46 protein-coding genes (1 of these 46 running past the window's edge) are annotated in these 57671 nt (G+C 64.2%); 30 read left to right on the forward strand and 16 right to left on the reverse strand.

Annotated features, from left to right (window positions below; translation table 11 throughout):
* Positions 1-197: 197 nt before the first annotated feature.
* Both BRA1417_RS0117120 and BRA1417_RS0117125 read right to left on the reverse strand, forming a co-directional pair.
* On the reverse strand, positions 198-1115 hold the full coding sequence (locus BRA1417_RS0117120; RefSeq protein WP_027516812.1) for an NADP-dependent oxidoreductase: 918 nt from the start codon (positions 1113-1115) through the stop codon (positions 198-200).
* Positions 1116-1473: 358 nt separating this feature from the next.
* Positions 1474-2097, reverse strand: coding sequence for a TetR/AcrR family transcriptional regulator (locus BRA1417_RS0117125; protein WP_027516813.1), 624 nt, complete (start codon positions 2095-2097; stop codon positions 1474-1476).
* Positions 2098-2220: 123 nt separating this feature from the next.
* Here BRA1417_RS0117125 and BRA1417_RS0117130 point away from each other — a divergent pair, with 123 nt between their 5' ends.
* Positions 2221-3099 (forward strand): SDR family oxidoreductase, encoded by an 879-nt coding sequence (locus BRA1417_RS0117130; RefSeq protein ID WP_027516814.1) that lies wholly within the window; start codon positions 2221-2223, stop codon positions 3097-3099.
* A gap of 243 nt (positions 3100-3342) precedes the next feature.
* Here BRA1417_RS0117130 and BRA1417_RS0117135 read toward each other — a convergent pair whose 3' ends face one another.
* A complete protein-coding gene (locus tag BRA1417_RS0117135; protein ID WP_027516815.1) occupies positions 3343-3561 on the reverse strand; it encodes a hypothetical protein in 219 nt (72 codons plus the stop codon).
* Positions 3562-4537: 976 nt separating this feature from the next.
* Between BRA1417_RS0117135 and ppc the strand changes: the two genes are divergently transcribed.
* Positions 4538-7327 (forward strand): phosphoenolpyruvate carboxylase, encoded by a 2790-nt coding sequence (gene ppc / locus BRA1417_RS0117140; protein ID WP_027516816.1) that lies wholly within the window; start codon positions 4538-4540, stop codon positions 7325-7327.
* 50 nt (positions 7328-7377) lie between these two features.
* Here ppc and BRA1417_RS0117145 read toward each other — a convergent pair whose 3' ends face one another.
* The 4 genes from BRA1417_RS0117145 to BRA1417_RS0117160 form a co-directional block, all read right to left on the reverse strand.
* Positions 7378-8541, reverse strand: coding sequence for an SMP-30/gluconolactonase/LRE family protein (locus BRA1417_RS0117145; RefSeq protein WP_027516817.1), 1164 nt, complete (start codon positions 8539-8541; stop codon positions 7378-7380).
* 112 nt (positions 8542-8653) lie between these two features.
* Positions 8654-9568, reverse strand: coding sequence for an SDR family oxidoreductase (locus BRA1417_RS0117150; RefSeq protein ID WP_027516818.1), 915 nt, complete (start codon positions 9566-9568; stop codon positions 8654-8656).
* 6 nt (positions 9569-9574) lie between these two features.
* Positions 9575-10714 (reverse strand): thiolase, encoded by a 1140-nt coding sequence (locus BRA1417_RS0117155; protein WP_027516819.1) that lies wholly within the window; start codon positions 10712-10714, stop codon positions 9575-9577.
* A gap of 4 nt (positions 10715-10718) precedes the next feature.
* Entirely contained in the window at positions 10719-11132 is a 414-nt protein-coding gene (locus tag BRA1417_RS0117160; RefSeq protein ID WP_027516820.1) for a Zn-ribbon domain-containing OB-fold protein, read from the reverse strand.
* A gap of 173 nt (positions 11133-11305) precedes the next feature.
* On the opposite strand from BRA1417_RS0117160, the gene BRA1417_RS0117165 reads away from it, so the two are divergent.
* The 4 genes from BRA1417_RS0117165 to alkB all read left to right on the forward strand — a co-directional run bounded on the left by BRA1417_RS0117165 (position 11306) and on the right by alkB (position 14926).
* Entirely contained in the window at positions 11306-12655 is a 1350-nt protein-coding gene (locus tag BRA1417_RS0117165) for an amidase (RefSeq protein WP_027516821.1), read from the forward strand.
* A complete protein-coding gene (locus BRA1417_RS0117170; RefSeq protein ID WP_027516822.1) occupies positions 12648-13334 on the forward strand; it encodes a DUF2848 domain-containing protein in 687 nt (228 codons plus the stop codon). Before BRA1417_RS0117165 ends, BRA1417_RS0117170 begins: the two co-directional genes overlap by 8 nt.
* Positions 13335-13516: 182 nt before the next feature.
* Positions 13517-14263 (forward strand): 2OG-Fe(II) oxygenase, encoded by a 747-nt coding sequence (locus BRA1417_RS0117175; RefSeq protein ID WP_027516823.1) that lies wholly within the window; start codon positions 13517-13519, stop codon positions 14261-14263.
* A gap of 9 nt (positions 14264-14272) precedes the next feature.
* On the forward strand, positions 14273-14926 hold the full coding sequence (gene alkB, locus BRA1417_RS0117180; protein ID WP_027516824.1) for a DNA oxidative demethylase AlkB: 654 nt from the start codon (positions 14273-14275) through the stop codon (positions 14924-14926).
* 122 nt (positions 14927-15048) lie between these two features.
* Here alkB and BRA1417_RS0117185 read toward each other — a convergent pair whose 3' ends face one another.
* From BRA1417_RS0117185 to hpaH, 6 genes are all read right to left on the reverse strand, one after another.
* The gene (locus tag BRA1417_RS0117185; RefSeq protein WP_027516825.1) at positions 15049-16677 is read right to left on the reverse strand and encodes a thiamine pyrophosphate-dependent enzyme; all 1629 of its coding nucleotides are present in this window, start codon (positions 16675-16677) and stop codon (positions 15049-15051) included.
* Between the two features lie 25 nt (positions 16678-16702).
* Positions 16703-17572, reverse strand: a complete 870-nt coding sequence (locus BRA1417_RS0117190; RefSeq protein ID WP_027516826.1) for a fumarylacetoacetate hydrolase family protein — start codon at positions 17570-17572, stop codon at positions 16703-16705.
* A gap of 3 nt (positions 17573-17575) precedes the next feature.
* Positions 17576-18559 (reverse strand): 3,4-dihydroxyphenylacetate 2,3-dioxygenase, encoded by a 984-nt coding sequence (hpaD, locus tag BRA1417_RS0117195; protein WP_018456952.1) that lies wholly within the window; start codon positions 18557-18559, stop codon positions 17576-17578.
* 65 nt (positions 18560-18624) lie between these two features.
* Positions 18625-20163, reverse strand: coding sequence for a 5-carboxymethyl-2-hydroxymuconate semialdehyde dehydrogenase (gene hpaE / locus BRA1417_RS0117200; RefSeq protein ID WP_027516827.1), 1539 nt, complete (start codon positions 20161-20163; stop codon positions 18625-18627).
* Positions 20156-20554: a 5-carboxymethyl-2-hydroxymuconate Delta-isomerase gene (locus BRA1417_RS0117205; RefSeq protein WP_027516828.1), complete on the reverse strand. Its 399-nt coding sequence runs from the start codon at positions 20552-20554 to the stop codon at positions 20156-20158. Before BRA1417_RS0117205 ends, hpaE begins: the two co-directional genes overlap by 8 nt.
* A gap of 30 nt (positions 20555-20584) precedes the next feature.
* The gene (hpaH, locus tag BRA1417_RS0117210; protein ID WP_027516829.1) at positions 20585-21391 is read right to left on the reverse strand and encodes a 2-oxo-hept-4-ene-1,7-dioate hydratase; all 807 of its coding nucleotides are present in this window, start codon (positions 21389-21391) and stop codon (positions 20585-20587) included.
* A gap of 110 nt (positions 21392-21501) precedes the next feature.
* On the opposite strand from hpaH, the gene hpaR reads away from it, so the two are divergent.
* The 18 genes from hpaR to BRA1417_RS0117300 all read left to right on the forward strand — a co-directional run bounded on the left by hpaR (position 21502) and on the right by BRA1417_RS0117300 (position 44585).
* Complete coding sequence (hpaR, locus tag BRA1417_RS0117215; protein WP_027516830.1) at positions 21502-22020, forward strand: homoprotocatechuate degradation operon regulator HpaR; 519 nt, start codon at positions 21502-21504, stop codon at positions 22018-22020.
* Between the two features lie 118 nt (positions 22021-22138).
* On the forward strand, positions 22139-23224 hold the full coding sequence (locus tag BRA1417_RS0117220) for a malate/lactate/ureidoglycolate dehydrogenase (RefSeq protein WP_027516831.1): 1086 nt from the start codon (positions 22139-22141) through the stop codon (positions 23222-23224).
* Between the two features lie 141 nt (positions 23225-23365).
* Entirely contained in the window at positions 23366-24142 is a 777-nt protein-coding gene (locus BRA1417_RS0117225) for an HpcH/HpaI aldolase/citrate lyase family protein (RefSeq protein WP_018456947.1), read from the forward strand.
* Positions 24143-24343: 201 nt separating this feature from the next.
* Positions 24344-25867, forward strand: coding sequence for a UxaA family hydrolase (locus BRA1417_RS0117230; RefSeq protein WP_027516832.1), 1524 nt, complete (start codon positions 24344-24346; stop codon positions 25865-25867).
* Positions 25868-26052: 185 nt separating this feature from the next.
* A complete protein-coding gene (locus BRA1417_RS0117235) occupies positions 26053-26574 on the forward strand; it encodes a PAS domain-containing protein (protein WP_027516833.1) in 522 nt (173 codons plus the stop codon).
* Positions 26552-27856, forward strand: coding sequence for a methyl-accepting chemotaxis protein (locus tag BRA1417_RS0117240; protein ID WP_027516834.1), 1305 nt, complete (start codon positions 26552-26554; stop codon positions 27854-27856). Before BRA1417_RS0117235 ends, BRA1417_RS0117240 begins: the two co-directional genes overlap by 23 nt.
* A 286-nt stretch (positions 27857-28142) precedes the next feature.
* Complete coding sequence (locus tag BRA1417_RS0117245) at positions 28143-31412, forward strand: DUF2126 domain-containing protein (protein ID WP_027516835.1); 3270 nt, start codon at positions 28143-28145, stop codon at positions 31410-31412.
* 27 nt (positions 31413-31439) lie between these two features.
* On the forward strand, positions 31440-33989 hold the full coding sequence (locus tag BRA1417_RS0117250; RefSeq protein ID WP_027516836.1) for a circularly permuted type 2 ATP-grasp protein: 2550 nt from the start codon (positions 31440-31442) through the stop codon (positions 33987-33989).
* Positions 33986-34864: a transglutaminase family protein gene (locus tag BRA1417_RS0117255; RefSeq protein ID WP_027516837.1), complete on the forward strand. Its 879-nt coding sequence runs from the start codon at positions 33986-33988 to the stop codon at positions 34862-34864. The genes BRA1417_RS0117250 and BRA1417_RS0117255 overlap by 4 nt, the downstream gene beginning before the upstream one ends.
* A gap of 216 nt (positions 34865-35080) precedes the next feature.
* Positions 35081-35908 carry an HD domain-containing protein gene (locus BRA1417_RS0117260; RefSeq protein WP_027516838.1) on the forward strand — a complete coding sequence of 276 codons (828 nt, stop codon included), beginning with the start codon at positions 35081-35083 and terminating at the stop codon, positions 35906-35908.
* A gap of 12 nt (positions 35909-35920) precedes the next feature.
* The gene (locus BRA1417_RS0117265) at positions 35921-36811 is read left to right on the forward strand and encodes an alpha/beta fold hydrolase (protein ID WP_027516839.1); all 891 of its coding nucleotides are present in this window, start codon (positions 35921-35923) and stop codon (positions 36809-36811) included.
* Positions 36812-36948: 137 nt separating this feature from the next.
* On the forward strand, positions 36949-37575 hold the full coding sequence (gene folE / locus BRA1417_RS0117270; protein WP_027516840.1) for a GTP cyclohydrolase I FolE: 627 nt from the start codon (positions 36949-36951) through the stop codon (positions 37573-37575).
* A 27-nt stretch (positions 37576-37602) separates the two neighbouring features.
* Positions 37603-39126, forward strand: a complete 1524-nt coding sequence (locus tag BRA1417_RS0117275; protein WP_027516841.1) for an FAD-dependent oxidoreductase — start codon at positions 37603-37605, stop codon at positions 39124-39126.
* Between the two features lie 127 nt (positions 39127-39253).
* Positions 39254-39829 carry an HdeD family acid-resistance protein gene (locus tag BRA1417_RS0117280; protein WP_027516842.1) on the forward strand — a complete coding sequence of 192 codons (576 nt, stop codon included), beginning with the start codon at positions 39254-39256 and terminating at the stop codon, positions 39827-39829.
* 112 nt (positions 39830-39941) lie between these two features.
* Positions 39942-41150 carry an ABC transporter substrate-binding protein gene (locus tag BRA1417_RS0117285; protein WP_027516843.1) on the forward strand — a complete coding sequence of 403 codons (1209 nt, stop codon included), beginning with the start codon at positions 39942-39944 and terminating at the stop codon, positions 41148-41150.
* A 232-nt stretch (positions 41151-41382) separates the two neighbouring features.
* Complete coding sequence (locus tag BRA1417_RS0117290; RefSeq protein ID WP_027516844.1) at positions 41383-42612, forward strand: acyl-CoA dehydrogenase family protein; 1230 nt, start codon at positions 41383-41385, stop codon at positions 42610-42612.
* A 346-nt stretch (positions 42613-42958) separates the two neighbouring features.
* The gene (locus tag BRA1417_RS0117295; RefSeq protein WP_027516845.1) at positions 42959-43450 is read left to right on the forward strand and encodes a septal ring lytic transglycosylase RlpA family protein; all 492 of its coding nucleotides are present in this window, start codon (positions 42959-42961) and stop codon (positions 43448-43450) included.
* Positions 43451-43814: 364 nt separating this feature from the next.
* Positions 43815-44585 (forward strand): cupin domain-containing protein, encoded by a 771-nt coding sequence (locus BRA1417_RS0117300; protein ID WP_027516846.1) that lies wholly within the window; start codon positions 43815-43817, stop codon positions 44583-44585.
* A gap of 57 nt (positions 44586-44642) precedes the next feature.
* Here BRA1417_RS0117300 and BRA1417_RS0117305 read toward each other — a convergent pair whose 3' ends face one another.
* A complete protein-coding gene (locus BRA1417_RS0117305) occupies positions 44643-46613 on the reverse strand; it encodes an AI-2E family transporter (protein WP_027516847.1) in 1971 nt (656 codons plus the stop codon).
* Between the two features lie 750 nt (positions 46614-47363).
* The gene (locus BRA1417_RS0117310; RefSeq protein ID WP_027516848.1) at positions 47364-49103 is read right to left on the reverse strand and encodes a methyl-accepting chemotaxis protein; all 1740 of its coding nucleotides are present in this window, start codon (positions 49101-49103) and stop codon (positions 47364-47366) included.
* A gap of 220 nt (positions 49104-49323) precedes the next feature.
* On the opposite strand from BRA1417_RS0117310, the gene BRA1417_RS0117320 reads away from it, so the two are divergent.
* The 4 genes from BRA1417_RS0117320 (at position 49324) to BRA1417_RS0117335 (ending at position 55809) form a co-directional block, all read left to right on the forward strand.
* Entirely contained in the window at positions 49324-50706 is a 1383-nt protein-coding gene (locus BRA1417_RS0117320; protein WP_027516849.1) for an ethanolamine ammonia-lyase subunit EutB, read from the forward strand.
* Between the two features lie 151 nt (positions 50707-50857).
* Complete coding sequence (locus BRA1417_RS0117325) at positions 50858-52444, forward strand: B12-binding domain-containing radical SAM protein (RefSeq protein WP_027516850.1); 1587 nt, start codon at positions 50858-50860, stop codon at positions 52442-52444.
* 6 nt (positions 52445-52450) lie between these two features.
* Positions 52451-53236 carry an ethanolamine ammonia-lyase subunit EutC gene (eutC, locus tag BRA1417_RS0117330; RefSeq protein ID WP_027516851.1) on the forward strand — a complete coding sequence of 262 codons (786 nt, stop codon included), beginning with the start codon at positions 52451-52453 and terminating at the stop codon, positions 53234-53236.
* A 206-nt stretch (positions 53237-53442) separates the two neighbouring features.
* Positions 53443-55809: an RND family transporter gene (locus tag BRA1417_RS0117335; RefSeq protein WP_027516852.1), complete on the forward strand. Its 2367-nt coding sequence runs from the start codon at positions 53443-53445 to the stop codon at positions 55807-55809.
* A gap of 122 nt (positions 55810-55931) precedes the next feature.
* Here the strand turns inward: BRA1417_RS0117335 and BRA1417_RS0117340 are convergent, their stop codons facing one another.
* Complete coding sequence (locus BRA1417_RS0117340) at positions 55932-56429, reverse strand: hypothetical protein (protein ID WP_027516853.1); 498 nt, start codon at positions 56427-56429, stop codon at positions 55932-55934.
* Positions 56430-56891: 462 nt separating this feature from the next.
* Between BRA1417_RS0117340 and BRA1417_RS44810 the strand changes: the two genes are divergently transcribed.
* Positions 56892-57125 carry a hypothetical protein gene (locus tag BRA1417_RS44810; protein ID WP_007593627.1) on the forward strand — a complete coding sequence of 78 codons (234 nt, stop codon included), beginning with the start codon at positions 56892-56894 and terminating at the stop codon, positions 57123-57125.
* A 193-nt stretch (positions 57126-57318) separates the two neighbouring features.
* Positions 57319-57671, forward strand: the 5' end (the start) of a protein-coding gene (hpnC, locus tag BRA1417_RS0117350; protein WP_027516854.1) for a squalene synthase HpnC. Its footprint extends 532 nt past the window's final position; 353 of the gene's 885 nt are visible here — the first part of the coding sequence; it begins with the start codon at positions 57319-57321; its stop codon lies beyond the right edge, outside the window.

The raw sequence follows: 57671 nt of genomic DNA on the forward strand, positions 1-57671 counted from the left end.
GAGGCCGAGGCCATCATTATGGCTGGCGGCACCACCACCACTGGTAAGCGTCACCGGGAGCTTGAGAACCAACCAAGCTCGTAGGATGGGTAGAACGTCAGCGAAACTCATCAAACCTCCGTCGATGACGAAGCATGATGGGTTTCGCAAGGGCTCAGCCGATTCTGCACGTTGCGTACATCAATGGGCATGCTTCCTCAGGGACGAACGCGAATGATCGTATTCCCCTTGCGTCGCCTGGTCGGATTTAAGGCGGCGGCGGCATCGTCGAGGGTCGAGACGTTGCCGATGTTCGTCCGCAGTCGTCCGTCCCGCACCCGCAGGACGATCTCACTCAGTTGGGCACGATCGGCCTCGACGACAAAGTCGACCGCCAGGCCGTCGGAGGGTCGCGCCTCTGCGGGCCCGACGATGGTGACCAGTGTTCCTCCGGCTCGAATCAATGCTGCGGACCGCTTCTGGATATCACCGCCGATTACATCGAACACCAGATCGACTTTGCCGATGTCTTCCAGGGCATCGTTGTCGAGGTCGACGAACTCCTTCGCGCCGAAGTCGAGCACTGTCTGACGGTCGGCGGCGCGTCCGGTGCCGATGACGTAGGCGCCGGCCTCTCGTGCGAGTTGCGTCACCATCGACCCGACTGCGCCGGCCGCGCCGTGTGCGAGGACGCTTTGCCCCGCCTGAAGGCGGCCGTGCTGGAGCAGCCCTTGCCATGCCGTCAGGCCCGACACCGGCAGGCTTGCGCCCACCGTGAAGTCGACGTCGCCCGGGAGCGGCGCGAGATTGCGTGCCTCGATCGCCACATACTCGGCGAGCGTGCCGTCGCGATACCAGTCCGCGAGGCCAAACACCCGCTGTCCTACCGACAACCCGGTAGTGCCATATCCGAGAGCGGTGACCACTCCAGCCAACTCGTGCCCAGGGATCGAGGGCGTTCGGTCGCGCTCGAGGCGATCGGTCCAGGTCGAGGGCCACGTCAGCTCGGTCGGAACAAATCCCGACGCATGAACCCGAACAACGACGTCGTTTATCGATGCCTGCGGCTCGGGCCGCTCCACCAGCTTCATCCCGGCCGTTCCCGCGGCTCGTTCCGTTACAACGATCGCCTTCATGGGATTATCTCCTTGTCATTGTCTCTCGATGCAACTGTTGCAGGCGGCGTAAGCACAACGGCTATCCACAAACTGCTGGGCAGTCTGGAGGTGTCCGCGATCTGCGCTGTCTGCATTCACCGGCTCGTCCCGAGACTGCCGATCGGGTTCGCTTCGGTCGCGGTGCTAGCAGCTAGATGCGTCGCGCCTGGTCATGAAACCAGTACCAAGATTGCAAATTCTGGCTGTACCAAGCGCATTCAGACGGCGCTTAGCTTGAGCGCGTAGGATGAGCAGAGCGCCAGCGAAAACCATCAATCCGTCCGCCGATGACGAAGCATGATGGGTTTTGCCGGGGCTCCAGATCAAGGGCTCCAGATTAAGACGACGATGCGATTCCTTTTTCCAGCAACACTCTGGCTGCCTCGCGGTTAGCCTCGACGATGGCGGGATCACGCGTTGACTGTGCGATCACGAGCGAGCCTTCGAACAGCGACAGGATCTGGATCACGGCCCTTTCGGGTTTGCTCAATGACAACGGCTCAATGAGTGACGCAACGAAGTCGTGCAACTTTCTAAAATACGCCGCGATGGTCGCCTCTACGCCCGGCGAGTTTGCCTCCGGGCCGAATTCGGCCATGCCTTTCGCGAACGGACAGCCGCGGAACGAAGGCGCGAGGAGCGGTTGTTCGAGTGCGTCGAAAACAGCGAGAACGCGCTCCACTGGCGTGAGACCGGCTTGCTCAGTGGAGGTCGAAAGCATCTGAAACCAGACGGCGCTCTTGTAGCGCAGGTAGGTGGCGATGAGGTCGGCCTTCGAGGGAAAGTGCTTGTAGAACGTCATCTTGGCCACGCCGCTTTCGGCGATGATCCGATCGATCCCGACGGAGTTGATGCTGAACCGGTAAAACAGGTCTGACGCCGTCTTCAAAATGCGCTCGCGGGGGGCGAGCGCATCGAGCGGTTGAATATCCACGTCCACGAAATCAAGCAGCGTGCCCATCGATCGTCCTTAACCGAGCCGTTTGCGTCGCTGGACAGACTATTCTGTCAACTCAGGGATTGCAAAGACATACAGGTCTGTCTATAGCTCCGTCGTCCTTTGGATTGAGAGAAAGATCGTGAGATGAGCGGAAAAGTTGTGGTTGTGACGGGTGCAAGCAGTGGTTTTGGAAAGCTCACCGCCTTGGAACTCGCCAAGCGGGGTCACACGGTGGTTGCTACCATGCGCGATGTCGCAGGAAGAAATGGCCGTGTTCGCGACGAGCTTGTCGAAGCGGCAAAGGCCGAAGGGTGTGCGCTCCAGGTCCTCGAGATGGACGTTGCCGACGAACAATCCGTCAACGCCGCGATCGCGGATGTTATCCGGCAGCACGGCGGGGTCGATGCCCTGGTCAACAACGCGGGAATGATGCCCGTCGGCGTCACGGAAGCCTATACCGTCAAGGATATCGAAGCGCAGTTCGCCGTGAACTTCTTCGGCGCCGTTCGCACCGATCGTGCCGTTCTGCCGCACATGCGGGCTGCCGGCAGCGGCGTCCTCATCCATGTCACGTCGCTCATGGGTCGGGTGGTCTTCCCGTTCTTCGGTGTCTATTCCGCCAGCAAGTTCGCGCTCGAAGCCCTCGCGGAAGCCTACCGCTACGAGCTTTCGAGCTTCGGCGTGGATTCGGTCATCGTCGAGCCAGGCCCGTTCCCGAGCAACCTTCTTCCATCCAGCCCCGAACCATCCGACCAGGCCGTGCTGAAAACCTATGGCGGTGTTGCGGCGATCCCGGGTCAGATCAAGCAGCACTCCAACGATGGAAACGATCCGCAAAATCCGCCGCAGCCCCAGCGCGTCGCGAATGCAATCGCGCAGCTGGTCGAGGCCACGGAACGGCGGCCTCTGCGGACGGTCGTGATGCCCGAAGGCATGGATTTCGGCGTCGAGCGCCTGAACGAGGCCGTCGCCCCGATCCAGAACGATCTCCTTCGCGCGCTCGGCATGGCGAGCATCATTTGACGGGAAGGCGATAAGCACACTGTCAGTTCGTAGGAAGGATAGAGCGTGAGCGAAACTCATCAATCCGTCCGCCGATGACGGGGCATGATGGGTTTCGCAACGGCTCAACCCACCCTACGCGCTGCAATTTCAACGAAACCCGACGTGGCTCAGCCTCATCCTGAGGAGACCGCGAGGCGGTCGTCTCGAAGGACGAGGCGCTTGCTCAGCTCGTAGGACGGGTAGAGCGCATGCGAGAACGTTCTACCTTGAACGACGCGCGACTTGGATTGCTGTATCGATCAGAGATGCTGCAACTTCCTTGCCGAACGTGTTGATGGTGATTGGACCGTCATCGGGCACGCTAACATCAAAGAGCACACCCCCGTCGTCCGAAAGGATTTCCATCCGAATGCCGTCAAAGTCGACATCGCTCGCCCATCGATATTTCACAGTTCGGTTCTCGACTGTCAGCGTTCCCATGCTGAGTGCTTATCAAAATGCGCGATTCAAGCAAATCCGTGGGGGACGGGCCGCTTGGAAATGGCAGAGTGGGAGATTGCAGCTTCACAGTACCAGAGCCGACACACGCTCAGGCACCGCGTCCACCATCCCTCGCGTTGCCTGACGGGCAAAACACGCCACATGCAGGTCAAGCACAAGACCGTCTAATATTCTGATTGACCGAATTCATCTCTTCGGGTAAACCGCAAAGCATCCCGGCCCGCTAAAAAGGGCGTTTCGCGATCGTCACGATACGTGAGCCGGGATGCGATGGACGCGGCAGCGCCGGCGCGTGACGAGGTGGCAGGGCGGGCTATGCCTGTGAGCCATCGCGATCCGCGCGAACGACCCGGCGCGGTCACAGCGGTTTTTTTCGGCTTCGGTGGCGAGCACGCGCAAGCTTCCGGAGCTCCGGGGAGGGACGTCCGCGGACGGCAAAAGCGTGTGGTCCTGACGCCCGGGGTCTGTGCGTCAAGGCTTGCGGTGATGTGCGGCCCGACCGGGTGCGCACATCGATCATCCGCAAGGCGACGGGGGCAATAGTGCATCGCTCCCCGGGGAGAGCGCGCCATAAGCCGTAAAACCATTGCGCAGGGAAGGCCGGATGTTCCGGCATCACCTGTGGTCACCCCCGCGTGCGTTTTTCGCGTGAGGACCCTGGGTGCCAGCCGGCGCCCGGCCTTCCCTGCGCCCTTTCTTTGCGATGAGGGCGAAACGGACAGCAAAACTCGGGCGCCCCACGCCGCGAGGCCGCGGAGGTGTGCAGTGATGGCTTGCCGGCAAATCTCTCGTGCCCCGGCTCTGCGCACCAACGCTTGAGGGGGTTGCAGTGCGTCCGGGACACGAATGGCCGGCGGTGTGCGCCGCCACCAAGTTCATCTTGCACTGCGGCAGAAAAATATCGCACACTCGACCGGGCCGGGGAGCCATAGGGAGCTCTACAAGGGAGCGAGCCATGTCCCTCCAGACCATATCATCCGACACCGCCGACCAACGCCCCAACCGCCCCGAGGACATCCAGGCGCTGGAAGCGGACGTGCGGCTGCGTGACGATATCCGCCTGCTCGGGCGCATCCTCGGCGACACGGTGCGCGACCAGGAGGGGCCGGAATTGTTCGACCTGGTCGAGCGCATCAGGCAGACCTCGATCCGATTCCACCGCGACGAGGACCGGCTCGCCCGCCGCGAGCTCGAGCAGATCCTCGACAGCATGTCGACCTCGGAGACAGTGCGGATCGTCCGCGCCTTCAGCTATTTCTCCCACCTCGCCAACATCGCCGAGGACCAGAACAACATCCGGCAGATGCGCGCCAACAAGGGCGGCGGCTCCGGCATGCTGGCCGAGACGCTCGCCCATGCGAGGGCTGCGGGTATCGGTGCCGATGCCCTGCGCAACTTCTTCAAGAGCGCGCTGGTCAGCCCGGTGCTGACCGCGCATCCGACGGAGGTGCGCCGCAAGAGCACCATGGACCGCGAGATGGAGGTCGCTAGCCTGCTCGATCGTCGCGAGCGCGTCGCGCTGACGGCGGAGGAGGCTGCCGCCAGCGACGAGCAGCTCCGCCGCGAGGTGCTGACGCTGTGGCAGACCAATCTGCTGCGCCGGACCAAGCTCACCGTGCTCGACGAGGTCGCCAACGGCCTGTCGTTCTACGATTACACGTTTCTCCGCGAGGTGCCGCGGCTGGTCAACGCGCTGGAGGACCGGCTGGAGGAGGGCGGCGAGCAAGCGGCTGGCGAGCTCGCCTCGTTCCTGCGCATGGGCAGCTGGATCGGCGGCGACCGCGACGGCAATCCCTTCGTCACCGCCGACGTGATGCGCGGCACGCTGCGGCTGCAGTCGAGCCGGGTGATGCAGTTCTATCTCAACGAGCTGCACGTGCTCGGCTCTGAGCTCTCGATCGCGGCGCATCTCGCCGACGTGTCCGAGGAGCTGCGCACGCTCGCGGAGCGCTCGCCCGATACCTCGCCGCACCGGAGCGGCGAGCCCTATCGCCTCGCGGTCTCCGGCATCTATGCGCGTCTCACCGCCACGGCCGAAATGCTCCAGGTCGAGATCACGCGCCGGCCCGTCGGCAAGGGCAAGCCTTACGAGAGCGTCAGGGAGCTGCAGGCCGATCTCGACGTGCTGCACCGCTCGCTGATCTCCAACAACGCCGGCGTCATCGCCCGCGGCCGGCTGCGGCTGCTGCGGCGTGCGGTGGACTGCTTTGGATTCCATCTGGCCCGGCTCGACATCCGGCAGAACTCGGCGGTGCACGAGCGCACCATTGCCGAGCTGATGGATGCCGCCAACCCCGGCATGTCCTATCTCGCGCTCGGCGAGGACGCCCGCATCTCCCTGCTCACCAACGAATTGCGCTCGACGCGTTCGCTGGTGTCGCCGTTCGTCAAGTACAGCGACGAGACCATGGGCGAGCTCAACGTCTTCCATGCGGCCGCCGAGGCGCATGCGAAGTTCGGCTCGGACGCCATTCCCCAATGCATCATCTCGATGTGCAAGAGCATGTCCGACATGCTCGAGGTCGCGGTGCTCTTGAAAGAGGTCGGCCTCGTCCATCCCTCCGGGCGCAGCGCCATCAACATCGTGCCGCTGTTCGAGACCATCGAGGATTTGCAGGCGTCCTCCACCATCATGGACCGCATGCTGTCGCTGCACGACTACCGCCGCCTGGTCGACAGCCGCGGCAGCGTGCAGGAGGTCATGCTGGGCTATTCCGACTCGAACAAGGATGGCGGCTTCGTCACCTCGGGCTGGGAGCTCTACAAGGCCGAGATCGGCCTCGTCGACGTGTTCGAGCGCCACGGCGTGCGCCTGCGTCTGTTCCATGGCCGCGGCGGTTCGGTCGGCCGCGGCGGCGGACCGAGCTATGACGCCATCATCGCCCAGCCCGGCGGCGCGGTGAACGGCCAGATCCGCATTACCGAGCAGGGCGAGATCATCTCGTCGAAATACTCCAACGCCGAAGTTGGCCGCAACAATCTGGAGATCCTGGCCGCCGCGACGCTGGAGGCGAGCCTGTTGCATCCGCGCCAGAGCGCGCCGCGCCGCGAATATCTGACCGCGATGGACGAGCTTTCAAGTCTCGCCTTCAAGGCCTACCGCGGCCTCGTCTACGAGACCGACGGCTTCGTCGATTATTTCTGGGCGTCCACCGTCATCAACGAGATCGCGACGCTGAATATCGGCAGCCGTCCGGCCTCGCGCAAGAAGACCCGCGCGATCGAGGACCTTCGCGCGATCCCCTGGGTGTTCTCCTGGGCGCAATGCCGCCTGATGTTGCCCGGTTGGTACGGCTTTGGCAGCGCCGTCGAGCAATGGATCGCGGAGCATCCCGACAAGGGCATGCCGTTCCTCAAGGAGCTCTACAAGGAATGGCCGTTCTTCCGCATGCTGCTGTCGAACATGGACATGGTGCTGGCGAAAAGCTCGATCGCGATCGCCTCGCGCTATGCCGAACTCGTGCCCGACGAAGCTCTGCGTGAAAAAATCTTCGGCCGCATCCGCCGCGAATGGCACTCCTGCATCGAGACGCTCTTGGACATCATGGCCCAGGACCGCCTGCTGCAGGGCAATCCGCTGCTGGAACGCTCGGTGCGCCACCGCTTCCCCTATCTCGACCCGCTCAACCATGTGCAGGTCGAGCTGCTGAAAGAGCATCGCGCGCAGAACCCGGATGAGCAGGTGCTGCGCGGGATTCAGCTCACGATCAACGGGATCTCGGCGGGGCTGAGGAATACGGGTTGAGAAGCGAATAGCGAACCGTACGGTTCGCTACTCGCCACTCTATTAATCGCTCACGGCTTCATCGCGCCCTGTACGCTGGTGTAGACGGCATAGAGCGATGTCGAGCCACAAATATAGAGCCTATTTCGCTGCTGACCGCCGAAGCACAAATTAGCGACGGTTTCCGGAATATGAATCTTGCCCAGCAACTCGCCGGAGGGCGTGTAGCAGCGTACGCCGTCTTCGTTTGCGTCCCCCCAGCCCACCGAGCACCAGACGCGTCCTTCGGTGTCGCAGCGGACGCCATCGGTGATGCTCGGTTTTGGCATCTCTGCGAACACCTTGCTGTTCGAGACCTTGCCCCCGGCGACGTCGAGATCGAACACGCGGATATGGGATGGATTGTCCGGCCCGTCGGTGAAACCGGTGTCGCAGATGTAGAGCTTCTTCTCGTCCGGCGAAATAGCGAGTCCGTTCGGCTCGACAAAGTCGTCGACAACGACCTTGACCTCTCCGGACTTCGGATCGACCCGGTAGACGTTCTTCTTCTCCTGCTCGGGCTCGGCCTTGATTCCTTCGTAGAAACCGCCGATGCCGTAGGCGGGATCGGTGAACCAGATTGCGCCATCGGCCGTCACGACCGCATCGTTGGGCGAGTTCAGTCGCTTGCCATTGAACTTGTCGGCGATGATGGTGATCGAGCCGTCGAGTTCGGTGCGCGTCACGCGCCGACCGCTGTGCTCGCACGTGATCAGGCGTCCTTCGCGATCAATCGTGTTGCCGTTCGAGTTCATCGAGGGCTGGCGATAGACACTGACGTGGCCGTCGTCCTCCGAGAAGCGCATGATGCGATTGTTCGGAATGTCGCTGAACAGCAGGTATCGCCCGGCCGCGAAATATACTGGCCCCTCGGCCCAGCGGAAGCCCGTTGCGACGCGCTCGACGGCCATGGTGCCGGCAAAGGCGGGAAAGCCGGGGGGCCCAAACGATGGCGGCCCCTTCTTGGCCGATTCCAAATGGGCGTCTGGGTAGCGGCTGCCTGGCAGCGGTCCCAACGGCAGCGGCGCGGTCGATCTTGTCGGTGCACCCGTCTGGCCCAAGGGCGTCACGGACGCCCCCAGGGCTGCAGTCATGGTGACGCCCGTCGCCGCGACTGCTGCCGCGCCCTTCAGCAGGGTGCGGCGCGCGAGAACAGGCTCATTGACGTCGGTAGAGATGGTCAGTGGGTTTGTCATAGTCGCCTCCCATTTTGTTGTTTGGGAGAAAACTGTCCGCCTGCAATCGGGCGTAAAGCGGGCGATCCCCGGCTGGACAACCGGAGATCGCAATGCAGCAAAGTGGAATCGTTTACACGGGATCCCAGGGGAAGATGTCGGCGGAACGGTCGAGCTTGTAGAACGAGCCCTTCAGCGCCGGCATGCCGTGTTCCGCGATCGATTGCGGCGTCCAGCCTTCGCTGCGATGTACCGAGCGCAGCGGACGGTTCTGGCTGAACAGGAACAGCTCGTTCATGCGTGCGCCAAAGATCTGCCCGGACACGTCCTTGGCGGCATCGGAGAGCAGATAGGCGCAGACCGGCGCGATCTTCTCCGGGCCCATCTGCTTGATCTTCTCGACCCGTGCCTTCTCGGCTTCGGTCTCGGTCGGGATAGTGCCGATCATGCGGGTCCAGGCGAACGGCGAGACGCAGTTGGAGCGAACGTTGAAGCGGCCCATGTCGAGCGCAATCGACTTCGACAGGCCGACGATGCCGAGCTTGGCGGCGGCGTAGTTGGCTTGCCCGAAATTGCCGATCAGGCCGGAGGTCGAGGTGAAGTGCACGAACGAGCCGCTCTCCTGCTCGCGGAAGATTCGCGCTGCGGCGTGGCTGACGTAGAACGAGCCCATCAAATGCACCTTGATGACGGCCTCGAACGCTTCCACGCTCATCTTGTGGAAGATCATGTCGCGCAAAATGCCGGCATTGTTGACCACGCCGTCGAGCCGGCCGAAATGATCGGTCGCGGTCTTCACGATCTTGCTGGCCGGGATCGCTTCGGCCACCGACTCGAAATTGGCGACGGCGGTGCCGCCGCGCTTCTTGATCTCCTCGACCACTTCCTCGGCGGGTGTGGCGCTGGTGCCGGCGCCGTCAGCGGCGACGCCGGGATCGTTGACGACGACCTTGGCGCCTTCGCCGGCGCAAAGCAGCGCGATCTCCCGCCCGATGCCGCGGCCTGCGCCGGTGACGATGATGACCTTGTCTTGCAGTGATTTCGTCATGTGGGATTACCTCTCGTTCGTAAACACGATCGTGCCCGACGCGGCGAACATGCCGCCGACGCCGTGGCACACCGAAATCTTCGCGTTGGCGACCTGTGCCGGCGCGATGCCGCGCATCTGCCGCACGCTCTCCTGGAGCGCGTACATGCCGTACATGCCCGAATGCATGTAGCTCAATCCGCCGCCATTGGTGTTGAGCGGAAGCTTGCCGCCCGGGCGCGTGTTGCCGTCGGCGATGAACTTGCCGGTCTCCTCATACGGCATGAAGCCGAGATCGCCGAGGCCGAACAGCGGCAGATGCGCAAAGGCGTCGTAGATCATGAGATGGTCGACATCCTTGTGGGCGATGCCGGCCTCCCTGAACGCCAGCGGTCCCGCGGTCTTGAACGCGCGCGAGGAGTTGAACGTCTCCATTTGGCTGACCATCGGCGTCTCCACGCTCTCGCCGGTGCCCATGATGTAGACGGGCTTGCGCGGAAAATCCTTGGCACGGTCCGCCGAGGTCAGGATCAGCGCGCCGCCGCCGTCGGTGACGAGACAGCATTGCAGCAGGCGGAACGGATAGGCGATCATGCGCGAGTTGAGGACGTCTGCGACCGTGATCGGGTCCTTCATCATCGCGCGCGGATTCTTCGCCGCCCATTCCCGCTGCACCACCGCGACCGAGGCGAGTTGCTCGTGCGTGATGCCATAGGTCTTCATGAAGCGCAGCACGGGGATCGGGAACATGCTGGGCGGGCCGTAGACGCCGAACGGCGCCTCGAACTGGCCTTGCAGGCTGTCGGCGGGAATCGAGCGCGGCGCCTTGCCGATCATCGACTTGCCGCTCTCGGCATGGGTGATCAGCACGGTCTTGCACAGGCCGGCCTCGATCGCCGCGGCGGCATGGCGGACGTGCAGCATGAAGGAGCAGCCGCCGACCGAGGTGCCGTCCACCCAGGTCGGTTTGATGCCGAGATAGTGGCAGACCTGCTGCGGTGTCTCGACCGCGGTGGCGAAACCGTCGATGTCGGACAGCTTCAGCCCGGCATCGGCAATGGCATTGAGCGCCGCATCCGCATGAAGCTGGAGCTGCGAGACGTTGGGGATGACACCGAGCTCGGTGGTCTCGGCCGCGCCGACGACGGCAACCTGATTTCTGCGCATGGGCTTACCCCTTCGCCGGACGGAATACGGGGAGGGTGATCTTGTCGTCGAGCGCCTCGAAGGCGACCTCGAGCTTCATGTCGAGCTCGAGCGCCTCCGGCGTCTGCGGGCAGTCGATGATGTTGCTCATCAGTCGCGGCCCCTCGTCGAGCTCGACTACCGCAATCGCGTAGGGCGGCGTGAAGCCGGGCGCGGCGGGACGGTGGTTGATCACGTAGCTGTAGAGAAAGCCCTTGCCGCTCGCCTTGAAGATGCTGACGTCGCGCGAGGCGCAGGACGGGCAGAACGGGCGCGGCGGGAAATAGACATGCGCGCAGGCGTCGCAGCGCTGCAGGCGCAACTCGCCCGCCTTGGTGCCGTCCCAGAAATGCTGGGTCTCCGGCGTCGGTTTCGGTCGCGCGCGCTGCGGTTCGGCCATCTCGGCAGGTCCTCCCAAGGCCAAGCTGAGCTCGGCTGTTGCGATCTTGATGCGACAATCGACCATGGCGCGTCAACGGTCCAGCAATGCGCATGCATGCCATCATGCGCACAATGCTTGTGTCGAAGTGAGGCAGCGCTATACATTGCGCGCAAATATTCCGTGAGACAGACATGCCTGATTTTTCGACACTGACAAAGCTCGCCGAAGACCTCGAAAGCGGCCGCACCAGCTCCCGCAAGCTGGTCGAGACTTGCCTCGCCAAAATCGCCGATCCGGCCGGCGAGGGGCAGCGTGCCTTCATCCATGTCGACAAGGACGCCGCGCTCGCGGCGGCGGATGCGATGGACGGTTTGCGCAAGGTGAGGGCAGCGCCGTCGCGCTATGCCGGTATCCCGGTCTCGATCAAGGATCTCTTCGACATCAAGGGCCAGGTGACGCGCGCCGGCTCCCGCGCGCTCGACGATTCCTCGCCGGCCGAACAGGATGCCCCCACGGTGGCGCGGTTGCGCAAGGCCGGCTTCGTCGTGATCGGGCGCACCAACATGACCGAGTTCGCCTATTCCGGCATCGGCATCAATCCGCATTACGGCACGCCAAAGGGCGCCTGGAACCGGGCCGCGGGCCACGTGCCCGGCGGCTCGTCCTCGGGCGCCGCGGTCTCCGTGCTCGACGGCATGGCGCATGGCGCGCTCGGTACCGACACTGGCGGCTCCTGCCGGATTCCGGCGGCCTATAACGGCATCGTCGGCTACAAGCCGACGCAGCGGCGCGTGCCGCTCGAGGGGGCCGTGCCGCTGTCGTTCTCGCTCGACAGCATCGGGCCGCTGGCACGATCGGTCAGTTGCTGTGCCATTCTCGATGCCGCGCTCGCCAACGAGACGATCGCCCCGCTGAAGCCGCGGCCTGTCAAGGGCATGCGGTTGGCGGTACCGACCACGATCGCGCTCGATGACCTCGACGCGGCTGTGGCCGGGACATTCGAGCGTGCGCTCAAGAGCCTTGCCGATCACGGTGCGATCATCGAGCGCATCGAGATGGCCGAATTCCACGACATCGGGCCAATGAACGCCAAGGGCGGCTTTGCGGCGTCCGAAAGCTATGCCTGGCATCGCTATCTTCTCACGTCCAAGGGCGACGTCTATGATCCCAGAGTCTCCGTCCGCATCATGCGTGGCGAGGCGCAGAGCGCGGCGGACTACATCGATCTTCTCCACGAGCGCCGCTCGCTGATCGCCCGCGTCAATGCGCGCATCGCGCCCTATGACGCGCTGGTGCTGCCGACCACCGCCAACACGCCGCCGAAAATTTCGGACCTTGCCGACGACAAGGCATTCACCAAGGAAAACCTGCGGGCGCTCCGTAACTGCACCCTGATCAACATGATCGACGGCTGCGCCATCTCGCTGCCTGCGCATCGCGAGGGCGAGATTCCGGTCGGCCTGATGCTGGCGGGCGCGGGCGGATCGGACCGCCGTATCTTCGAGCTTGCTGCCGGCATGGAGGCCGTACTTCGTGTTTGACCTGACTTTCACCGTTGACGCCCAGGACACCACCACGCCGCTGACGCTGGCGATCGACCAGATGGTTATCGCGGGCTGGACCGGCCGCGATCCGGTCGCGCGCGACAAGCACATTGCCGAGTTGCAGGAGATGGGTATCGCCCCGCCGGCCTCGACGCCGATCTACTATCGCGCCTCGGCACGACGGCTGACGATGGAAGACAGCATCGAATGCACTGGCGGCGATTCCAGCGGCGAGGTCGAGTTCGTGCTGATCGGCTGGCAGGGTCGCATTTTCGTCGGCTGCGGTTCCGACCACACCGACCGCAAGGTCGAGGCCTACAACGTCACGGTATCCAAGCAGATGTGCGACAAGCCGATCGCATCCACGCTGTGGGAGCTCGAGGACGTCATCGGCCACTGGGACCGGATGGTCCTGCGCTCCTGGGCCACGATCAAGGGCGAGCGCGTGCTCTATCAGGAGGGCACGCTCGATGCGATGCTGCCGGTCGCTGACTTGATCGCGCGTGGCTTCGAGGGAGGGAAATTCCCCGACGGCTGCGCCATGTTCGGCGGTACGTTTGCGGCGAAGGGCGGTATCCGCCCCGCCGACCGTTTCGATTTCGAGCTGGAAGACCCGGTGCTGAAGCGCACGATCAAGCACGGCTATGACGTGCTGACGCTGCCCGTGAGGGGCTAAGGTCTCTCCGCTGTCATTGCGAGCGGAACTCTCTCCGCCGTCATTGCGAGGAGCCCTTGCGACGAAGCAATCCAGACTGGTTCCGCGGAGGCCCCTGGATTGCTTCGCTCCGCTCGCAATGACGGGGAGAGAGACGGAAATCGGGTGGTAGAGGACGGGGCGGTCTTGCGAAGGTCAGAGCCATGACAGCAACAGCACGCAAATCGCCTCATAAGTCAGCCACGGACCCCGCCGCCCGCGTCGATGCCCTCGACTGGCTCCAGATCACCGGCGAACTCGACACCCAGGGCTGCGCGCTCCTGAAGAGCCTGCTCACGCCGGATCAGTGCCGCGCCGTCGCCGCGCTCTATCCCGACGACGCCAACTTCCGCAGCCGCATCGTCATGGGCCGCCACGGCTTTGGCCGCGGCGAGTACAAATATTTTTCCTATCCGCTGCCCGATGTGATCGCACAGCTGCGCCCGGCGCTCTACGCGCACCTCCAGGGCATCGCCAATCGCTGGAACGAGGCGATGGGGATCGACATCCGCTATCCCGCCGAACACGCGGCGTTCCTGAAGCGGTGCCACGAGGCAGGCCAAGCGCGACCGACGCCGCTGCTGCTGCAATACGAGGCCGGCGATTTCAACTGCTTGCATCAGGATCTCTATGGCGAGCACGTGTTCCCGCTCCAGGTTGCGATCCTCTTGTCCGAGCCCGGTCGCGATTTCACCGGCGGCGAATTCGTGCTGACCGAGCAGCGCCCGCGCATGCAGTCCCGCGCCGAAGTGGTTCCGCTCGCGCAGGGCGACGCGGTTGCTTTTGCCGTGCATCACCGCCCGGTGCAGGGGACACGCGGCACCTACCGCGTTAATCTGCGCCATGGCGTCAGCCGGATTCGCTCTGGCCAGCGCCACACGCTGGGTGTGATCTTTCACGATGCGAAATAGACGCTGCCGCTGATGGCGGATTTGTTCGATCATGTCGCCGAAGCCCAGCCATCGCGCGAGCAGATCGCCGATGGCGCCGTGCTGCTGCGCGGTTTCGTCAAGCCGATCGAGAGCGATCTGATCGAAGCCGTCCGCGCCATCGTGGCGCAGTCGCCGTTCCGCCGCATGACTACGCCCGGCGGCCATTTGATGTCGGTCGCTATGACCAATTGCGGCGAGCGCGGCTGGATCACCGACCACACCGGCTATCGCTATGATCCCATTGACCCGCGAACGAGCGCGCCATGGCCGGCGATGCCGCCCGTGCTCCGCGATCTGGCTTTGCGCGCCGCGGAGCAGGGCGACTTTACCGGCTTCGCGCCCGATGCCTGCCTCGTCAACCGCTACGAGCCCGGCACGCGGCTGTCATTGCATCAGGACAAGGACGAGCTGGATTATTCAGCGCCGATCGTCTCGGTCTCACTTGGGCTGCCTGCGACCTTCCTGTTCGGCGGCATGGCACGCAGCGACAAGCCGCGCCGCTTCCGCTTGGTCCATGGCGATGTCGTGGTCTGGGGCGGGCCGTCACGGCTCGCCTATCACGGCGTCGCGCCGCTGGCCGACGGTAAACATGCGTTGCTCGGGCCTAAGCGGATCAATCTGACGTTTCGCAGGACGCGCTGACCCATCCCCTCATCCTGAGGAGCTTGCGAAGCAAGCGTCTCGAAGGAGGAAGGCCGAGCTGCAGCAGCGGGAGGCCTTCATGGTTCGAGACGGCGCTTCGCGCCTCCTCACCATGAGGATGACTAGGGCTTCGGCGGGTGAATGAACGCCCACGGGCTGACTTCCGAATCCCGCATCACTTCCACCGAGATCAGATAGGGCCCGCCATGGGCCAGCGCCTTCTCCATCGCCGCCTTGAACTGGTCCGGCGCAGTGACGCGGGCGGATGCGACGCCGAAGGACTCCGCGAGCTTGACGAAATCCGGGTTGACCAGATCGGACGCCACCACGCGGCCGTCGAAGCGCTCGCGCTGGTCGCGGCGGACATTGCCGTAGGCGTTGTTGTTGAACACCAGCGTCACCACGCCGATGTTGAACTGCACGGCGGTGGCAAGCTCCTGCACGCCGAACATGAAGCCGCCGTCGCCGGTGATCGCCACCACCGGCTTGTCGGGATTGGCGACCTTGGCCCCGAGCGCGGTCGGGAAGCCCGAGCCGAGCGTGCCCTGATAGCCTGATGTGATGAAGGTGCGCGGCTCGTAGATCGGAAAGCCGTACCAGGAGGCGAAGCCGAACTGGGACAATTCATCGGTCACGATCGCGTTCGCCGGCAGCACCTCGCGCAGGATGTTGAGATACGCCATCTGCGGCTGGATGCGCTGGATCTCGGCTTGCGCCGTCGCAGTCGCCTCGCGGATCTCTCCCCGCCGGCCGCTGGTCCTGGCATAGCCGGCCTTCGTCACGGCTGTGACGAGATCGGCCGTGCCGGCCTTGGCGTCGGCGACGATAGCGACATCGGAGGCGAGCCGGCGCATCTCGGCCGGATCGATGTCGACACGAATGGATTTCAGCCCCTTCGGCTGATACGGCCAGCGGAAGCCCGACGCCGGCAGCTCGGCGCGCGTGCCGATTGCGATCATCAAATCGGTTGTCGGCCACAGCCTGTAGGCCGCCGCCATGGTGAGCCCAAGCTCATGCGCATTGGAGACGATGCCGCGACCGCTGCGGAAGGCGACGACAGGGGCGTCGATCATCTCGGCGAGTTCGAGAATCTCCTCGCGCGCTTCGATCGCGCCGCTGCCGACAAAGATCATCGGCGCCTTGCTGTTCCTGATCAGCGCGGCCGCCTGCTTGATCATATCAGGGTCGGGCTGCGGCGCGGGCAAGGGCTCCAGCACCTGTGCTGCAGCCGTGTCCGCGCGTTGGGTGAAGACGTCCCAAGGCATCTCGACCGAGGCGGGGCCACGCCGTCCGGACGTCATCTCCTGGAAGGCGCGCGCGACCGTGGTCGGCGCGTTGCCGGGATATTCGATGCGGTCCGCCCATTTCACATAGGTGCGCAAGGTCGCGAGCTGATCCGGCATCTCGTGCAGATGGCCGCGGCCCTTGCCCAGAAACTGCGTCGGCACCTGGCCGGTGACGCATAGCACCGGCTCGTTGCAGCCGAACGCGGTGAGCAGCGCGGCGCTGGCGTTGAGCACGCCGGGGCCGGGTACCACGCTGAACACGCCGGGCCTGCCACTGGAACGCGCATAGCCGAACGCCATGTAGCCGCAGGCCTGCTCGTGCCGCGCGCCGATCACCTTGAGCTGCGCCTGGTGGAAGGCGTCGAACAGGCCGTAGACCTGCGCGCCGGGCAGGCCGAATACAGTATCGACGCCGTGGGCGACAAGGCCGCTTACGATTGCTTCGCCGCCGGTGAGGGTGGTCATGGCACTATTCCATTTCAATCGGTGTTCAGGCTTCGTCGACGACGCCGTTGCGCAGAGATCCGATGCCCTCGGCCGCGACTTCGATAACATCGCCGGGTTTCAGGTAACGCGGCGGGTCGAACCGCGCACCGGCGCCGGTCGGCGTGCCCGTGACGATGACGTCGCCGGGAACGAGCGTTGCGAAGGTCGAGATATAGCTGATGAGATAGCGGAACGGAAACATCAGCCGGCTGGTGCGGTCGTCCTGCCGCAGCTCGCCGTTGACATGCGTGGTGAGGCGGATGTCGGCGACCTGCCATTCCTGCGTGTAGGGCACAAGCCATGGGCCGAGGCTGCCGCTGGAATCGAAGTTCTTGCCCTGCGTGACGTTGAACTTGGCATGTCGCAGCCAGTCGCGTACCGAGCCTTCATTGCAGAGCGTCAGCGCGGCGATGTGACCGAGCGCCGAACTTTCCGCAATGTGCCGGCCAGCCTTGCCGACCACCAGCACGATCTCGCCCTCGTAGTCAAGCTGCGCGGAGGCGCGCGGGCGCACCAGCGGCGTGTCGTGGCCGACGAAGGAGCGCGGCGAGCGCATAAACATGCTCGGATATTTCGGCGCGTCCTGGCCGTCCTTGTACTCGGCATTGCGGTCGGGATAGTTGACGCCGATGCAGATGATCTTTTCCGGCGCGGGCACCGGCGGCAGCCAGATGACGTCACCGAGCGCGTGATCGGGCGTGCGGCCGGCGGCCTCCTCGGCGAGGCTCGCGAGCTTTCCTGCGGCGATCACCTCGCGCAGCGTCGGATAGTCTTTTGCGTGGCGCGCGGAGAGATCGACAATGCCGCCGTCCACGACGGCGCCGTAGCGGATGGCACCCTTGACGGAATAGGTGGCGAGGCGAGGAAGGTTCATTGCTTAATCCGCCACCAGCACGTCGGCCACGAACTTCGGCTCACGAACGGCTTGGCCAGCGAACGGCGAGCCCTGCTCGAACCAGGAGCGCGGGGCAGGCGCGCCCCACAATGTCTGGCGGCGCGGATCGCGCAGCGACCAGCGCAGCGGCTCGTGGTCGTGGTCGCCGGTGAAATAGTCGCTGGTGTAGAGCTCGAGCCGGTGTCCATCGGGGTCGCGGACGTAGAGGAAGAACGCATTCGAGATGCCGTGGCGGCCGGGACCGCGCTCGATGTTCTTCACGAAACCCTGCGAGGCCATGACGTCGCAGAGATGGATGATGTTCATCGCCGTCGGCGTCCAGTAGGCAAAGTGGTGCAGCCGCGGGCCCTTGCCGTTGGTGATGGCAAAGTCGTGGACATTGCCCTTGCGATGCATCCAGGCCGCGGCGATGCGCCCGTTCGGTCCGTCCTCCTCGGCGTATTCCGTGAGGCGAAAGCCGAGCCGGGCATAGAATTCGACGGTGTCCTGCACTTCGGCGGCGAACACGTTGAAATGGTCGAGCCGCTGCGGATGGCAGCCCCTGTAGAGATCGTAGCGGCGCAGCAGGTGCGGCCGCCGGTCCATCGACGCATATAGCTCGATCTGGAAGCCGAAGGGGTCGGTGAACTGCAGCGTGCGGCCCTGGAACGGCTGATCGACGAAGGCGTAGCCAAGGCCGTTCTCGGACAGGAACTTCGCAGCCTTGTCCAGATCCCCGTCGTTGCCGACCTTGAAGCCGAGGCGGTTGCAGGCGGGCGCCGCCGCCTTGCGCAACACCAGGGAGTGATGCTGGTGCTCCTCGGCGGCGCGCAAATAGACGACCTTGTCGTCGGCGTCCTCGACATGCAGGCCGACAACGCTTTCATAGAACTCGCGGCTGAGCTTCAGATCGGTCACGTCCAGCACGGCGTGGCTGGAGCGGATGATGTTGAACGGCGGCTCGAAGATATGTTGCGGTACGGGCATTGCGTTTCCCCTCTCTAGACCCCGCCATTCCCCGTCCACGCTCCGCGCGTCGAGGGACGCGAGCGTTAGATTCCCAGCTTCTGAATCTTGTGCGTGCCCCGCGCCAGCGAGACGTGCTTGGTTTCCATGTAGAAATCGAACGAGTAATCGCCGCCATCGCGGCCGATGCCTGATGCCTTCATGCCGCCGAACGGCGTCGGCAGATGGCGGACGTTTTCCGAGTTCAGCCAGATCATGCCGGCTTCCAGCGCATCTGCGACACGCAGCGCGCGGCCGACATCGTTGGTCCAGACATAGCCGGTCAGGCCATAGCGGATGTCATTGGCGATCTCGATCGCGTCTGCTTCGTCCTTGAAGGGGAGCACGGTGAGGAAGGGGCCGAACACCTCTTCCTGCGCCACGCGCATCTTGCCATGCGCGCCGGTCACCAGCGTCGGCTCGACATAATGTCCGCCGCCCGGCCCGTCATAAGCCTTGCCGCCGACCGCAATCGTCGCGCCGTCCTGGCGTGCGACGTCGAAATACGAGCACACCTTTGCCAGATGCCGCTCGTGGATCAGCGGCCCGATTTCGGTGGCGGGATCGAGGGGATGGCCGACCTTCAGCGCCTTCACGCGCGCCGTGAGTTTCTCGGTGAACTTTTCGGCGATGCCGGCCTGGATCAGCAGGCGGCTCGACGACGTGCAGCGCTCGCCGTTGAGCGAGTAGATCATGAACACGACCGCATCGAGCGCGCGCTCGAGATCGGCGTCGTCGAACACGATCACGGGGTTCTTGCCGCCGAGCTCGAAATGCACGCGCTTCAAGGTCGGCGCGCCCTGAACCATGATCGCGGATCCCGTCGAGCTTTCGCCGACGAAGCCGATGGCCTTGATGGCGGGATGCTCGGTCAGCGCCTTGCCGGCCTCTTCGCCAAAGCCGTGCACGGTGTTGAGCACGCCGTCGGGCACGCCGGCTTCCTTGACGAGCTTCGCAAGAATAGCCGCCGTGATCGGCGACCACTCGGCCGGCTTGTGCACGACGGTGCAGCCGGCGGCGAGGGCAGGGGCGATCTTCCAGGTCGAAAGCATGAACGGTGTATTCCACGGCGTGATCACGCCGACCGGGCCGATCGGCACGCGCGTCGAGACGTTCCAATGCTCGTCGCTCGGCGTGTTCTGGCCGTCGCGCGCCTCGCCGCATCGATCGGCAAAGAAGCGGAAATTCTCGGCGGCGCGGATCGCGGCCTTGGCCATGAAGCGATAGGCCTGGCCGGTGTCGATGCATTCGAGCACCGCGATGTCTTCGGCATTGTCCTCGATGGCGTCGGCGACGCGATGCAGCAGCTTCTTCCGCATCGCCGGCGCCATGTCGCGCCAGGACTTGAAGGCCAGCGCAGCAGCGGTGGCGGCGCGATCGACGTCTTCGGCATTGCCACGCGCGACGCTGGCCAGCGTCGCGCCGTCGACCGGCGATTTCGTCTCGAACGTCTCGCCTGAGATCGACGGCACGATCTTGCCGTCGATCATGTGGCCGATGCCGTCGGCGCGCAGCGTCTTCAGCAGCGGTGCGATGCGGTCGCGATTGGCCTGGAACACATCGGTTTTCGGCGTGGGCTTATCCATGGGCGGCCTCCGCTTTCAGGGCGTGGTGGATGTTGTTGCGCTTCCAGCTCGTGTCCTTGTCGTTGATCTGCATGTCGAACGAGAGGGCGAATTTGCAGCTTGCAAACACAGGATCGAGATGCCGGGAGAGCGCCTGGAAGATTTGCTCGCCGGCCTTCTTGCGTGTTGGCAGATCGCGGCCTTCGCCGATGCGCAGCACCATGTCGAGAAAGCCGTAATCTTGCCGCGCGTCCGCGATCGCATAATGCTCGCATCTGACGGCGCGGACGCGGATGCCGCCAAGCGGGAAGATGCCGGTCTCGACCGCGGCCTTGCGCACCACCTCGCACGCCGCGCCGATGTCGAGGCGGTCGTCGAGATTGGCCGAATATTCGATCGTGAAATGCGGCATCGCGGTTTCACTCCCTGTCTTTTTGTTCGTCTAGGCGAAGTAGCAGCTGACCGAGCCGTAGGCGCCATAATCGGCTTGAATTGTGTCGCCCTTGCGGGTCTCGATCGGGCGGATGAAGGAGCCGGCGAGCACGATCTGTCCGGGCTCGAGCGCAAGGCCGAGCGGTGCGATCTTGTTGGCGAGCCAGGCAACGGCCGTTGCGGGATGATTGAGCACGCCGGCGGCAAGGCCGGTCTCTTCGAGCTGGCCGTTCTTGAAACACAACGCACCGATCCAGCGCAGATCGGCATCCAGCGGGCGGATCGGCCGTCCGCCGAGCACGATGCCGGCGTTGGCCGCGTTATCGGCGATGGTGTCGAAGATCTTTCGCGTCGCTTTGGTCTGGGGATCGACGCGCTCGATGCGCGTGTCCAGAATCTCCAGCGCCGGCACCACGAAGTCGGTGGCGTTGAGCACGTCGAACAGCGTGCAGCCGGGGCCCGCGAGGCGCTTGCTCATGACGAAGGCGAGCTCGGCTTCCACGCGTGTCGCGATGAAGCGCTCGGTCGGGACGAGGCCACCATCCGCGAAGAACATGTCGTCGATCAACACGCCGGAATCCGGCTCGTTGATGCCGAGCGCGCTCTGCATCGCCTTCGAGGTCAGGCCGATCTTGTGGCCCCTGACGATGCGCCCCTCGGCAATCTTGACGTCGACCCAGGCCTTCTGAATCGCGTAGGCGTCAGCGATGCTGATGGCGGGGAAGTCCTGCGAGAGCTGCCGGATCTGCGTGCGGGTCTTCTCCGCCTGATGCAGACGGCTCGCGCAAGCTCGGATATCGTCGTTGGAAAGCGCCATTTGTGATCTTACAAATCGTGGTGCGGGAGGATACTTAACATGTTAAGTGAATGCGTCAATCGCAAATTGGCTTGCTGCACTGCAAACATTTCGCGGCTTGAAGGGGCGTCATGGTGAAGAGACCGGCTGATCCTGCGAACGGAAGCGAGCCCGCCGTGCGGCAGGTGCCGATGCGTGACTTCTCGCGTTCGCTGCCAATGTCGTTGCTGCGGGCACGCGAAGCCGTGATGCGGCAATTCCGTCCCTCGCTGCGCGAGCATGGCCTGACCGAGCAGCAATGGCGCATTCTGCGCGCGCTCGCGGCGATCGACACGGTCGAGGTCACGGAACTGGCGCGCACCGCGTTCCTGCTCGGACCGAGCCTGTCGCGGATCTTGCGCGATCTGGAGGCGCGCAATTTGATCGAGCGCAAGACCGCGAAGGCGGACCAGCGCCGCAGCATGGTCTCGATCTCGGAAAAGGGCGTGAAGCTGATGGCCTCCGTCGCGCCGTCCTCCGAAGCGATCTATGCGGAGATCACGCGCCGCTTCGGCGCGCGCAAGCTCGTCGAGTTGCAGGAGATGCTCGGCGAACTCGAACAGAGTCTTGCAGGGCTCGGCGCGAGCGAGGAGGCAAGTGCCGAGGAGTGAAAGCAGATATGCGCAAGCGCGCGGCAACAATCATGGACATCGCCGCTTTTTTTCGCTCAAGTGCCGCTCAAGCCGATGACTGCAAAATCGGCGGCGAGGTAGAGGCAAACAGACCCTCATGGTCACCATCCAGGTTCAGAAGCTGATCGACTTCGTCACCGAGGTCTTCGCGCATGCGCAGTCGTCGCCCGACGAAGCCCGGCGCATCGCCACTTATCTAACCGCGGCGAATCTGACCGGCCATGACAGCCACGGCGTGATCCGCGTCCCCGTCTATATTCGCTGGCAGAAGTCCGGCGCGGTCGTGCCCAACCAGAACGCCGAATTGGTGCTCGACACGCCTTCGCTCGCGGTGATCGACGGCAAGTTCGGCTACGGCCAGACCGTGACGCCGCAAGCGGTCCGGATCGGCATCGAGAAGTGCAGGAAGGCGGGACTTGCCGCAGTCGCGCTGCGCAATGCCGGCCATATCGGCCGGGTCGGCGATTGGGCCGAGATGGCCGCCGCCGAAGGACTGATCTCGGTTCATTTCGTCAATGCCGCAGGCTCGTTGCTGGTGGCGCCGTTCGGCGGCGTGGAGAAACGGCTCTCCACCGCACCCTATTGCGTCGGCATTCCGCGCGAGGGCCAGGATCCGATCGTGCTGGACTTTGCAACCTCGGTCGTGGCTGAGGGCAAGGTGCTGGTCGCAAGCCGCGGCGGCAAGAAGTTGCCGAAGGACGCGCTGGTCGATGCCGACGGCAGCCTGAGCGAGGAGCCGGCCGTGCTCTACGGCCCCTACACGCCGGATGGGCCGCGCGATCACACGAAGGGAACGGGCGCGATCCGTGCGTTCGGCGAGCACAAGGGTTCGGGCCTTGCCTTCATTTGCGAGCTGCTCGGCGGCGCATTGACTGGAACCGGGGCCACGTCCGGCGGTCGGCGCTTCGCCAACGGCATGCTGGCCTTCTACGTCGACCCGAAAGTGGTCGATACCTCCCATGTCTTCGACGCAGAGGTGTCGCGCTATGCCGACTTCATCCGTACCACCAAGCCGGTGGCCGGGGTCGATCAGGTGCTGATTCCCGGCGATCCCGAGCGGAAAACCCGGGCTGAGCGCACCCGAAACGGCATCCCCTTGCCGGATGACACCTGGGCCGCAATAGTGAATACCGCCCGCGAGGTCGGCGTCAGCGAAGTCAGCATCCAGAGGGCGACCGCATAGGTCTTGCGTCATTGCGAGCGTAGCGCGACGCGCCAGTTCGCGGTAACAGCGGTTGTGCTGTCGCGACGCTCGTCATGGTGACGATAGTCCAAATCACACGGTCCAAATAACACGGTCCGAACAACAAAGAAGGAAGGCAACGTGGCGAACAAGGTCAAGGAAATCTGGAAGTCGGGCAAGGCCGTGGTCAACGCGTGGCTCGCGATTCCCTCGGGCTTCTCGGCCGAGATGATCGCGCAATGCGGCTTCGACAGCGTCACCGTCGACATGCAGCACGGCGTGCAGGATTATCTGTCGATGGTGCAGTGCTTCCAGGCGATGGACAAGCATCCGATCACGCCGATGGTCCGCGTGCCCTGGAACGAGCCCGGCATCATCGGCAAGGTGCTCGATGGCGGCGCCTATGGCGTGATCTGCCCGATGGTCAACACGCCGCAGGAAGCCAGGAATCTCGTTTCCTATGCCAAATATCCGCCAAAGGGCGTGCGCTCCAACGGCCCGATCCGCGCCGGCATGTACGGCACCGCGGGCTCCTACCAGAAGACGGCTAACGACGACATCGTGCTGCTGCCGATGATGGAGACCAAAACCGCGGTCGAGAACATGGAAGCGATCTTCGACGTCGAAGGCATCGACGGCGTCTATATCGGCCCGTCCGACCTCGGCTTCTCCTATGGCCTCGAACCGAAGCTCGATCGCACCGAGCCCGAAATCCTGGCGATCTACGAGAAGATCATCAAGGAGTGCGGCAAGCGCGGCCTCAACCCGGGCATCCATTGCAGCGGCGCCGAAGGTGCCGCGCGCGCCATCAACATGGGCTTCAAGCTGGTGACGCTCTCGAACGAGGTCGGCCTGATGACGACCTACGCCAAGATGCAGGTCAACGCCACCCGGAAGGATTCCGGCGGCAAGGCCTGAGCTCTTTCACTTTTCCCTCTCCCCGTTCTTACGGGGAGAGGGTCAGGGTGAGGGGCTCTCTCAACACGATCTAATCTAACGATCGAGCGCGCCGCTTGCCCCTCACCCGGATCGCCCCGGACGATGCATCGCCGGGCGCGATCCGACCTCTCCCCGTAAGAACGGGGAGAGGTGAAGAAAAGAAGACCAAGGAGACCTCCCATGACTATCAGCCCCGTCATTCGCCTCCATCCCGATGATGGCGTGCTGATCGCGCGCGCGAGCTTGCCTCCGGGAACGGTAGTCGCCGACGGCGTGACCACGGTCGAGCGCATTCCCTCCGGCCACAAGGTCGCGATCAAGCCGATCGCATTGGGCGAGCCGGTGATCCGCTACGGCCAGATCATCGGCTTCGCGACCACGCCGATCGCGCCGGGCCAGCACGTGCACGTGCAGAACTGCGGCATGGGCGATTTCGCCAAGGACTATGCCTATTGCGCCGACGTCAAGCCGACGCCGAATTTCGATCTGCCGGCAAGCTTCGAAGGCATCCGCCGCCCGGACGGCCGCGTCGCCACGCGCAACTACATCGGCATCCTGACTTCGGTGAATTGCAGCGCGCATGTCGCGAGCCTCGTCGCCGACGTGTTCAAGAAAAATCCCTTCACCGGCGACAATCCGCTGGCCGATTTCCCCAATGTCGACGGCGTGGTCGCGCTGACCCACAAGACCGGTTGCGGCATGACGCAGAACGAGCCCCTGGCGCTGCTCCGCCGCACGCTCGGTGGCTATGCGCGCCACGTGAACTTCTCCCACGTCATTGTGCTCGGCCTCGGCTGCGAGGTGAACCAGATCGGCGGCTTGATGGAAGAGCAGAAGCTCGCCGGACGTCTGCGCGCGATGGACATCCAGGAGGTCGGCGGCACCCGCAAGACGGTGGAAGCCGGCATTGCCTTCGTGCGCGAGGCACTCGCGGATTCCAACAAGGTCAAGCGCGAGGCCGTGCCGGTGAGCGAACTGACCGTAGCGCTGCAATGCGGCGGCTCGGATGGCTATTCCGGCGTTTCCGCCAATCCGGCGCTGGGTGCGGCCAGCGATCTCATCGTGCGTCACGGCGGCACTGTGATCCTGTCGGAGACGCCGGAGACCTATGGCGCCGAGCATCTGCTCACGCGCCGCGCCGTCAGCCGCGAGGTCGGCGAGAAGCTGGTCGATCTCATGCGCTGGTGGGACGAATACACGACGCGCGAAGGCGCCGAGATGAACGCCAATCCGAGCCCGGGCAACAAGGCCGGCGGTCTCACCACCATTTTGGAGAAGTCGCTCGGCGCGATGGCCAAGGCCGGCACCACCAATCTCGTCGAGGTGCTGCGTTACGCCGAACCCATCACCAAGAAGGGTTTCGTGTTCATGGACACGCCTGGCTACGATCCCGTTGCCGCGACCGGGCAGGTCGCCGGCGGCGCCAATCTGGTCTGCTTCACCACGGGCCGCGGCAGCGTGTTCGGCTGCAAGCCGGCGCCCTCGATCAAGCTCGCGACCAACACGCCCATGTACAAGCGCATGGAAGAGGACATGGACGTCAATTGCGGCACCATCCTCGAAGGCGAGGAGAGCGTCCAGCAGTGCGGCCAGCGCATTTTCGATCTCATCCTCAAGACCGCGTCCGGACAGCCGACCAAGAGCGAGAGTTTTGATTTCGGCGGCGCCGAGTTCGCGCCCTGGGTGCTGGGCGCGACGATGTAATCCCTCGTTGCGCGTCGGCGGTAGCTGAACACTACAAGCGATGCTCCTAAGTAATGATACGGAGCCGGCAAGTGATCACGGCGGTTCCCGCGGTCACACCTGATTAACATCTTCTGCCGTAATCCCTGAACGGATGCGAGCTCCACTCATGTGGGGCGTTCGCCCTTCGTGAGGATTCGTCAACGATGACGCGTGCGATACGGCCGACCGGCGTGGAAAATCTCCTCGGAGAGGAGGAGCTGATCGTGTCGAAGACCGATCTCAAGGGCCGCATCACCTACGCCAACGATGTCTTCATCCGCATGGCGAAGTACTCCTGGCAGGAGCTGATGGGCGCCCCCCACAGCCTGATCCGCCACCCCGAGATGCCACGCTCCGTCTTCAAGCTGTTGTGGGACACGCTTCAGTCCAGGCAGGAGATCTTCGCCTACGTCGTCAATCTCGCAAAGGACGGCAGCCATTACTGGGTGTTCGCCCACGTCACGCCGACATTCGACGAGCGTGGCAATATCGTCGGCTATCACTCCAACCGTCGCAAACCCGATCCCGCGCAGATCGAGCGTATCAAGCCGATCTACAAGGCGCTGTGTGCGGAAGAGGCGCGGCATGCCAATGCCAAGGCCGGCATGCATGCGAGCTTCGAGGCGATGGTTGGGCTGCTCAAGCAACAGGGTGTCGGTTACGATGAATTTGTGCTCTCTCTCTAAAGCGCAGGGAGCGACCGCGCTCGCATCCGTTCTTGCCGTCGTCGCGTTCGTGCTCTCGCTGACCGGTGCGGCCGGAATTTCCGGCGCGGCGTTGCTTGGCGTCACGGTCGTGCTGCTCGGTTATGCCGTCTGGTGCCAGCACCGCACGGCGGCGGCCGTCGACGAGGTGGCAGACGTGTGCCGCAAGGCCGCAGGTGGCGACCTCGAGGCGCGCATCCTCAGCAACCGCCAGGCCGGACGGATCGGCGCCATTCAGAAGTCGGTCAACGACATGCTCGACATCACCGATGCCTATTTGCGGGAAGCTTCGGCGTCGATGGACTATGCGAGCCGCGGCAAATATTTCCGCAAGATCCTCGCGCGCGGATTACCCGGCTCGTTCCGCCGTTCAGCCACCGTCATCAATTCCGGCACCGACAGCCTCGGCCGTCGCGTGGTCGAGATCGCGGACCTCGCAAAGCAGTTCGGCACGCATCTCGACCAGGTCGCCGGCACTCTGATGGGCGCGGCGACCGATCTCGAATCCGACGCCGGCCAGATGGCGGCGGCGGCCGAGAAGACCAGCCGGCAGACCTCCGGCGTGCTCAGCGCGTCCGACCAGGCATCGCGCAACGTCGCCACCGTCGCGAGCGCCGCGGAGCAGCTCGCATCGTCGATCGCCGAGATCACCCGCCAGGTGGCCGGCTCGACCACGAGCACGGGGCGGGCGGTGAACGAAGCCAATCGTGCCGGCAGCGAGATCCGCACGCTCGCGGATGCGGCGATGCGGATCGGCGACGTGGTCAAGCTGATCAGCGAAATCGCCGAGCAGACTAATCTCTTGGCGCTCAACGCCACCATCGAGGCCGCGCGGGCAGGCGAGGCCGGCCGTGGCTTCGCCGTGGTCGCATCCGAGGTCAAGAGCCTCGCCAACCAGACCGCGAAGGCGACCGAGGAGATCAGCGCCAAGGTCGGCGAGATGCAGCAATCGACCACCAATTCGGTCGCCGCCGTCGAGGCGATCGCGCAGACCATCACCGAGATCAACGCCATCACCGCCTCGATCGCGACCTCGATCGAGCAGCAGGGTCTCGCCACCCGCGAGATCGCCCGCAACGTCCAGGAAGCTTCGACCGGCACCTCGCAAATGTCCTCCAACGTCACGGGCATCAGCGAAGCCGCCGCCGACACCGGCCGTGTGGCGAGCCGCGTCAACAGCGCCTCCGAACGCGTCCATGGCGAGGTCGAGACGCTCCGGCGCGAGGTGACGCAGTTCCTACAACGGCTGACGTCAGCGGCGTAAGCCTTCGATGCAGGAGCACTCTGCTAACCCTCTCCCGTTGTGGGAGAGGGTGGCTCGCCGCTCAGCGGCGAGACGGGTGAGGGGTCTCTCTCCGCGCGCACCTCTCACGCCGGAATTCGCGGAGACGTACCCCTCATCCGGCGCTTCGCGCTACCTTCTCCCGCAAGGGGAGAAGGAAGAAAGCGACCGCCCGCACCTTGCGTAGGCACCCTTTGCCCGTTGTTAGTGCTTGATCGAGGTCACCAGCGGTGTTCTGCTCAAAAAAGCTGCTGGAGTACCGCACCCCGTGTCGATCTACGTCGCATTACACCACGTCACGCACTACAAATACGACCGCCCGATCGATCTTGGCCCGCAGACCATTCGTCTGCGGCCGGCGCCGCATACCCGCACGCCGATCCTGAGCTATTCGCTCAAGGTCACTCCGGCCAATCATTTCGTGAACTGGCAGCAGGATCCGCTAGGCAATTGGATCGCGCGTTACGTCTTCCCGGAGAAGACGACCGAGCTCAAGATCGAGGTCGATTTCACGGCCCAGATGACCACGGTCAATCCGTTCGACTTCTTCGTCGAACCCTATGCCGACAGCTTTCCGTTCGAATATCCGCAAGATCTCAAGACGGAACTCGCGCCGTATCTCGAGACCGTCAAGCCCGATCGGCTGTTCGCGAAATATCTCGACACGATCCCGCACGAAGCCCCGAACACCGTCAACTTCCTGGTCGATCTCAACAGGGAGCTGCAGAAAAGGATCGGCTACGTCATCCGCATGGAGGCGGGCGTGCAGACGCCCGAGGAGACGCTCTCCTCCGCGGCCGGCTCGTGCCGCGACTCCGCCTGGCTTCTGATCCAGACCTTCCGTCATCTCGGTCTCGCCGCCCGTTTTGTCTCCGGCTACCTGATCCAGGTCCGTCCCGACATCGATCCGATCGAGGGGCCGCCGGAGGTCGAGAATGATTTCACCGATTTGCACGCCTGGGCCGAGGTCTACCTGCCGGGCGCAGGCTGGATCGGCTTCGACGCGACCTCGGGCATGCTTGCGGGCGAGGGCCACATCCCAGTCGCCGCGACACCGCACTACCGCTCGGCCGCGCCGATCTCCGGCGGCGCGGGCTTTGCCGAGGTCGAATTCGCCTTCGACATGAGCGTCAAGCGCATTCGCGAGGCGCCGCGCATCACAAAACCATTCTCCGACGAATCCTGGATACGGCTCAACGATCTCGGCGAGCAGGTCGACGGCGATCTTGCGGCGCAGGACGTGCGTCTGACCATGGGCGGCGAGCCGACCTTCGTCTCCGTCGATGATCTCGAAGGCGCCGAGTGGAACACGGACGCGGTCGGTCCGACCAAGCGCGGGCTCGCCGACGATCTGATCCGCCGCCTGCGCGCGCGTTTCGGACCCGGGGGCCTGCTGCACTTCGGTCAGGGCAAATGGTATCCCGGCGAAAGCCTGCCGCGCTGGGCGTTTGGTCTGTACTGGCGCAAGGACGGCGTGCCGATCTGGAAGAATGCCGACCTCATCGCCAGCATCGAAAATCCGCGGCCGGCGCAGGCCAAGGACGTCAAGGCGTTCGTGGAGGGCACGGCGCTGCGGCTTGGCCTCGATCCCGGCTACATCATGCCGGCCTATGAGGACACCGCGTACTGGCTGCAGAAGGAATCCGAGCTTCCCGTCAACGTCGATCCCTCCGATTCCAAATTATCCGATCCGGAGGCCCGCGCGCGGATGGCGCGGGTGTTCGAGCAGGGGCTCAACAATCCTCGCGGCTTCGTGCTGCCGGTGCAGCGCTGGAATGCGGCACCACGCTGGCGCAGCGAGCGCTGGCAGCTCCGGCGCAGTCATCTGTTCCTGATGCCGGGGGATTCGCCGCTCGGCTTGCGCCTGCCGCTGGACTCGCTCGGCTATGTCCCGCCTGATCAATATCCCTACATCGTCGAGCGAGACCCGATGGAGGACCGCGGCAAGCTGCCGGTGTTCAGCCTTCCGGCGCGTCCGGACTCGCCGGAGCGGCTCGAGCCCGAAGAGCTCAACACCACCGTCCCGGTTCGCACCGCGATGTCGGTCGAGGTCCGCGACGGCGTGCTCTGTGCCTTCATGCCGCCGGTCGAGCAGATCGAGGATTATCTCGAGATGATCGCGGCGCTCGAAGCGACGGCCGAGGAGATGCAGCTTCAGGTCCACGTCGAGGGTTATCCGCCGCCGTTCGATCCGCGTGTCGACGTCATCAAGGTCACGCCCGATCCCGGCGTGATCGAGGTCAACGTGCAGCCGGCAAAGAACTGGCGCGAGGCGGTCGACATCACCGTCGGGCTCTATGAGGATGCCGGCAAGACACGCCTCGGCGCCAATCGCTTCCTGGTCGACGGCCGCCACACCGGCACCGGCGGCGGCAATCACGTCGTGGTCGGCGGCTCGAGCCCGCAGGACTCGCCGTTCCTGCGCCGGCCTGATCTGTTGAAGAGCCTGGTGCTGCACTGGCAGCGCCATCCGGCGCTGTCCTATTTCTTCTCCGGCCTGTTCATTGGCCCGACCAGCCAGGCGCCGCGGATCGACGAAGCCCGCCACGACAGCATTTACGAGCTCGAGGTCGCGCTCACGCACGTGCCGCCGCCGGGCGTTCAGGCGCCGCTGTGGCTGGTGGATCGCTTGTTCCGGCATCTCCTCGTCGACATCACCGGCAACACCCATCGCGCCGAGATCTGCATCGACAAGCTCTATTCACCTGATGGCACGACCGGCCGCCTCGGCCTGGTCGAATTCCGCGCGCTCGAAATGCCGCCGGATCCGCGCATGTCGCTGGCGCAGCAGCTGCTGATCCGCGCGCTGATCGCAAAATTCTGGCGCGAGCCGCAACAAGGCAAGTTCGTGCGTTGGGGCACCGCGCTGCACGACCGCTTCATGCTGCCGCACTTCATCTGGGAAGATTTCCTCGAAGTGCTGACCGAGTTGAAGCAGTCCGGCTATCCGTTCGAGCCTGAATGGTATCTGGCCCAGCTCGAATTCCGCTTCCCCGCTTTCGGCCGCATCCATCATGGCGGCGTGACGCTGGAGCTGCGGCAGGCGCTGGAGCCCTGGCACGTGCTCGGCGAGGAGGGCTCGGCCGGCGGTACCGTGCGTTATGTCGACTCGTCGGTCGAGCGGCTCCAGGTCAAGGCGGAAGGCTTCGTCGAGGGCCGCCACATCGTCACCTGCAACGGCCGCCGCCTGCCGATGACCGCGACCGGCCGCTCCGGCGAGGCCGTGGCCGGCGTCCGCTTCAAGGCCTGGCAGCCGGCCTCCGGCCTGCATCCGACCATTCCCGTTCACGCGCCCCTGACATTCGACCTCATCGACACCTGGAACGGCCGCTCGCTCGGCGGCTGCGTCTATCACGTCGCCCATCCCGGCGGTCGCAGCTACGACACCAAGCCCGTCAACACCTACGAGGCCGAGGCGCGGCGGCTGGCGCGCTTCCAGGACCACGGCCATACGCCGGGCCCGATGCAGCCGCCGCCCGAGGAACGCACAAATGAGTTTCCGCTGACCCTCGACTTGCGGTCCCCGCTCCTGCAATGAGTATGATGCGGGGGCAGGGAGAGGCGCATGGCCGAGGGCGCAGCCGAAGAGGACGACAAGGCGGGCAAGGCGCAAGGTCAACGTGATGGCCAGCGCCAAGGCCTGCGCGAAGGCCAGCGCCGCTTCGCGCAATGGGTCCGCGACTATAAGCGCCTGCCCGGCATCCCCGACGAGTTTCTCGGCCCGGACGGCAAGCCCCGCGCGGTCTGGAGCCGCTTCTTCGACGCCTTCGGCGCGCTCGCGCCCGACGAGGTCGAGCGGCGGTTCGGCATGGCCGACCGTCATCTCCGCGAGGCCGGCGTCACCTATCGCGCGCCCGGCGAGAGCGCCGACCGGCCCTGGTCGATCAGCCATCTGCCGCTGCTGATCGACGAGGCCGACTGGAAGCAGCTGTCCGATGGCATCACCCAGCGCGCCGAGCTGCTCGAGCTCGTGCTGCGCGACATCTATGGCGAGGGCCGCCTCGTCGCCGAAGGCGCGCTGCCGGCGGCCGCGATCGCGGGCAGCCCCGAATATCTCCGTCCGGTCTGCGGCGTGCCGCCGCCGGGCGGGCGCTATCTCTCGCTCTATGCCGCCGATGTCGGCCGCGGGCCCGACGGCCGCTGGTGGGTGCTCGGCGACCGCACGCAGGCGCCGTCGGGTGCGGGCTATGCGCTGGAGAACCGCCTGGTGCTCTCGCGCGCCTTCTCCGATCTCTACAAGTCGATGAACGTGCCGCGCGTCGCACCGTTCTTCGAGGCGTTTCGCGACAGTCTGCGCGCGCGCGCCGATCGCGACGAGCCGCGGATCGGCGTGCTCACGCCGGGCAGCTTCAGCGAGACCTATTTCGAGCACGCGACGCTGGCGCGCTATCTCGGCTTCCTGCTGGTCGAGGGCGACGATCTCGCCGTCAGCGACAACCATATCCACATCCGCACGGTTGCGGGCCTCAAGCGCCTCGACGTGCTGCTGCGCCGTGTCGATTCCAATTCGCTCGACCCGCTCGAGCTCGAAGCCTCCTCGCGGCTCGGGGTCCCCGGCCTGATCGACGTGCTGCGCAAGGACGGCGTCGTCGTCGCCAACATGCCGGGCTCGGGCGTCCTGGAGGCGCGCGCGATGCTCGGCTTCCTGCCGGCACTCAGCCGTCGCCTGCTCGGTGAAGAGCTGAAGATGCCGCACATCGCGACCTGGTGGTGCGGCCAGCGTTCGGCGCGCGACGAGGTGCTGTCGCGGCTCGACGAGGTCGCGATCGAAGGCGCCTATCGCCGCGGCGTTCCCGGTTTCGACAGCAACGGTCCGGTGCTCGCGAGCGAGCTCGATGCCGCCGGGCGCCGGCGCCTGAGCGACGCCATCGCTGCGCGCGGCATGGACTATGTCGGCCAGGAGGTGGTGCGGCTCTCGACCATGCCGGTATGGGAGCAGGGGCAGATCACGCCGCGTCCCTTCGTGCTGCGCGTGTTCGCAGCCGCGACGCCCGACGGCTGGGCCATCATGCCCGGCGGCTTCTGCCGGATCGCCGAGCAGCCGGATGCGCGCGCGGTGTCGATGGGCGACGGCGCGCGCTCCGCCGATGTCTGGGTGGTCTCGGACAAGCAGGTCTCGACCGCGACGCTGCTGCCTGCGGTCGACAAGGTGCGCATCCGCCGTATCGCCGGCGTGCTGCCGAGTCGCGCCGCCGACAATCTGTTCTGGCTCGGTCGCTATCTCGAACGCGCCGAGGCGACGCTGCGGCTGGTGCGGGCGCTGGGCTCGCCGAGCGGGCCCAACAAGGGCACGGCGGCCTCGCTCCAATCGGCCGAGCGTATCCAGCGCCTGCTGGTGACCTGGGGTGCGATCTCGCAGACCTCGCGGGCGGCGCCCGGCCGCATCGTCGCCGAGGCGCTGCAGGGCCCGGAGCGTTTCGGCTCGGCACTGTCGCTGGTCCGTGCGGCCCAGCGCACGGCGACCTCCTTGCGCGAGCGGCTGTCGCCCGATGCCTGGCAAGTCATCACCGAGATGGTCGAGCGGCTGGCCGTCGAGGTCGAGGACGACGACAGCGTGCTGAGCGCGGCCGAGCTGACCTTGCAGGAGCTCGCAAGCTTTGCCGGCCTTGCGCATGAGAACATGAACCGCGCCGCCGGCTGGCGCTTCCTCGATATCGGCCGGCGCACCGAGCGCGCCATCAACACCACGCGTTTTGCCCGGCAGTTTGCCTATGACGAAGCCGGCGACGAGGATCTCGATATCCTGCTGACGCTGGTGGATTGCCAGATCACCTACCGCTCGCGTTATCTGTTGGCGCCGATCCTGGCGCCGGTGCGCGATCTCGCCGTGCTCGACAGCTACAATCCGCGTTCGGTGGCGTTCCAGGTGACGGCGCTGAACGAGCATATCGCCGCGCTGCCGAGCCTGAAGGAGCACGGCCTGATCGAGAAGCCGCAGCGGCTTGCGGTCGCGCTGCAGGCGATGCTCGCGACCGCGGAGGCCGAGAGGATCGAGGTCAAGACGCTGTTCGCACTGGAGCAGGATCTGCTCAGCCTCGCCGAGGCAGTCGGGCAGCACTACTTCCCGCACGGCCCCAATGCCAGCCGGCCGGAAAAGCTGACGGGGCTGGCGTGATCTACGACATCCGTCACGTCACCACCTACGAGTACGAGAGCCCGGTCAGCTTCGCCCGCTGCACGCTGCGGCTGGAGCCGAGGAGCGGCCATGGCCAGGAGCTGATCTCGCACAAGGTCGAGATTCGTCCGCGCCCCGCGGAGCGTAGCGTCCGGCGCGATTTCTTCGGCACCCTGACCGAGAGTGTGGTGATCGAGGCCGCGCATCGCACTCTGCGCATCGATTCCCGCTCTCGCGTGAAGGTGTCGCGCCAGTCGCCGGCTCGTGACGCTGAAAGCCCGGGCTGGGAGAGCATTCGCGACATCGCCTTCGAGGCGACGAGCCTCGGGCCGTCCTCGCCGGTCGGCTATGTCTTTGCGAGCCCGCTGGTGCCGGTGCTGGGACCCGTCAGCGCCTATGCCGCGGAAAGCTTCGCGGCCGGCGCGGGGATCCTTGCCGGGGCGGTCGATCTGATGCATCGCATCCGCACCGAATTTCGCTACGATCCCAAGGCGACGGTAATCTCGACGCCGCTCAACGAGGTCTTCGTCAAGCGCCATGGCGTCTGTCAGGATTTTGCCCATGTGATGATCGCGGGCTTGCGCGGGCTGGGTCTGCCCGCGGCCTATGTCAGCGGATACCTCCGCACCATTCCGCCGGCGGGCCAGCCGCGCCTGCAGGGCGCCGACGCGACCCATGCCTGGGTGTCGCTGTGGTGCGGGGAGGAGCTTGGCTGGGTCGATTTCGATCCGACCAACGATCTTATGGTCGCCGGCGACCATATCGTGCTCGCGGTCGGCCGCGACTTTTCCGACGTTTCGCCGGTCGACGGCATCATTGTCGGCTCGCCGAAGCAGAAGCTCGACGTCGCCGTCGACGTGCTGCTGGTGGAATGATTGCCGTTTTTGCCGTCCCGGCGACGCCCAGCCCGGGTGTGTCAGGCCGGCACCGCAACCGCGATATCGCGGGGCACAACCGCAACATATTTCCGTATTTTCGTTCCCGGATTTGGCCAGTCGGCCCAAGTTGGGCTAAGCTGGCCTTTGCGTCGAGGACATGAATGAGACGTCGGGAGTTGGCGTGGAACACCACCGACAAGCGGGGCTGCATCCATGATCACGTTACCGAAACTGGCGGCGGAGACCCTGGAGAAGTTACTGGGATCGTTCATGCGTCGTCGGTACGACGAGTCCTACGCCAGAGTGCTGGAAGGCTCGACTCGTACGGCGATGGAATGCATCGGCAACAGCGACGCACTCTATCACAACATCGAGCATACGATGTTGGTGACGCTGGCCGCTCAGGCGATCCTGATGGGACGTAATCTCCACACGCATCTTGCGGCTGAGGACTACATCAACGTCCTGATCGCATGCCTTGCGCACGACATCGGCTATGTCCGCGGTCTGTTTCCGGAGGATGACGAAGACGGTTTCATCATCGATGATTCCGGCACCAAAGTGGCGCTGCCGCGTGGCGCTTCGGATGCCAGCCTGATGATGTATCACGTCGATCGCTCGAAGCTTTTTGTACGGCGGCGGCTGCCGCAAGTTCGGGGCGTGGACAGCGAGCGCGTCGCCCGCGCCATCGAAGGAACCCGCTTTCCGGCCCGCCAAGGGCAGGAATACGACGACGACGCCTCGATCCTGCGCGCCGCCGATTTCATCGGCCAGCTCGGCGACCCCAACTATCTACGCAAGGCTAATGCGCTCTACTACGAATTCGAGGAAGTCGGCATGAACCGCCAGCTCGGTTACGATTCGCCGGCTGACATCGTCAACCGCTATCCGCAGTTCTATTGGAATAGCGTCGCACCGCACATTCAGACCGAGATCGGCTACCTCAACAAGACCGAGATCGGTCGGCAGTGGATCGCCAACCTCTACAGCAACGTGTTCCGCGCCGAGCGTGACATCACGTTGTCCGGGCCGCAAAAATAGCTTCGCTTTGTAATGCAACAAAAAACTGTCACCACCGATATCCTCGACATCGCCTATCGCGAATACGGCGCGCCGGACGGCTGGCCCTGCATCATGGGCCACGGCTTTCCCTACGACGTGAACGCCTACGCCGAGACCGCGCCGATCATGGCGCAAGCGGGCGCGCGGGTGCTGGTGCCCTGGCTGCGCGGCTACGGGCCGACACGCTTCCGCTCCGCTGCGACCTTGCGCTCCGGCGAGCAGGCGGCGCTTGGCGCCGATCTGCTGGCCTTCATGGATGCGCTTGGAATCTCGCACGCGGTGGTCGGCGGTTACGATTGGGGCGGACGCGCGGCCTGCGTGGTCTCGGTGCTGCATCCGGAGCGCGTGATCGGCCTCGTCTCGGGCAATTCCTACAACATCCAGAACATCGCGCGTTCGATGGAGCCGGCTTCGCCAGCGGAGGAGTCGGCGCTCTGGTATCAATATCTCTTCCACAATGATCGCGGCCGCCGCGCGCTGGAGCGCAACCGGCGCGGTTTTGCGCGCCAGCTCTGGTCGATGTGGTCGCCGACATGGGCCTTCGACGACGCGACGTTCAAGACCAGCGCCATGTCGTTCGACAATCCCGATTTCGTCGATGTCGTGATCCACTCCTATCGACATCGTTACGCGCTGGTCGCGGGCGATCCCGCCTATGCCGCGATCGAGGCGAAGCTCGCCGCCCAGCCGCCGGTTCGGGTGCCGACCATCGCGATCGACGGTGACAGCGACGGCGTCAATTCCGGCACCGCGCACCATGCACGCAAATTCGAGGGCTTTTTCGAGCGGCGCGTCTTTGCAGGGGCCGGCCACAATTTACCGCAGGAGCGGCCGGCCGAATGGGCGCAGGCCGTGCTCGATGTGCGGAAAGCGGCCTCATAGAGCCGGGTTTCCCGTCCCCATTGTCTTGCCGCTCTCGCAGCTTCCGATTTTTCCTGATCCCGGGAACCTTTTCCGATCGCAGCCGTCCAAGCTGTGGGCCGCGTTCTGTTTGCGGTTCGTTGCAGGGGAGGTTTTCGATGAAGACGCAAACGCGCAGGCTGGAACGTGTCGCGGTCGCGCAGGCGCCGAGCGAGCGGCCTGAGAGGGCGGAGGTCGAGCAGGCGATCCGCACCATGATCCGCTGGGCCGGCGACGATCCCGCGCGCGACGGTCTGCGCGACACGCCGGACCGGGTCGCGCGCGCCTTCGAGGAGTATTTCTCCGGCTATGCGCAGGATCCGACCGAAATCCTGCAAAAGACGTTTGAGGAGATCGAAGGCTATGACGAGATGATCGTCCTGCGCGGCGTTCGCTTCGAAAGCCATTGCGAGCACCACATGGCGCCGATCGTCGGCCGCGCCTGGGTCGCCTATATCCCGCGAGGGCGCGTGGTCGGTATCAGCAAGCTTGCGCGCGTGGTCGACGTCTACGCGAAACGTCTCCAGATTCAGGAGAAGATGACGGCGCAGATCGCCAACACGATCAACGACGTGCTCCAGCCGGAAGGCGTCGGGGTCATCATCAAGGCAACCCATCACTGCATGACCACGCGCGGCGCGCACAAGCCCGGGACCGATCTCGTCACCAGCCGCATGCTCGGCGTGTTCCGCGACAATGCGTTGACGCGCCAGGAGCTGCTGGGGCTGGCCAATTCGGACGATTGATCCGCGACGGCTCAAGGAGGCAACGCCATGACCGAAGACAAGAAGCCAAGCGGGCCCGACTTGAGCCGAGGCGTGACGCTCGCCGAATTCAAGGACGGCAAATTGCTCGGCCATGTCGGCGAGGAAGACGTCCTGCTGGTGCAGGCCGGCAGCGAGATCTTTGCGATCGAGCCGACCTGCAGCCACTATCACGGACCGCTTGCAGAAGGACTGGTGGTTGGCGAGACCATCCGCTGTCCCTGGCATCACGCCTGCTTCTCCTTGCGGTCAGGCGAGGCGACCCGTCCGCCGGCGCTGAATGCGCTGGCAGTGTGGGAGGTCTCGCGCGATCGGGACAAGATCGTCGTCCAGCGCAAGCGCGAGATGCCAAAGCCTCCGGCGCCTCACCGGACGGCGCCAACGCCGGAAAAATTCGTCATCATCGGTGGCGGCGCGGCGGGTTTCACGGCGGCGCAGACGCTCCGTCGCGAGGGCTTTGCCGGCGCCATCACCTTGCTCAGCAATGACAGCGCGATGCCGGTCGACCGGCCCAATCTTTCCAAGGATTACCTCGCGGGCAACGCGCCGGAGGATTGGCTGCCGCTGCGGGGTGAGGACTATTATCAGGACGCCGGCATCGATCTCAGGCTGAACACGAATGTCGCCGCGATCGAGGCGAAGACGCGCAGCGTGACGCTGGGCAACGGCGACAGGCTGCCGTTCGACCGGCTGCTGCTCGCGACCGGCGCCGAGCCGGTCAGATTGCAGAGTCCGGGGGCCGACCAGCCTCATGTCCACACGCTGCGCTCGGTCGCCGACAGCCGCGCCATCATCAAGGCGGCCGGCAGCACCAAGCGTGCGCTGGTGATCGGCGCCAGCTTCATCGGCCTGGAAGTTGCGGCCTCCTTGCGGGCACGCAAGATCGAGGTGCACGTGGTCGCGCCGGACGAGCGGCCGATGCTGAAGGTGCTCGGTCCCGAGATGGGCGACTTCGTGCGCGCTCTGCATGAGGAGAACGGCGTCATCTTCCATCTCGAGGACACCGTGGAAAAGCTGGACGGCACGCGCGCGACGTTGAAGAGCGGCGGCGTGATCGAGGCCGACCTGGTCGTGGTCGGCATCGGCGTCAAGCCGCGCCTCGCGCTCGCCGAGCAGGCAGGGCTTGCGGCCGACCGGGGCGTCAGCGTGAGCGAATATCTGGAGACCAGCATAGCCGGCATCTTCGCGGCCGGCGACATCGCGCGCTGGCCCGATCCGCATTCCCGGCAAACCATCCGCGTCGAGCACTGGGTCGTGGCGGAGCGGCAAGGCCAGACTGCGGCGCGCAACATGCTCGGCAAGCGCGAGCGCTTCGAAGCCGTGCCGTTCTTCTGGTCGCAGCACTATGACGTGCCGATCAACTATGTCGGCCACGCCGAGAGCTTCGACGACATCGCGATCGACGGCAGCATTTCCGGCAAGGACTGCCTGCTGAAGTACCGCAAGGGCGGCCGCGTCCTTGCGATTGCTTCAATTTATCGCGATCTCGACAATCTCAAGGCCGAGCTGGAGATGGAGCGGACACGCGGCTGAGGCGCGCATCCGGTCTTGATTTGCGTCAATGTCGCTGCCCGCGAGGGCTGCTGTGCTGGCTGTCGTCCCGGTGCGGCGCGCGCTAGTCTGGCCTGTGCTCGCGGGCTTCCATGCAGGAGTGGCCGTCATGACAAGTGCCTCGGATATCTCCCATCCTTCCGGCCTGGGCTCCGGGATCTCGACCCTGCATGCCAAATGGGGCTGGATCGTAGCCTTGGGAGTCGTCTACCTCGTCGCCGGCTTCGTCGCACTTGGCAGCATGGTAATGGCGACGGTGGCGAGCGTGATCGTGGTTGGCGCCATGATGATCGTCGCAGGCGCGGCCGAAATCATCGGTGCGTTCCAGATGAAAAGCTGGGGCAAGTTCGTGATCTGGGCCTTGCTCGGCGTACTCTATGTTATCGCGGGCTTTCTCACCTTCGAGAACCCGCTGTTTGCTGCAGTGTTGCTGACCCTGTTCCTAGGTGCCTCGCTGCTCGCCTCCGGCGCCGTCCGGCTGTTTCTCGCTTTCAGCATGAAGCGTGAAAGTCCGTGGGTCTGGGTGGCGCTGTCGGGCGCCATCACGCTGCTTCTCGGGATGTTGATCCTGGCACGTTGGCCGGTGAACAGCGTCTACATCCTCGGCCTGTTTCTCGGCATCGACCTGATCATGGCGGGCGCGGGATGGGTGAGCCTGGGCTTCAGCCTGAAGCGGCGCCACTGATCAGCAACTCGACGCAAGACCCTCTCACGGAACTCCGCTGATCTGGCGTGCTGGCAAAAAGCAGCACGCCGCGCCTTCCGACCAGCGCGGCGATCATCACCGGGGAGAAACCATGAAAGCCGCCTTGGTCCTGGCTGCAGCGCTGGCTGCCTGCCTGTCCACGCCTGTCTCCGCGCAAAAATCCTATGGTCCCGGCATCAGCGACACCGAGATCAAGATCGGCAACACCATGCCCTATAGCGGCCCCGCATCGCCGCTCGGCATCACCGGCAGGGTGATCTCGGCCTATTTCGACGAGGTCAACGAGAAGGGCGGGATCAACGGCCGCAAGCTCAATCTCCTGTCGCTCGACGACGCCTTCTCGCCGCCGAAGACCATGGAAGCGGCGCGGCGGCTGGTCGAGGGCGACGGCGTCGCCTTCATCTTCGCGACCATGGGCACCGCGCCGAGCTCGGCGATCGCGAAATATCTCAACAGCAACAAGGTGCCGCAGCTGTTTCTGATCAGCTCGGCCTCGAAGTGGAACGACCCCGCCAACATGCCCTGGTCGATGGCGCTGCCGTGGGCGCCGAACTACACCAGCGAGGCCGCCATCGACGTCGCCTATGCCCGTGCCAAGAACCCCAACGCGCGCTTCGCGGTGCTCTATCAGAACGACGACGCCGGCAAGGAATATCTGCGCGGCGTCAAGGAAGCGCTTGGTACCGACGCCGACAAGGCGATTGCGATGGCGTCGAGCTTCGAGGTCGCCGACCCCATCGTCGATTCCCAGGTGCTGACGCTCGCCAACACCAAGGCCGACGTCTTCATGATCTATTCGGTGACGCCGCGTGCCTGCGCCCAGGCGATCCGGAAAGCGCATGAGGTCGGTTGGCAGCCGACGCGCTTCCTCGCCTCCGGCTGCGCCAACAAGGCCACCGTGATGGTCCCGGCCGGCCTCGACGCCGGTAAAGGCGTGCTCTCGCTCGGCTCGCTCAAGCCGTTCGTCGAGGCGCCGAAGGACGATCCGGCGATGACGGCCTATATCGACTTCATGAAGAAGCGCCTGCCCAACGCCGACGTCAACAACGTCGCGGGTCTCTACGGCTACACCGTCGCCGAGGCGTTGGTGGTCTTGCTGAAGCAGTGCAAGGACAATCTGACGCGCGAGAACATCATGGCGCAGGCGGCCAATTTGAAGAACGTGCCGCTGTCGCTGCTGATGCCCGGCATCACGCTCAACACCACGCCGCAGGATTTCCGCCCGATCAAGGACGGCTATATGCTCCAATTCAACGGCAACGACTGGATCGTCGCGAGCGAGCTGCTGCGCGGCACGTGAGGCGCAAGTCGGCTATCGCGGTTGATGATTGGCGCATCCTTCGAGACGCCCGCTTTCGCGGGCTCCTCAGGATGAGGGCGGAATGCGTAGCCGCAGGTGCAACAGGCGCGAATGCCGCTTAGCCTCACCCTGAGGAGACCGCGCAGCGGTCGTCTCGAAGGGCGAGGCGTGCGTTCACGCAGCCCAGCAAGCCAAATGTGATCAGCCGATCGGCAAACGAGAGGAGAACACCATGGATTTTCACCACTCCGAACGTTCGCTGGAGTTGCAGGAGCGCGTCCGCCGGTTCATGCGGACGCATGTCGAGCCGGTCGAGGAGCTCTATTACGAGCAGGTGAAGCCGGAAGCGACACGCTACAAGACGCCGCAGGTCCTTCAGGACCTGAAGCGGCTGGCACGCGAGCAGGGGCTCTGGAACCTGTTCCTCTCCGGCGAGCACGGCCAAGATCCCAACAACATTGGCTTGACCAATCTCGAATACGCGCCGGTGAAGGAGATCATGGGCCGCATCCTCTGGGCGCCTGAGATCTTCAATTGCTCGGCGCCGGACGTCGGCAACATGGAGGTGCTGGCCAATTACGGTACGCCGGCACAGCAGGAGCGCTGGCTGAAGCCGCTGCTGGAAGGACGCATCCGCTCCGGCTTCTCGATGACGGAGCCGCAGGTCGCCTCCAGCGATGCCACCAACATTCAATGCGAGATCAGGCGCGACGGCGGCGATTACGTCATCAACGGCCGCAAATGGTTCACCTCCGGCGCGATGAACGAGGATTGCGAGATCCTGATCGTGATGGGCAAGACCGCGCCCGACGATCCCGATCGCCACCGCCAGCAATCCATGATCCTGGTGCCGAGAGCGACTCCCGGCGTGCGCATCGTCCGCGACATGCTGACCTACGGCTATGACGACGCGCCGGTCGGCCATCCCGAGATCGTCTACGAGAACGTTCGCGTGCCCGCGGAGAACATCCTGCTCGGCGAGGGCCGCGGCTTCGAGATCGCGCAAGGCAGGCTCGGCCCCGGCCGCATCCATCATTGCATGCGGCTGATCGGCTGCGCCCAGCGCGCGCTGGAATTGATGTGCCAGCGCGCGGTTTCCCGCACGGCTTTCGGCAAGCCACTCGCAGAGCAGGGCTCGGTGCGCGAGGACATCGCACATTCATTCTGCGAGATCGCGCAGGCGCGACTCTTGACGCTGCAGGCCGCCGACAGGATGGACCGCGAAGGCAACAAGGCTGCGCGCGACCTGATTGCGGCCGCCAAGATCGTGGTGCCCAGCATGGCCGCCCGCGTTATCGACCGCGCCATCCAGATCCACGGCGCCGCCGGCGTCTCGCAGGACACGTTCCTCGCGCGGGCCTACGTCTACGCCCGCTTCATCCGCATCGGCGACGGGCCGGATCAGGTGCATCTGGCCGCGGTGGGCAAGGAGCTGATCAAGCGAGGCGGGGTGATGGCTTAGGGACGATCTCTCCTTCCTTCTCTCCCTGTGGAAGAAGTGGCTGCCCCACGCAGCGTCGCTGCGATGATCGCTACGAAAACCAATGCCGACGAGAATGAAAACACGGTCAGGCAGGCGAGCGCACCGATATCCTGATTGGTCGCGCTGCGAGAGTCATGTCGCGCTATTTCGCCGCGGCTCTTGTCGTCATGCTGTTGACGCAATGTCTGTCTTAGACGGCGACAACTAAAACACAGTGCTGGAACCATTGCGGTTCCTGCAAACGGTTCCGGAGCCAGGGGTTGGCTCGACCCGCAAAACGATTTGCGGCATCGGAACTGAACAATCGAAAATCACAGGAGATATAATGGGGTTCCGATCGAGCGCCGCAGTTTGCGGCGCCGTGATTGCGCTTGCCGTTTCCGTTCCTCTTGCGCGATGTGAAGCTGGTGGGGCTCACTCAAGCGCTGCCGAGAATGCCGCTTCCGGAGAAGCGATCGTTGGCGCGGCATCCATGTACAATCCGTTCAAGCCTGGCAAAGAGGAGGGCGGCCCGAAGACGGCTTCCGGCGAGCGCTATGATCCCTCGGTCTGGTCGGCCGCCATCAAGACGAGCTTGCGCAAGAAATTCGGTGGGGTTCAATTTGGCGCGAAGCCGAAATACGCCCTCGTCGAGGCGGTCGGCAAGAAGGTCATCGTCAGGATAAATGACGTGGGACCACTAAGGCCTGGCCGCATCATCGACTTCAACGAGCGGACGATGCGCCATTTCGATCCGAGCCTGGAGCGCGGCGTCATTCCTGACGTCAAAGTTCGGCCGCTTGCCGGCGGCGATTGGACTCCCGGACCGGTTGGCTGAACCGTCGCACCAGGAGGTCGCGCAGCACGGCCCTTCCACAATAGGCGAAACGCCTCGATGGCTCTTCTATGCGGTCGGCGAGGCGTTGCCCACCGGCGCGACGGTGGTCGGATGTTTTGGGAAAACCGACATATCTCCATGCTCGACCAAAGCCGAATAGCGGGGTGAAATCTGCGCGTCTAGATTGAAAGAGTGGAAAGGCAAGTGGGGCGGGCAGCCGTTGCTCCAGCGGTCTCCTCAACTTGCTTTTTTCCGACGGTTTTTATCTGCGTTCTACGCCCACGCATGTTCGCCAGTATCGATGTCATTGCGAGGCAGTGCCACTGGAGCGGTGTGCGATTGCACGCAACCGCGGAGAACGCAGATGAGCAGCTTCCCTTGGCACTTCCCTTGGCGCTTGTGGCAAAAGCACAAGAACAAATCGCTGGATCGTGCGGAGCCTCCTTCGGTCAAGGTGGAGCCTTCGTCCGAACAGTTCGAAGGCGGGGGGCGGCGACACCTGCTGCAGGCGCTATCCGTCTTCGCCGCCGGCAGCGCGTTGGGGGAGATGTCAAACCCCGCCGAAGCAAAAGACTCCAGTGATTTGCCACCTCCAAGACGTGCACTGACCGGCCGCGATGAAGCCGGCAAGTCGGTATTGAAGTCTTTTGAGGTGACTCCAAAGCTGGTGGAAATCGATGCCAATCCAGGACTGACTTTCTATGAACTGTATATGACTGAGGGAGTGCCAGGACTGACTGGCCTGGAGCCGGATCCGATGTCGGTAGGAACAAAGGCCTTTCCGGGGCCTGCGGGGACCATGTTTCGACTGATCTCGTATCCGCCGAAACGCCCAGAAGGTTGGAAGCCGCCGCCTGGCGTCACGTTCGAGAGTGGGCTTAAAGAAATGTCGGACAAGATCCCCGGCATGGGAGATCATTTCGAGCGCGGCGCTCCAGGGATGCACACGTCGGATACCGTAGACTATGGAGTCGTGGTTCGCGGCGAGATGACACTGGAATTGGACGATGGCCAGAAGGTCCATTTGCGCCAGGGCGATTGCATCGTGCAAAACGGAACGCGCCATCGCTGGCGCAATCCATTGCCGGAACCCTGTCTCATGGCGTTTGTCTCGATCGGCGGGAAGCGCGCCTGACATTTGGAGACACGGAGCAACGTTGGCTGAAGCAGCGATGCCTCCGCCAACAGACTCCTAAGCGGCCGTGATCTTCGAAATCTGGCCTTCGGCGACTGTGCCAAGGGAGTCCACACCCGTGGCCTCTATGCAGAGCTTAAGCGCCCCGCCCAGAGTTGCAGCAGCCAGATCCGCCTTGGCACCTTCCCGCAGGCTTTCCAGCGCCGCTGGGTCGATGTCCTTCATCCAGCAACCCAGAATGATTGTAGCCTTCGGCAATTTACGGCGAAGCCGTCGCACCGAGTAACGCATATGGGCAGGACTACTTGCGTCCATATAGACAAGACAGGCAAGGGCGACCCCGGCGGTCTCCAGCCGGAAGATATTCGCCGTCGACAACGCTCCCGCCGCTTCAACTCGGGCCGACAAGCCATGCGCATCCGTCAGTTGAGCCAGCATGATCGCAGCGGCTTCGTCTATCGGATTTCGTCCAGCCAAGCAGAGCACGGGATGATCGCCTTGCCATTCAGAAGGCAAGTCCTCCTTGCGCAACACCCGCAGACTCTCATAAGGCGCGTCCTCAGCCACGCCCTCTATGGCAGATGTAGCCTCGACATCTGTGGTCGGGTTGACCTTCGGCGACGGACGCTCATCCTGCTCCGAAATGTTATTGGCAAATTCTTGGACCGCATCCCTGATTTTGGTCAGCCGGTCGGGAGCCAGAGCGCCGCGCTCGGCATCCGCTTGAGCCAGTTGCAGTCCTCGCAGGGCGACTTCGTCGTAATAGGAGCTGAGAGATCGCTCCTTCAAGAACTCCTCGGCTTTTGCCGATGCTTCTGTCGGATCGCCGGCGAGCATCCGCTGATAGAATATCTCAGGCGGAGAGAGCGCTGGTCGGTCTCCAAACATGACATCCAGGAACTCCAGGCGCTCGACATGGCGGCCCAGTACGACCAGACACACGGTAAGGGGTGTCGCCAGAACGAGGCCGATTGGACCCCAGAGCGCCGTCCAGAACGTCGCGGAAGCCACAACGGCCACCGGCGATAGTCCCGTGCTGTGTCCATAGACCATCGGCTCCAGCACATGGCCGACGACCGGCTCCACCACCACGAACAGCGCGATCGTCCAAAGCAGCATCGTCCAGGTTGGATCGACGGCGACCGCGAGAGCGAGAGGAAAGGCGGCGGCGATGACTGCCCCAATGTAAGGCACGAAGCGCAGCACTGCTGCCAGAATGCCCCACAGGATCGCGCTTGGAACGCCGATCAGCCAGAGACCCATTCCGATGATGATGCCGAAGCTCCCGTTCAGCAGAAGCTGGATCAGGAAAAGCCGGCTGAGGCGGCTCGCCGCGTCATCAAGCGCAGCGGTGGTGCGCTGCAGGTCGTCCGAACCGGCCAGCCTGATCAGACGATTACGAAGATCCTCGCGCTGAAGCAAAATGAAGATCACGAATATGACGATGATCCCGGTCGTTGCGAGCGGATGAAGCAACGGTGAAATCAGCGTTTGCAAGCTCTCCAGCGCGCCGGGATCGGGCTGAAGCACTTCCACAGGAACGGGCTTCGGCGGGGCCGCTTTCGGAGCTGCTATGGTCCCCAACGAATTCGCGGCCTCCTTGGGCTTGTCGAGTTCTTTGCTGAGGTCCTTCAACATGCTGGAAGCCCGCTCGAGCGTGCCTCGACCGGCGGTGGTCTCACGGAAGGATTGGATCTTCTCGCTGATTGTGGACTGATATCGCGGCAAATCGCCGGCCAGCTGCGCGAGTTGGGTAGCTAGCAGGCTGCCCATCGCAAATATGAACGCGAAGGCGATTACGACCACGCTCACCACAGCCAAACTGCGTGGAATGCGCAGACGCTGAACCAGCCGAACCAGAGGCGCCAGCACGAAGCTGAGCAAGACGGCCAGCGCTATCGGAATGATGATCTCGCGACCATAATACAGCACCATGACAATGATCGCGGCGAGAATGGCCATCGCCACGGCGCTCAATAGCGAAATCAGTTCTTCCGGTGTTCGTGCTTTGAATGGCTGCCTGATCACAGCTCCTCGCTAGGCCGGAAAAATCGGCGAGTTTGTTGACGGTCCAGTGAGCTCGGACGGCACATCTTTGGGAAGGTCGTCCGTTCCTGACATGACGCAAGCTGTCCAAGTCGATGCATGAGCTTCAGGCCGGTTTGCGAGCCGGTCACAACTGACCAGGCCCGATCGGCTAGGGCTACGATCCCGACGGGTACGCATTGTTGCCATGAGCATCTGGAGCTAACGATGTTGCGCTGACGGCGGCATTGAATCGGGAGCGCCAAGCCACGTTGGGGATGAACATGCCACGCCGGGTTTAGTTCCGCGCGCTGCTCCAAGGGCGCGGTATCGCGCACCGCTTTAGCTCGCGATAGCGTCTCGGCGTATGATCTTTTCGGCCTGCTTCCCGCCGAAACGCCTGAGCATTTGGGCCGCTTCCAAGGATCACTGCCTCCTGCATCGCTTCCGACAAAGCCAGATGGTGGCGATAGCAAAAAGCCGCGGACTGCTCCGCGGCTTTGGTTCACAGGGAGGCGGCCTCAGCCAGCCTTCGGCTTCTCACGATCTGTCGGCCCAGCGCGGAAAGCTGCAACATTGACATCATGCCCCTGTTTTGCCCGACGAGTCAAATATCATTTCGCAAAATACGAATAATTTTGGACTAGAGCCAAGCCATTGATATCGCTGTCCCCGGCTACTGTGCATGGGGTTGTTTTCGCGGTTTTTGATGGAGTGACCCCACCGCCGGCTCTGCCGGCGATGGACGTGCTGCTACCCCGCCTTGGCGACGCGGCCGTCCGCTGCGCCTGAGCGCAGGTTCTGGAAGAATTTCTCCACCTCGCGCGACAGCGTCTCCGCCGTCTCGGTCACGCTGCTCGCAGCCGTCAGCACGGAGGAGGCCGCCGTGTCGGTCTCGCCGATGGCATCGCGGAGCGAGCTGATGTTGGCGACGAGGGTCTCGTTGCCTTGGGCGGCCGATTGCGCGTTGGACGAGATCTCGCGCGTGGCGGCGTCCTGCTGGCCGATGGCGCCGGCGATCGCCGAGGTGACGTCGTTGATCTCGCGCACCGCGCCGCCGATCTCGCGGACGGCATCGACCGCGTTGCGGGTGGAGGACTGGATCATCGAGACGTTCTCGCTGATGTCGGCGGTCGCCTTCGCGGTCTGTCCTGCGAGTGCCTTCACTTCGTGTGCGACGACGGCAAAGCCGCGGCCGGCATCGCCCGCGCGCGCGGCTTCGATGGTGGCATTGAGCGCGAGCAGATTGGTCTGCTCGGCGATCGCCTGGATCAGGCTGAGCACGCCGTCGATGCGTTGCGTGGCAGCGGCCAGGCTCTCGATCTCGGCGATCGATTTCTCGGTGCGCTGTCCGGTCTGCTCGACCGCGCTGGCGGATTGCCGCACCTGCCGGCCGATCTCCACCACCGATGCAGACAGCTCCTCGGCCGCGCCTGCCACCGCCGTGACGTTGTGCGAGGCCTGCTCGGTGGCGTTCGCCGCCGTGCCGGCGCGGCTGCTCGCGTCCGCGGTGACGCGGGTGATGGTCTGCGCCGTCTCGCGCATGACGGAGGCGTTGTCGCTGAGGCCGCGCATGATCGCGCCGATCGCCTCGCGAAACGCGTCGACGGATTGTTCGATGTGGCGGGCGCGGTCTTCGCGCGCGGCGGAGTCCTGCGAGACCTGTGAGGCGAGGTTGCGGTTACGCGCCATCGCGTCCTGGAAGATCTGGATCGCGCGTGCCAGTGCGCCGATCTCGTCGGCGCGGTCAGAGTGGGGCACCACGACGTTCTCGGCGCCGTCAGCGACCTGCTTGATGGTCGCGGTGATGGCGGAGAGGGGGCGTGCGATCGAGCGGGCGATGATGACGATGCCGATCACGACGAGGGCGAGCGCCACGCCGGCGAGGCAGGTCAGGACGAGGGACAGGATGCGATTGGTCTCGGTCTCGTGCGCGATTTGCCTGGCGCGCTCGGCATAGACCTTGGACAGTGCCTCGAGATCCTTGTTCAGCGCCGAGCGCACGGTGCGGTTGGCGTCGTTGTCGCCCCATTCGCGGCCCGCGGCCGCATTGATCTCGATGCCGCGGCGCACCAGCTCCTTGCGAAACTCGACGAACTGCTCGATGCGCTTCTTGAAGGTGGCGAACTGCTCGGCATCGTCAGCCTTGACGATGGTCTCCCAGCGCTTCACGACGTCGAGGATCTGGGCGTTGAACTTGAGCAGGCCCTCGCCGTATTTCTTCACCACGGCGGGCTCGGTCGACATGTAGACGCCGCGCGATTCCATCACGACCGCATAGACCAGCGAGTTGACCCGCTCGACGTTCAGCGCGGCGGCGTTCGCGGTCTCGATCGCGCTCGTCAAGTCGGCGCCGCGGCGGCTGTTGTAATCGGACAGCATCGCGATCGCCGCCGTGAGCAACGCGAACAGCGCGAAGATCGCGTAGAGCTTGTTGGCAAGCGTGAAGCGGCCGGCAAGGCCGGCGGCATTCCCAGATTGGTCGGTTGTCATGGTTTTCAGGGGCCCGAATGGCCGGGAGCGGCCGGAGAGCGCGGTCGTGCAAATGATTGCAAAACTATGCAGAATGAAGATGGACGCAGCGTTAACGCCGGGTTTGGCGCCCTTCGCCCTCGGTCGAGGGAAAGGTAGATATTTCAGCGTCTTGATCTGAAGGTATAGTCTTGGGACCGCCCTGGAGTCGGCCTCTGGCCGACGAACCCCGGAGAGACCTTTGGTCTACCGCCACACCATCGACGACACGACCTACACGTTCCCGGATTTGCGCGACCTGCTCGCCAAGGCGACGCCGCCGCGCTCCGGCGACCGGCTGGCCGGGATCGCCGCTGCCAGTGCCGAACAGATGATCGCGGCGCGGATGGCGCTGGCCGACGTCCCGCTCGGGCAGTTCTTGCAGGAAGCCGTCATCCCCTATGAGACGGACGAGGTCACCCGCCTCGTCATCGACAGCCACGACGCCAAGGCCTTCGCGCCGGTGGCTTCGCTGACGGTCGGTGCCTTTCGCGACTGGCTGCTGTCGGATGCCGCGACGCCCGAAATCTTGCGCAAGCTGTCCGGCGGCATCACCCCGGAGATGGCGGCCGCGGTCTCGAAGCTGATGCGCAACCAGGATCTGATCCTGGCGGCGCGGAAATGCGAGGTCACCACCGCTTTCCGCAACACCATCGGTCTGAAGGGCCGGATGAGCACCCGGCTCCAGCCCAACCATCCCTTCGACGACGCCAGGGGCATCACCGCCTCCATCCTCGACGGCATCCTGCTCGGGGCCGGCGATGCCTGCATCGGCATCAACCCGGCGAGCGACGACCCGGCCGTGATCGGCCAATTGCTGCGGCTGCTCGACGAGATCATCGCGCGGCTGAAGATCCCGACCCAGGGCTGCGTGCTGACCCATGTCACCACGACGCTGTCGCTGATCGGGCAGGGGGCGCCGGTCGACCTCGTGTTCCAGTCGGTCGCCGGCACCGAGGCCGCCAACCGCAGTTTTGGCATCGACCTCGCGCTTCTCAAGGAGGCGCAGGACGCCGGGCTGTCGCAGAAGCGCGGGACGGTCGGCCAGAACGTGATGTATTTCGAGACCGGCCAGGGCTCGGCGCTATCGGCCAATGCCCATCACGGCGTCGACCAGCAGACCTGCGAGGCGCGCGCCTATGCGGTGGCCCGCGCCTTTGCGCCCCTCCTGGTCAACAGCGTGGTCGGCTTCATCGGCCCGGAATATCTGTACGACGGCAAGGAAATCATCCGGGCCGGGCTGGAGGATCATTTTTGCGGCAAGCTGCTCGGCCTGCCGCTTGGGATCGACATCTGCTACACCAACCACGCCGAGGCGGACCAGGACGACATGGACAATCTGCTGACGCTGCTTGCGGCCGCCGGCGTCACCTTCATCATGGGCGTTCCCGGCGCCGACGACGTCATGCTGAACTATCAGTCCACGTCTTTTCACGACGCGCTCTACGTCCGCGACGTCTTCGGACTGCGCCGCGCGCCGGAGTTCGAGGATTGGCTGGTGCAGTCCGGCATTGCGGGCGCTGACTTCCGTCTTGCCGGCGATGCAGGCCTGCTGCCCGATTTTGCGTCACGTCTGATCGAGTGACGGGGCGGAAGCACCCGGCGGCCCGAGGAAACCATTGGTGCCCTAGGGAATTAAGCTCTGCCACAATATTGAGAAATTCCGGCGGCAGCATTACGCTATGTGGCTGTCTGGCAATTTCCGCAGCTAAGTCGAGCGTGGCGGGGGAGCTTTGATGCGAGCTGAAAGTAACGGTACGTCCCGGCGGATTCTCTGCGTGTTTCCGCGATACACATCGTCATTCGGGACGTTCGAACATTCCTATCCCCTGACCGATGGCGTCCGCGCCTTCATGCCGCCGCAGGGACTTTTGCTGCTCGCGGCCTATCTGCCCGAGGAATGGCAGGTCAAATTCGTCGACGAGAACCTTCGCCGCACGACAAGGGAAGAGTTCGAATGGGCGGAGGCGGTCTTCGTCAGCGGCATGCACATCCAGCGCCAGCAGATGAACGATATCTGCCGCCGCGCCCACGAGTTCGATCTGCCCGTCGCGCTCGGTGGTCCCTCCGTCAGCGCCTGCCCGGATTACTATCCCTCCTTCGACTATCTCCATGTCGGCGAGCTCGGCGACGCCACCAATCAGCTGCTCGAAATACTGTCGCGCGACATCTCGCGTCCCGAGACCCAGGTGGTTCTGACCACCAAAGACCGTGTGCCGATGACGGAGTTTCCGATCCCGGCCTACGAGCTCGCCGACGTGAAGAAATACTTCCTCGGCAGCATTCAGTATTCCAGCGGCTGTCCCTATCAGTGCGAGTTCTGCGACATCCCCGGCCTCTACGGCCGCAACCCGCGCCTGAAATCGCCCGAGCAGATCATCGCCGAGCTCGACCGCCTGCGCGAATGCGGCATGACCGACACGGTCTATTTCGTCGACGACAATTTCATCGGCAACCGCAAGGCGGCGCTGGACCTCCTGCCGCATCTGATCGAATGGCAGAAGAAGACCGGCTATATGGTGCGGCTCGCCTGCGAGGCGACGCTCAACATTGCCAAGCGGCCGGAAATTCTCGAGAAGATGCGCGAGGCCTATTTCGTCACCATCTTTTGCGGCATCGAGACGCCCGACCCCGATGCGCTGAAGGCGATGCACAAGGACCACAATATGATGGTCCCGATCCTCGAGGGCGTGCAAACCATCAACTCCTACGGCATGGAGGTCGTGTCCGGCATCATCATGGGGCTCGACACCGACAAGCCCAACACTTCGGAGGCGCTGCTCGCCTTCGTCGAGGATTCCCGAATTCCGCTGCTCACGATCAACCTGCTTCAGGCGCTGCCGAAGACGCCGCTGTGGGACCGTCTGGAGCGCGAGGGGCGCCTGGTCGAGGACGACGGCCGCGATTCCAATGTCAACTTCCTGTTGCCCTACGACGACGTCGTCGCGTCCTGGAAGCATGCCATGGCCGTCGCCTACGAGCCCGAGAAGGTCTACGCGCGCTTCCAGTATCAATGCGACCACGTTTACGTGCACCGCCTGAAGATGCCGAAACCGGACGAGATGAAGACCTGGCCCAACATCAGGCGCGGCCTCGTCATGCTGCGAAACATCTTCTGGAAGGTCGGCGTGCTCGGCGACTACAAGCGTGTGTTCTGGAAGTTCGCGCTGGGCCGCATCAAGCGCGGCGATCTCGAAGGGCTGATCGGCTGCACGCTGATCGCGCACCATCTCATCACTTTTGCGCGGGCGGCCTCGACCGGCCAGCAAAACGCCTCGAACTATTCGATCCGGCTACGCGAGGCTTCCGTCCCCGCCGAATGATGCGACATGTCTGATCCGGCCATCCCGCGTCGTCCGACCCTCGATCTGCGGTCGCTTACGCCCGCGCGCGTCGCGCTCGGGCGCAGCGGCGCGAGCCTGCCGACGCGCGCGCTGCTCGATTTCACGCTAGACCATGCCCGCGCCCGCGATGCCGTGCATGCCGTCTTCGATGCGCCGCGGCTGGTCGCGGATCTCCGCGCGCTTGGCCTCGTCGTCACCGAGGCGAACAGCCGGGCGGTCGACCGCAGGGACTATCTGCGGCGGCCCGACCTGGGCAGACGGCTCGATGCCGGATCAATCGAGGCCCTGGCGCGGAGCGCCTCGGAGCCGTGCCGGGTCGCGGTCGTGATTGGCGATGGGCTGTCGGCGGCGGCGGTCCACGCCCATGCGGCCGCACTGGTGATGCGTCTGCTGCCGTTGCTCGCCGCCGACGATGGTGTCGCGATCGGCCATGTCGTCGTCGCCTCAGGCGCGCGCGTCGCGCTCGGCGACGAGATCGGCGCCATTCTCGGCGCGCGCATGGTCGTAATGCTGATCGGCGAGCGGCCGGGCCTGTCGGCGCCCGACAGTCTCGGCGCCTATCTGACTTTCGCCCCGAAGCCTGATCGCACCGATGCCGAGCGCAACTGCGTGTCGAACATCCACAAGGCCGGGTTGAGCTATGACGAGGCTGCCTTCAAGATCGCCTGGCTGGTCCGCGAGGGGCTCGCGCGGGAAGTGAGCGGTGTGGCGCTGAAGGACGAGAGCGCGGACCGGGCGCCGCGTCGAATTGGCACGGCTTTGCCCGAATGAAGGGCATTAAGGCAAAATCGCCACATCTTGATCGATTCGGCCACACTCCGCCTGCTTGCGAGAAGGGTGATTGACCTGCTAAACCCCTCGCGGCGATTTTCTGCGCATTTTCAAAGGGCAAGCCTCCCATTGGTATGGCATTTTCAAGCCGTTCGCGGGGCGCGACAAGCTCACAGACCCGAGCCGATTTAGGAACTGGACAAGGCATGCTCGAAAAGCACAGCGAGAGTGAGGTTCATGTCGACAAGGTCGAGCAGGGACCTGCGTCCTCGATCGCCTTCGGGCTGGAGCGCATCGGGCTGATCGCAGTTCGGGCGCCCATCGTCTCCTGCATCGTCCTGCTTGTGCTGATCGTTGGCGCCGTGTTCGGCATCCACCGGATCAAGATCGACGATTCGCTCTCGCAGCTGTTCCGGTCGAACACGCCGGAATTCAAGCAGTACGAAGCGGTGACCAAGAAGTTCCCAGCCGAGGAATTCGACGTCCTCGTCGTGGTCGAGGGCAAGACCCTGCTGGCGCGGAACAACCTCGAGAAGCTGCGCGACTTCGTCACCGACATGCAGCTGGTCGAGGGTACGCGCGGACTGGTCTCGCTGTTCTCCGCGCGTCAGGCGCCGGCGCCGGGCAAGCTTCCCGCCGCGCTGTTCCCGCCCGAGCTGCCCGAGGGCGCGGCCTATGACAAGTTCATCGAGGGCGTCAAAGCCAACGAGATCATCCGCGGCAAGCTGTTATCTGAGGACGGCACGCTGGCGCTGATCGTGCTGTCGCTCGATCCGGAGGTGGTCGCCTCCAACAAGCTGACCAAGACCGTCGCCGACATTCGCGCGCTGATGAAGGAAGACCTCGGCGACACCGGGCTCAACGTGCAGCTTTCCGGAGTGCCGGTGATGCAGCTCGAGATCCGCAACGCGGTCGAGCGCGACGGGCTCACCTACAACATCCTCGGCATTCTCGCCGGCTGTGTCATCGCCATCATCTTCTTCCGCAAGATCTCGTTCATGGTGGCGGCCGCGTTCCCGCCGATGATCGCGATCCTGCTGGCGCTCGGCGCGCTCGGCTGGGCCAATTTCAATCTCAACATGTTCCTGAACGTGATGACGCCGCTCATCATGGTCATCAGCTTCTCGGACTCGATGCAGCTCACCTTCGCCGCGCGCGACCGGCTGATCGCGGGCCAAGACAAGTTCACTGCATTCAAGAACGCGGTGCTGGTGGTGGGACCGGCCTGCGTGCTGACGCACGGCACCGCCGGCATTTCCTTCATCGCGCTGCAGTTCTCGGACTCCGATCTGATCCGCAAGTTCGGCGAGGCGGGTCTCGCCGCCACCATCATCGCGCTGGTCGCGGTGTTGTCGCTGGTGCCGGTGTTCGGCGTGCTGTTGGTGCGTAACGAGAAGGTCTTTGCGACCAAGTTCCAGAGCGCAGATGCCGGCGTGCAGGCGCTGCGTAATTTCTGCTACTGGATCGCGGTGCGCATGGTGGGCCGTCCCGGCCTGTTCAGCCTGATCGCGGTGGTGTTCGTGGCGGGCCTCGGCGTCATCTACGCCAATCTGGAGCCGCGCTACCGGCTCGCCGACCAGGTGCCGGACAAGCGCCAGGCGGTCGCCGCCAGCGACCGGCTCGACGCCAAGCTCACCGGCGCCAACCCGGTCAACGTTCTGATCCAGTTCCCCAAGGGTGAATCGCTCTATTCGCCGGAGACGCTGCAGACCATCGCCGACGTGCACGCGACGGTGGAGAAGGCAGCCGGTGTCGGCAATGTCTGGTCGGTCGAGACCCTGCGCCGCTGGCTCGCGGACAAGGCCGGCAGCGCCGACGTCGCGACCCTGAAGGAATATGTCAGCGTGATTCCGGAGCATCTGGTGCGCCGGTTCATCGATGCCGAGCAGGACGCCGTCGTGGTCGCAGGTCGCGTGCCGGACAAGGATTCCAGCCAGCTCCTGCCGATCGTCGACAAGCTCGATACCGAGCTCGACGCCGTCCGCAAGAAGCATCCCGGCTATGAAGTGGCGGTCACGGGTCTTGCCGCGATTGCCGCGCGCAACTCGGCCGGCATGATCGAGAAGCTCAACCGCGGGCTCACCGTCGAATTCGCACTGGTCGCGATCTTCATCGGCCTGGCCTTCCGCTCCTGGGTGGTGATGTTCGCCTGCATCCTGCCAGGCATCTTCCCCGTCGTGATGTCGGGAACGGTGCTGTGGGCGATGGGCGAGGGACTGCAATTCGCCAGTGTCGTGGCTCTGACCGTTTCGTTTGGCCTGGGCTTGAGCGCCACCATCCACTTCCTCAACCGCCTCAGGCTCGAGAGCAAGCCGGGCGTCGGCTCGGCGCTCGCGGTGGAGCGCGCGACCGTGCTGGTCGGCCCGGCCTTGATCCTGACCACGCTGGTGCTCGCCTGCGGTCTCGTCGTCACGGTGTTCTCCGACCTGCCGTCGCTACGGTTGTTCGGCTGGCTCAGCGCCTTCTCGATGGTCATGGCGCTCGTCGCCGACCTCTTCATCCTGCGGCCGACGGCGATGTGGCTGATCAACCTGCACGCCAAGCTTCAGGGCACCGACAAGCCGGCGATCTGAGCGGCTTCATTCATCAGACATGAAATCGGCGCGGTCCGGGCGACTGCGCCGCGTTTCCGCAAAACAACAAAGCCCCGGTTCGCGAGAACCGGGGCTTGCTGCTTTCGAAGCGGTAAGAGCTGTCAGCCCTTCGTCATCGTGATGTTGACGCCGCGAATCTCGCCCTTGGATGAGATCTGCACCGTTTGCTTGGTGCCATTGGTGCGCAGCGACAGATTGGCGGCAAAGCCGTTGGCCTCGACGAACACCTCGATCTGGCCGCCACCGGCGGTGCCCTGCAGATTGCCGAAGATGTTGCGGTTGGTCTCGCTCCAATTGCCGGAGATCCGCTCGCCCTGGCTGGTCACGTCGCTGGTGAGGTCGAATTTGTAGCTGTCAGACGCACAGTGCAGCGCCTGCTTGAGACTGAGGCCGGTGCCGGCAACCTTGTAGTCGGCCTTGCAGCGGATGCGCTCGGTGGAGCCGTCGGACAGCGACACAGTACCCGTCCCGGTCCACGCGCCCTCGAAACCTGCAAACGGTCCGGACGACTGAGCCTGACTTGTCGAAACCGAGAAGAGCAGCACAGCGCCGATGCCGGCCGCCTTGATTGCCAGTTCAGATCGCCCAAAGAATTTCATCTTCAAAATATCCCGTTTTGGAACGACGTCTGCTTGTCACCAAGGACGTCTCGCCACATCGAAGGTTTAGTGTTCCGAGCCTGTGTCAGGTTCAATGGCCGGCCGCCCACATGTCGGCATCGCGAAGCGCACTTGCCATGGTTGGCGTCCGGATTCTCTGCGTTTCGGCATGTTTCTGGCGCCCAAGGCGGGATGGAGAGATGCAGCTCTGCAACAGGTACGCAGCAAAACGCGGCGTGCCTGAATTATGACGTAGTATCAATCTCTTACATTTGCCAGAGAAGGCGCAGGGAAGACCTGATTTGGTGGACGTGGCGCCAATTTGGCCGCATTTGCCAGTGCTTGTGCCTTCTCCGAGGCCGCTACTCCCGCGGCGACTTGCCCATCAGAACAATCCGCTCCGGTCGTCGCGCTGTGCTGTCCGGGATTGGTGCGATTCTGCCGTCAGAATGAAGGAATACAATGCGTAAGCTTCTCGTCGCTCTCACCTTGCTGTCGGCCTCCCTCTCGACCGCAGCGTTCGCCCAGCAAGGGCGCGGCACGGACGCCGAGCAGAAGGCCTGCTCGCGCGATGTGCAGAAGCTCTGCCGTCCGGTCATCGATCAGGGCGATTTCACCATCCTGGCCTGCCTCAAGGAGAACCGGGCCAAGATCTCCCAGGCCTGTGACCAGGTCCTGAAGAACCACAACCAGTAAGCTCGGCCACTGGCCCACAAAAGGCGGCCCCGGGGCCGCCTTTTCGGACCTGATCCGCAAAGGGCAGCCATCGAGAGACAGGATTGGTTTTGCGGCCGTATTCCCCTATATGGGGGCCGCGGCGGCATCGCCCGCACGGGCTAGCGCGAGCGAAAAAGCCCTTCCTGTCCAAACGATTGTAGACCAGCCCTCGATGACCTCTGCGAGCGAATTGCGATCCGGCAAGGGTGAGCGCGACGAGAATTTTCCCGTCGCGTCCTGGATCATTCATCCGCGTCATCGCGCGCTGATCCTGGCGTATTACAATTTCGTCCGCACCGCCGACGACATCGCCGACCACGCCACGCTGCCGCCGGATAAGAAGCTCGCTTATCTCGACCTGCTCGAGGCGGAATTGCTCGGCACGGGCGATACCCAGGCCGAGGCCGTCAGCTTGCGGCACGCACTGGCCGAACGCGGCATGGCGCCGCGCCACGCGCTCGACGTGCTCATCGCGTTCCGCATGGACGTGACCAAGTTGCGCTACGAGAATTGGGACGAGGTCAT

It is taken from the genome of Bradyrhizobium sp. WSM1417, assembly GCF_000515415.1.
GTDB lineage: Bacteria > Pseudomonadota > Alphaproteobacteria > Rhizobiales > Xanthobacteraceae > Bradyrhizobium.

What these genes read in the sequence shown, in the direction of transcription:
- BRA1417_RS0117230 (WP_027516832.1), top strand. Translation starts at nt 24,344, where the DNA reads ATGACTATCAGCCCCGTCATTCGCCTCCATCCCGATGATGGCGTGCTG.
- folE (WP_027516840.1), top strand. Translation starts at nt 36,949, where the DNA reads ATGAAGACGCAAACGCGCAGGCTGGAACGTGTCGCGGTCGCGCAGGCG.
- BRA1417_RS0117120 (WP_027516812.1), bottom strand. Translation starts at nt 1,115, where the DNA reads ATGAAGGCGATCGTTGTAACGGAACGAGCCGCGGGAACGGCCGGGATG.
- BRA1417_RS0117260 (WP_027516838.1), top strand. Translation starts at nt 35,081, where the DNA reads ATGATCACGTTACCGAAACTGGCGGCGGAGACCCTGGAGAAGTTACTG.
- BRA1417_RS0117190 (WP_027516826.1), bottom strand. Translation starts at nt 17,572, where the DNA reads ATGAACCTTCCTCGCCTCGCCACCTATTCCGTCAAGGGTGCCATCCGC.
- BRA1417_RS0117340 (WP_027516853.1), bottom strand. Translation starts at nt 56,429, where the DNA reads ATGAAATTCTTTGGGCGATCTGAACTGGCAATCAAGGCGGCCGGCATC.
- BRA1417_RS0117295 (WP_027516845.1), top strand. Translation starts at nt 42,959, where the DNA reads ATGGGGTTCCGATCGAGCGCCGCAGTTTGCGGCGCCGTGATTGCGCTT.
- ppc (WP_027516816.1), top strand. Translation starts at nt 4,538, where the DNA reads ATGTCCCTCCAGACCATATCATCCGACACCGCCGACCAACGCCCCAAC.
- BRA1417_RS0117290 (WP_027516844.1), top strand. Translation starts at nt 41,383, where the DNA reads ATGGATTTTCACCACTCCGAACGTTCGCTGGAGTTGCAGGAGCGCGTC.
- BRA1417_RS0117310 (WP_027516848.1), bottom strand. Translation starts at nt 49,103, where the DNA reads ATGACAACCGACCAATCTGGGAATGCCGCCGGCCTTGCCGGCCGCTTC.
- hpaH (WP_027516829.1), bottom strand. Translation starts at nt 21,391, where the DNA reads ATGGCGCTTTCCAACGACGATATCCGAGCTTGCGCGAGCCGTCTGCAT.
- BRA1417_RS0117150 (WP_027516818.1), bottom strand. Translation starts at nt 9,568, where the DNA reads ATGACGAAATCACTGCAAGACAAGGTCATCATCGTCACCGGCGCAGGC.
- BRA1417_RS0117335 (WP_027516852.1), top strand. Translation starts at nt 53,443, where the DNA reads ATGCTCGAAAAGCACAGCGAGAGTGAGGTTCATGTCGACAAGGTCGAG.
- BRA1417_RS0117135 (WP_027516815.1), bottom strand. Translation starts at nt 3,561, where the DNA reads ATGGGAACGCTGACAGTCGAGAACCGAACTGTGAAATATCGATGGGCG.
- BRA1417_RS0117285 (WP_027516843.1), top strand. Translation starts at nt 39,942, where the DNA reads ATGAAAGCCGCCTTGGTCCTGGCTGCAGCGCTGGCTGCCTGCCTGTCC.
- BRA1417_RS0117265 (WP_027516839.1), top strand. Translation starts at nt 35,921, where the DNA reads ATGCAACAAAAAACTGTCACCACCGATATCCTCGACATCGCCTATCGC.
- BRA1417_RS0117300 (WP_027516846.1), top strand. Translation starts at nt 43,815, where the DNA reads ATGAGCAGCTTCCCTTGGCACTTCCCTTGGCGCTTGTGGCAAAAGCAC.
- BRA1417_RS0117145 (WP_027516817.1), bottom strand. Translation starts at nt 8,541, where the DNA reads ATGACAAACCCACTGACCATCTCTACCGACGTCAATGAGCCTGTTCTC.
- BRA1417_RS0117160 (WP_027516820.1), bottom strand. Translation starts at nt 11,132, where the DNA reads ATGGCCGAACCGCAGCGCGCGCGACCGAAACCGACGCCGGAGACCCAG.
- BRA1417_RS0117185 (WP_027516825.1), bottom strand. Translation starts at nt 16,677, where the DNA reads ATGACCACCCTCACCGGCGGCGAAGCAATCGTAAGCGGCCTTGTCGCC.
- BRA1417_RS0117235 (WP_027516833.1), top strand. Translation starts at nt 26,053, where the DNA reads ATGACGCGTGCGATACGGCCGACCGGCGTGGAAAATCTCCTCGGAGAG.
- BRA1417_RS0117130 (WP_027516814.1), top strand. Translation starts at nt 2,221, where the DNA reads ATGAGCGGAAAAGTTGTGGTTGTGACGGGTGCAAGCAGTGGTTTTGGA.
- eutC (WP_027516851.1), top strand. Translation starts at nt 52,451, where the DNA reads ATGTCTGATCCGGCCATCCCGCGTCGTCCGACCCTCGATCTGCGGTCG.
- BRA1417_RS0117275 (WP_027516841.1), top strand. Translation starts at nt 37,603, where the DNA reads ATGACCGAAGACAAGAAGCCAAGCGGGCCCGACTTGAGCCGAGGCGTG.
- BRA1417_RS0117220 (WP_027516831.1), top strand. Translation starts at nt 22,139, where the DNA reads ATGGTCACCATCCAGGTTCAGAAGCTGATCGACTTCGTCACCGAGGTC.
- BRA1417_RS0117325 (WP_027516850.1), top strand. Translation starts at nt 50,858, where the DNA reads ATGCGAGCTGAAAGTAACGGTACGTCCCGGCGGATTCTCTGCGTGTTT.
- BRA1417_RS0117165 (WP_027516821.1), top strand. Translation starts at nt 11,306, where the DNA reads ATGCCTGATTTTTCGACACTGACAAAGCTCGCCGAAGACCTCGAAAGC.
- BRA1417_RS0117250 (WP_027516836.1), top strand. Translation starts at nt 31,440, where the DNA reads ATGGCCGAGGGCGCAGCCGAAGAGGACGACAAGGCGGGCAAGGCGCAA.
- BRA1417_RS0117280 (WP_027516842.1), top strand. Translation starts at nt 39,254, where the DNA reads ATGACAAGTGCCTCGGATATCTCCCATCCTTCCGGCCTGGGCTCCGGG.
- BRA1417_RS0117240 (WP_027516834.1), top strand. Translation starts at nt 26,552, where the DNA reads ATGAATTTGTGCTCTCTCTCTAAAGCGCAGGGAGCGACCGCGCTCGCA.
- hpaR (WP_027516830.1), top strand. Translation starts at nt 21,502, where the DNA reads ATGGTGAAGAGACCGGCTGATCCTGCGAACGGAAGCGAGCCCGCCGTG.
- hpaE (WP_027516827.1), bottom strand. Translation starts at nt 20,163, where the DNA reads ATGGATAAGCCCACGCCGAAAACCGATGTGTTCCAGGCCAATCGCGAC.
- BRA1417_RS0117125 (WP_027516813.1), bottom strand. Translation starts at nt 2,097, where the DNA reads ATGGGCACGCTGCTTGATTTCGTGGACGTGGATATTCAACCGCTCGAT.
- BRA1417_RS0117175 (WP_027516823.1), top strand. Translation starts at nt 13,517, where the DNA reads ATGACAGCAACAGCACGCAAATCGCCTCATAAGTCAGCCACGGACCCC.
- BRA1417_RS0117155 (WP_027516819.1), bottom strand. Translation starts at nt 10,714, where the DNA reads ATGCGCAGAAATCAGGTTGCCGTCGTCGGCGCGGCCGAGACCACCGAG.
- BRA1417_RS0117205 (WP_027516828.1), bottom strand. Translation starts at nt 20,554, where the DNA reads ATGCCGCATTTCACGATCGAATATTCGGCCAATCTCGACGACCGCCTC.
- hpaD (WP_018456952.1), bottom strand. Translation starts at nt 18,559, where the DNA reads ATGCCCGTACCGCAACATATCTTCGAGCCGCCGTTCAACATCATCCGC.
- BRA1417_RS44810 (WP_007593627.1), top strand. Translation starts at nt 56,892, where the DNA reads ATGCGTAAGCTTCTCGTCGCTCTCACCTTGCTGTCGGCCTCCCTCTCG.